The 42069-nt window shown below is 70.5% G+C and carries 38 protein-coding genes, 1 rRNA gene and 1 pseudogene; 14 read left to right on the forward strand and 26 right to left on the reverse strand.

Features of this window, described 5'->3' with window-relative positions:
- Nucleotides 1–224: ribosomal RNA gene (locus BLQ63_RS26960) — 16S ribosomal RNA — on the reverse strand; the annotation flags it as partial.
- A 667-nt stretch (nt 225–891) separates the two neighbouring features.
- Between BLQ63_RS26960 and BLQ63_RS26965 the strand changes: the two genes are divergently transcribed.
- Nucleotides 892–1317 (forward strand): OsmC family peroxiredoxin, encoded by a 426-nt coding sequence (locus BLQ63_RS26965; RefSeq protein WP_091040642.1) that lies wholly within the window; start codon nt 892–894, stop codon nt 1315–1317.
- Between the two features lie 206 nt (nt 1318–1523).
- Nucleotides 1524–2816, forward strand: a complete 1293-nt coding sequence (locus tag BLQ63_RS26970) for a KamA family radical SAM protein (protein WP_091040643.1) — start codon at nt 1524–1526, stop codon at nt 2814–2816.
- 85 nt (nt 2817–2901) lie between these two features.
- Here the strand turns inward: BLQ63_RS26970 and BLQ63_RS26975 are convergent, their stop codons facing one another.
- Nucleotides 2902–3645: an NAD(P)H-dependent oxidoreductase gene (locus tag BLQ63_RS26975; protein ID WP_091040672.1), complete on the reverse strand. Its 744-nt coding sequence runs from the start codon at nt 3643–3645 to the stop codon at nt 2902–2904.
- Nucleotides 3646–3776: 131 nt separating this feature from the next.
- Between BLQ63_RS26975 and BLQ63_RS26980 the strand changes: the two genes are divergently transcribed.
- Nucleotides 3777–4625 (forward strand): helix-turn-helix transcriptional regulator, encoded by an 849-nt coding sequence (locus BLQ63_RS26980; protein WP_218125537.1) that lies wholly within the window; start codon nt 3777–3779, stop codon nt 4623–4625.
- 55 nt (nt 4626–4680) lie between these two features.
- Here BLQ63_RS26980 and BLQ63_RS28695 read toward each other — a convergent pair whose 3' ends face one another.
- Genes BLQ63_RS28695 through BLQ63_RS27000 form a run of 4 tightly spaced genes read right to left on the reverse strand, consistent with a single transcriptional unit; the run spans nt 4681 to nt 8213 of the window.
- Entirely contained in the window at nt 4681–5553 is an 873-nt protein-coding gene (locus BLQ63_RS28695) for an NAD(P)-dependent oxidoreductase (RefSeq protein ID WP_091040644.1), read from the reverse strand.
- A 26-nt stretch (nt 5554–5579) separates the two neighbouring features.
- Nucleotides 5580–6446 (reverse strand): NAD(P)-dependent oxidoreductase, encoded by an 867-nt coding sequence (locus tag BLQ63_RS26990; RefSeq protein WP_091040645.1) that lies wholly within the window; start codon nt 6444–6446, stop codon nt 5580–5582.
- A gap of 14 nt (nt 6447–6460) precedes the next feature.
- A complete protein-coding gene (locus BLQ63_RS26995; protein WP_091040646.1) occupies nt 6461–7330 on the reverse strand; it encodes an NAD(P)-dependent oxidoreductase in 870 nt (289 codons plus the stop codon).
- Between the two features lie 13 nt (nt 7331–7343).
- Nucleotides 7344–8213 (reverse strand): NAD(P)-dependent oxidoreductase, encoded by an 870-nt coding sequence (locus BLQ63_RS27000; protein ID WP_091040647.1) that lies wholly within the window; start codon nt 8211–8213, stop codon nt 7344–7346.
- Between the two features lie 139 nt (nt 8214–8352).
- Here BLQ63_RS27000 and BLQ63_RS27005 point away from each other — a divergent pair, with 139 nt between their 5' ends.
- The gene (locus tag BLQ63_RS27005) at nt 8353–8706 is read left to right on the forward strand and encodes a winged helix-turn-helix transcriptional regulator (RefSeq protein ID WP_091040648.1); all 354 of its coding nucleotides are present in this window, start codon (nt 8353–8355) and stop codon (nt 8704–8706) included.
- A gap of 7 nt (nt 8707–8713) precedes the next feature.
- On the opposite strand, the gene BLQ63_RS27010 is transcribed toward BLQ63_RS27005, so the two are convergent.
- The 4 genes from BLQ63_RS27010 to metH form a co-directional block, all read right to left on the reverse strand.
- A complete protein-coding gene (locus BLQ63_RS27010; protein ID WP_091040649.1) occupies nt 8714–9253 on the reverse strand; it encodes a DUF2087 domain-containing protein in 540 nt (179 codons plus the stop codon).
- Between the two features lie 42 nt (nt 9254–9295).
- Nucleotides 9296–9973 (reverse strand): HAD family hydrolase, encoded by a 678-nt coding sequence (locus BLQ63_RS27015; RefSeq protein ID WP_245681106.1) that lies wholly within the window; start codon nt 9971–9973, stop codon nt 9296–9298.
- A 105-nt stretch (nt 9974–10078) separates the two neighbouring features.
- Nucleotides 10079–10636 carry a thymidine kinase gene (locus BLQ63_RS27020; protein WP_091040650.1) on the reverse strand — a complete coding sequence of 186 codons (558 nt, stop codon included), beginning with the start codon at nt 10634–10636 and terminating at the stop codon, nt 10079–10081.
- Nucleotides 10637–10726: 90 nt separating this feature from the next.
- Nucleotides 10727–14266 (reverse strand): methionine synthase, encoded by a 3540-nt coding sequence (metH, locus tag BLQ63_RS27025; RefSeq protein WP_245681107.1) that lies wholly within the window; start codon nt 14264–14266, stop codon nt 10727–10729.
- A 102-nt stretch (nt 14267–14368) separates the two neighbouring features.
- Between metH and BLQ63_RS28700 the strand changes: the two genes are divergently transcribed.
- Nucleotides 14369–14518, forward strand: coding sequence for a hypothetical protein (locus BLQ63_RS28700; RefSeq protein WP_177155128.1), 150 nt, complete (start codon nt 14369–14371; stop codon nt 14516–14518).
- A 26-nt stretch (nt 14519–14544) separates the two neighbouring features.
- The gene (locus BLQ63_RS27030) at nt 14545–15183 is read left to right on the forward strand and encodes a pyridoxamine 5'-phosphate oxidase family protein (RefSeq protein WP_091040651.1); all 639 of its coding nucleotides are present in this window, start codon (nt 14545–14547) and stop codon (nt 15181–15183) included.
- Here BLQ63_RS27030 and BLQ63_RS27035 read toward each other — a convergent pair.
- From BLQ63_RS27035 to mshC, 3 genes are all read right to left on the reverse strand, one after another.
- Nucleotides 15180–16067 carry a phenylalanine 4-monooxygenase gene (locus tag BLQ63_RS27035; RefSeq protein WP_091040652.1) on the reverse strand — a complete coding sequence of 296 codons (888 nt, stop codon included), beginning with the start codon at nt 16065–16067 and terminating at the stop codon, nt 15180–15182. The genes BLQ63_RS27030 and BLQ63_RS27035 overlap by 4 nt on opposite strands.
- A gap of 70 nt (nt 16068–16137) precedes the next feature.
- Nucleotides 16138–17793 (reverse strand): enoyl-CoA hydratase-related protein, encoded by a 1656-nt coding sequence (locus tag BLQ63_RS27040; RefSeq protein ID WP_091040653.1) that lies wholly within the window; start codon nt 17791–17793, stop codon nt 16138–16140.
- Between the two features lie 70 nt (nt 17794–17863).
- Complete coding sequence (gene mshC / locus BLQ63_RS27045) at nt 17864–19105, reverse strand: cysteine--1-D-myo-inosityl 2-amino-2-deoxy-alpha-D-glucopyranoside ligase (RefSeq protein ID WP_091040654.1); 1242 nt, start codon at nt 19103–19105, stop codon at nt 17864–17866.
- 118 nt (nt 19106–19223) lie between these two features.
- Here mshC and BLQ63_RS27050 point away from each other — a divergent pair, with 118 nt between their 5' ends.
- A complete protein-coding gene (locus BLQ63_RS27050; RefSeq protein ID WP_091040655.1) occupies nt 19224–20198 on the forward strand; it encodes an aldo/keto reductase in 975 nt (324 codons plus the stop codon).
- Nucleotides 20199–20232: 34 nt separating this feature from the next.
- Here the strand turns inward: BLQ63_RS27050 and BLQ63_RS27055 are convergent, their stop codons facing one another.
- Nucleotides 20233–20730, reverse strand: a complete 498-nt coding sequence (locus BLQ63_RS27055; protein WP_091040656.1) for a VOC family protein — start codon at nt 20728–20730, stop codon at nt 20233–20235.
- Between the two features lie 105 nt (nt 20731–20835).
- Here BLQ63_RS27055 and BLQ63_RS27060 point away from each other — a divergent pair, with 105 nt between their 5' ends.
- Nucleotides 20836–21672 (forward strand): AraC family transcriptional regulator, encoded by an 837-nt coding sequence (locus BLQ63_RS27060; RefSeq protein WP_091040657.1) that lies wholly within the window; start codon nt 20836–20838, stop codon nt 21670–21672.
- 13 nt (nt 21673–21685) lie between these two features.
- On the opposite strand, the gene abc-f is transcribed toward BLQ63_RS27060, so the two are convergent.
- From abc-f to kdd, 10 genes are all read right to left on the reverse strand, one after another.
- Nucleotides 21686–23335, reverse strand: coding sequence for a ribosomal protection-like ABC-F family protein (gene abc-f, locus BLQ63_RS27065; RefSeq protein WP_218125539.1), 1650 nt, complete (start codon nt 23333–23335; stop codon nt 21686–21688).
- A gap of 300 nt (nt 23336–23635) precedes the next feature.
- Nucleotides 23636–24958: a M20/M25/M40 family metallo-hydrolase gene (locus BLQ63_RS27070; RefSeq protein ID WP_218125540.1), complete on the reverse strand. Its 1323-nt coding sequence runs from the start codon at nt 24956–24958 to the stop codon at nt 23636–23638.
- A gap of 107 nt (nt 24959–25065) precedes the next feature.
- Nucleotides 25066–26256, reverse strand: a complete 1191-nt coding sequence (locus BLQ63_RS27075; protein WP_091040659.1) for a cation:proton antiporter — start codon at nt 26254–26256, stop codon at nt 25066–25068.
- The gene (locus tag BLQ63_RS27080; RefSeq protein WP_091040660.1) at nt 26256–26741 is read right to left on the reverse strand and encodes a cation:proton antiporter regulatory subunit; all 486 of its coding nucleotides are present in this window, start codon (nt 26739–26741) and stop codon (nt 26256–26258) included. The genes BLQ63_RS27075 and BLQ63_RS27080 overlap by 1 nt, the downstream gene beginning before the upstream one ends.
- A 216-nt stretch (nt 26742–26957) precedes the next feature.
- Nucleotides 26958–27962 carry a serine hydrolase gene (locus tag BLQ63_RS27085; RefSeq protein ID WP_091040661.1) on the reverse strand — a complete coding sequence of 335 codons (1005 nt, stop codon included), beginning with the start codon at nt 27960–27962 and terminating at the stop codon, nt 26958–26960.
- A gap of 89 nt (nt 27963–28051) precedes the next feature.
- The gene (locus tag BLQ63_RS27090; protein WP_091040662.1) at nt 28052–29389 is read right to left on the reverse strand and encodes a glutamate mutase L; all 1338 of its coding nucleotides are present in this window, start codon (nt 29387–29389) and stop codon (nt 28052–28054) included.
- A gap of 10 nt (nt 29390–29399) precedes the next feature.
- Nucleotides 29400–29780 carry a 3-aminobutyryl-CoA ammonia lyase gene (gene kal / locus BLQ63_RS27095; RefSeq protein WP_091040663.1) on the reverse strand — a complete coding sequence of 127 codons (381 nt, stop codon included), beginning with the start codon at nt 29778–29780 and terminating at the stop codon, nt 29400–29402.
- Nucleotides 29777–30535, reverse strand: coding sequence for a lysine 5,6-aminomutase subunit beta (gene kamE / locus BLQ63_RS27100; RefSeq protein WP_091040664.1), 759 nt, complete (start codon nt 30533–30535; stop codon nt 29777–29779). The genes kal and kamE overlap by 4 nt, the downstream gene beginning before the upstream one ends.
- Nucleotides 30532–32121, reverse strand: a complete 1590-nt coding sequence (gene kamD, locus BLQ63_RS27105) for a lysine 5,6-aminomutase subunit alpha (RefSeq protein ID WP_091040665.1) — start codon at nt 32119–32121, stop codon at nt 30532–30534. The genes kamE and kamD overlap by 4 nt, the downstream gene beginning before the upstream one ends.
- Entirely contained in the window at nt 32118–33221 is a 1104-nt protein-coding gene (gene kdd / locus BLQ63_RS27110; protein ID WP_091040666.1) for an L-erythro-3,5-diaminohexanoate dehydrogenase, read from the reverse strand. The genes kamD and kdd overlap by 4 nt, the downstream gene beginning before the upstream one ends.
- Before the next feature lie 153 nt (nt 33222–33374).
- Here kdd and BLQ63_RS27115 point away from each other — a divergent pair, with 153 nt between their 5' ends.
- On the forward strand, nt 33375–34868 hold the full coding sequence (locus BLQ63_RS27115; protein ID WP_245681108.1) for a KamA family radical SAM protein: 1494 nt from the start codon (nt 33375–33377) through the stop codon (nt 34866–34868).
- Entirely contained in the window at nt 34865–35704 is an 840-nt protein-coding gene (locus tag BLQ63_RS27120; RefSeq protein WP_218125541.1) for a beta-keto acid cleavage family enzyme, read from the forward strand. The genes BLQ63_RS27115 and BLQ63_RS27120 overlap by 4 nt, the downstream gene beginning before the upstream one ends.
- A 168-nt stretch (nt 35705–35872) precedes the next feature.
- Here the strand turns inward: BLQ63_RS27120 and BLQ63_RS27125 are convergent, their stop codons facing one another.
- Nucleotides 35873–36181, reverse strand: a complete 309-nt coding sequence (locus BLQ63_RS27125; RefSeq protein ID WP_143015122.1) for a hypothetical protein — start codon at nt 36179–36181, stop codon at nt 35873–35875.
- 158 nt (nt 36182–36339) lie between these two features.
- Between BLQ63_RS27125 and BLQ63_RS27130 the strand changes: the two genes are divergently transcribed.
- From BLQ63_RS27130 to BLQ63_RS27140, 3 genes are all read left to right on the forward strand, one after another.
- On the forward strand, nt 36340–37998 hold the full coding sequence (locus BLQ63_RS27130; RefSeq protein WP_177155129.1) for an ABC transporter transmembrane domain-containing protein: 1659 nt from the start codon (nt 36340–36342) through the stop codon (nt 37996–37998).
- Nucleotides 37999–38086: 88 nt separating this feature from the next.
- Complete coding sequence (locus tag BLQ63_RS27135) at nt 38087–39823, forward strand: ABC transporter ATP-binding protein (RefSeq protein WP_091040669.1); 1737 nt, start codon at nt 38087–38089, stop codon at nt 39821–39823.
- Nucleotides 39824–39864: 41 nt separating this feature from the next.
- Entirely contained in the window at nt 39865–40497 is a 633-nt protein-coding gene (locus BLQ63_RS27140) for a hypothetical protein (protein ID WP_091040670.1), read from the forward strand.
- A 3-nt stretch (nt 40498–40500) separates the two neighbouring features.
- Here the strand turns inward: BLQ63_RS27140 and BLQ63_RS27145 are convergent, their stop codons facing one another.
- On the reverse strand, nt 40501–41715 hold the full coding sequence (locus BLQ63_RS27145; RefSeq protein WP_091040671.1) for a serpin family protein: 1215 nt from the start codon (nt 41713–41715) through the stop codon (nt 40501–40503).
- 139 nt (nt 41716–41854) lie between these two features.
- On the opposite strand from BLQ63_RS27145, the pseudogene BLQ63_RS28965 reads away from it, so the two are divergent.
- Nucleotides 41855–42069: pseudogene (locus BLQ63_RS28965) on the forward strand (NF041680 family putative transposase); the annotation flags it as partial.

The following is a 42069-nucleotide window of genomic DNA, read 5'->3' on the forward strand; positions in this document are numbered from 1 at the left end:
CCTCCCCAACCGCAAAAACTTTCCACCATCACCCATGCAGGCAATGGTCGTATCCGGTATTAGCCGCCGTTTCCAACGGTTATCCCAGAGATGGGGGCAGGTTACCCACGTGTTACTCACCCGTTCGCCACTCGAGTACCCGCAAGCGGGCCTTTCCGTTCGACTTGCATGTGTGAAGCACGCCGCCAGCGTTCGTCCTGAGCCAGGATCAAACTCTCCAACAAAAACCTGTTGCGCACCACCCTCCGAAGAGCATGGCGACTTTGGTATGTGTCGAAGCGATTCCTGACCGATTTTCACGAAACACCTCACGATGTTCCAAGGAAAAGACAGTCAAAAACAGTACCAACCAGAACACCACCAGCACCTAGGCCAATAGTCTCCAGCCAGCCCACACGCTGACCATCCAAACACCCTGTTGAGTTCTCAAACAACACGCCAACAGAAATACCATCCACATTTGGGATTCGATCTCTATCGGAGCAACCCGGACAACGTTACACGTCTCAATTCGCACTGTCGAACCCGGGTCGATTGACCCTCGTCACAAGCGATTGAGCCTCTATGGAGTCTCAGGTGATCCCCGCAGTCCGATCCGGGCCGCGCCATGGCCTGAAGCCTGTCGCGTACTTCCGTGATCTCCGAACCGGCTCTGTTTTCCTCGGCCGTTCCGTTCCCCTGCGGGCAGAGACAAATATACACACCCCCGAAGGGGCCGAAACCAGGGGGGTCACCCGAGGTTCAACGATACGCTTGACCAGGGGAGACATCAAGGACTTTTCCGAAAGACGGCGGCCGCACCGCGTGGCGGGCCGCCGTCGCGGACGGTCTCCTGACGCCAGCTTCGGCTGTTAGCCTGCGAGCGAAGGAACTCCGATCAGAGGAGAAGGCATGTCAGTCACTCGCAATGCACGCACCCGGTGGACCGGCGGACTCCAGGACGGCGGGGGCGTCACCAGCTTCGTGTCGTCCGGACTGCCGGACACTCCGGTGACCTGGGCGTCGCGCGCGAACGACCCTGAGGGCAAGACCAGCCCCGAGGAGCTCATCGCCGCGGCCCACGCCTCCTGCTACTCCATGGCGCTCTCGGCCGGACTCGGCAAGGCCGGTTACACGGCCGAAGAGATCGTCACCGAGGCCGGCGTGGACTTCAAGCCGGGCACCGGGATCACGGGCATCGCGCTTTCCGTCCGGGCCGTCATTCCCGGGATCGAGAAGGACGAGTTCGACGAGATCGCGGCGGCCACCAAAGATGCCTGCCCGGTGAGCCAGGCGCTCAAGGCGGTCCCGATCTCGCTTGAGGCGACGCTGGGTTAGGGTCGTCACAAACGCCTGAAAATTTCATATTCACGCACAGTGTGCGCGAAAGCATCGGGTACACCATCTGTGGCCGAAAGGTCACAGAGCCGGACGCGGGCGGCTCGTCCGCGAACCGGCATGGTGAGCGTTGGTTTCGCGCACTTGTTTGTAACCAGGCCCGCCTGCCCAGTTGCAAACCGACATCGCAAGAGGAGGGAGTTCTCGTGACTGCTCCTGATAGCACTGGTAGGCGGTTCACCGCCTACACCATTCGTCACTTGGACGAGTTGCTCAAACGAGCGCCGCTGACCGAGGAGCAGCGGCTTCGGACGAGGGCCGTGGCATCGGTCCTGCCGTTCCGGACGAACGCCTACGTGGTCGATGAGCTCATCGACTGGGAACGTCCCTTCGAGGACCCGATGTTCCGACTGGTGTTCCCGCAGGAGGACATGCTTCCCGCGGAGGACGTCGACCACATCGCGGGCCTGCTCAAGTCGGAGGCCACGAAGCAGGAGCTGACGGCCGCCGCCAACGAGATCAGGTTCAGGCTGAACCCGCATCCGGCGGGGCAGCTGGCGCTGAACATCCCCAAGGCCGGCGAGGAGCCGATCCCGGGGCTGCAGCACAAGTACCGCGAGACGGTCCTGTTCTTCCCGCAGCAGGGTCAGACCTGCCACGCCTACTGCACGTACTGCTTCCGCTGGGCGCAGTTCGTGGGCATCGCCGATCTGAAGATGGCGAACAACGACGTGGAACAGCTGACCGGTTACGTGCGGGAGCACACCGAGGTGAGCAGTGTGCTGCTGACCGGCGGTGACCCGATGATCATGGGCGAACCGGTGCTGCGGCGGTACATCGACCCGCTGCTGGAGATGGACCACGTCGAGTCGATCCGGATCGGGTCGAAGGCGCTGGCGTACTGGCCGCAGCGGTTCGTGTCGGACCCCGACGCGGAGGACACGCTGCGGTTGTTCGAACGGGTGGTGGCGTCCGGCCGGAACCTGGCGTTCATGGCCCACTTCTCCCACGAGAAGGAGCTCGAATCGGAGATCGTGCGCGAAGCGGTGCGCCGCATCCGCGCCACCGGTGCGGTGATCCGGACGCAGGCGCCGCTGATCCGGACGATCAACGACGACGCGCAGCAGTGGGCGGGCATGTGGAGGACCCAGCACAAGCTGGGGATGATCCCGTATTACATGTTCGTGGAGCGCGACACGGGTCCGCAGGACTACTTCTCGGTGCCGCTGTGGCGGGCCTGGGAGATCTTCCGGGACGCGTTCAGCCAGGTCTCGGGCCTGTGCCGCACCGTGCGGGGACCGTCGATGTCGGCCACGCCCGGCAAGGTCTCGGTGGACGGGGTCGTGCAGATCGGCGAGGAGAAGGTGTTCGCGCTGCGGATGCTCCAGGCACGGGACCCCGACATCGTCGGGCGCCCGTTCTACGCGAAGTTCGACGAGAACGCCGTGTGGGTGGACGACCTGAAGCCCGCGTTCGCGGACAAGTTCCCGTTCGAGTAGACCCGTCCTTCGTCGGCTGGACGGCGTCTTCTCGAGAGCACGGCGAGAGCCGGAGCGGCGTGAAGCCGCTCCGGCTCTCGTCGTCTCAGGCGGCGTGCAGGGCGAACCCGGTGGTGCCCTCGGGTTCGCGGCCGGGCAGGAGGCGCTTGTTCTCGTCGTAGTCCTCGGTCTGCCTGCGGTAGGCGATCGGCTCGGTCTCGGCGAGGGTCTCGAGGCGGTGGCGCAGGAGTTTGACCATGTCGGCGTAGTCGGTCTGCCAGCCGGCGCCGGTGATCACCACGGGCGGGAGGATCTCCATGCCGGTGTAGAACAGGACGCCGTGCTGGATCGGGAAGAGCAGATCGTTGATGTCGCCGTTGATGCCGCGGTCGGAGAGGTGCGCGTCGGCCGCCCCGGTGGTCACGACGATCATGGCGCGCTTGCCGGCGAGGAGGCCGTCGCCGTAGCGCTTCCAGGCGCGGGAGGTTCCGTAGCCGAAGCCGTTGGTGAAGACCCGGTCCATCCAGCCCTTCATGATGGCCGGCACCGTGAACCACCACAGCGGGAACTGGAGGATGACGGTGTCGGCGGCGAGGAGCCGTTCCTGTTCGGCCTTGACGTCCGCGGTCAGCGAGCCCTTCTCCCAGGCTTCGGCCGCGGCGTCGATGAAGGCGTCGCTCTCGGTGGGCCCGAAGTCGTCGAAGTCGGCGACGGCCTTCCAGTTCATGGCGTAGAGGTCGGCGACGGTGACGGTGTGGCCGAGCCCTTCGAGGGTTTGGACGGCTTCGTCGCGCAATGCGGCGTTGAGCGAGGCGCGGTGCGGGTGGGCGTAGACGAGGTGCGTTCTCATGCGGTCCATCGTGCGGCGGTTCCGGCGGGGCTACCAGACGCCTGTTCGACCTGGGGTCGTTCAACCCTGGGACTGACAGACCTAGGCAGCGGCGTCGCGGAGCGGTGATACTTGCCGCGGAGGTTTGAGCTATGTCATCTGATGCGACCGGAGTCCACAAGCTGGAGGACGTGGTAGACCTGGGGAAGTTCCTCCAGGCGCGGCGCGCCCGTGTGAACCCCGCCGAAGTGGGGCTGCCGGAATTCGACCGGCGGCGGGTGCCGGGCCTGCGCCGCGAGGAGCTGGCGCTGCTGGCCGGAGTGAGCGTGGACTACTACACGCGCTTGGAGCAGGGGCGGGCGAAGCGACCCTCGGACCAGGTGCTCGACGCGGTGGCGCGGGCGCTGCGCCTGGACGAGACCACGCGGGCGCATCTGCACCGGCTGGCCGGGAACTCGCGGCTGAGCCCGGTGCAGTCGGAGTCGGGCGTGCGGCCGTCGCTGCAGACGATGCTGGCGGCGATCGACTCGTTCCCGGCGTTGATCATGAACCACCGGCAGGACGTGCTCGCGGCGAATCGCTTGGCGCGCTTGCTGTACGGGGGTTTCGGCTGGGATCTGGAATCGGGGCCGAACTTCGCGCGGCTGCTGTTCGACGATGATTCGCGGGAGTTCTTCCCGGACTGGGCGACGGTGTGCGCGGGCGAGACGGTCGCGCAGCTGCGGAAGATGGCGGCGCTGTTCCCCGAGGACGCCCAGATGACGGCGCTCATCGGCGAGCTGTCGGTGGCGCACCGGGACTTCGCGGAGTTCTGGGCGCGGGCCGAGGTGAAGGACTGCAACATCGGGTGGGTCCGGTTCGACCACCCGATGGTCGGTCTGCTGCAGCTGTACAAGGACCAGTTCCGGGTGGCGGACGGTTCGGGTCAGATGCTCGTGACGCTGACGGCGTCGCCGGGGACGGACGGGTACGAGAAGCTCGCGCTGCTGGGGGCCTCCTGACGGCTGCGGCCGTCGGAAGGCCCCCAGGGGCGGGCGGTCCCCCGCCCGCCCGCGGTCATGCGGTGATCTTCAGCTGCTCGATGACGCTGACCCAGTCGGCGTTGCCGCGTCCGGTGGCGGCGCGCTCGTCGAGGTGCTTCATGAGCGGTTCGAGGAAGTCGGCTCCGGTCCCCTGCTCGCGGGCGGCGGTGATCAGTGAGGCCACTGCCGCGCGGGTGAAGTCGACGCTCTGCCCGGCGCCCGCGTCGTAGTCGCCGCCGTCGACCACGGCGACGGTCAGTTCGGCGAGCGGGACGACCGCGCCGAGCCAGGCGACGATGTCCCTGGCGGTCTGCGCGGCGGGCGCCCCGACGGTGCGCATCATGGCGACGGCCTGGAGGACCCCGCCGAACATGGCGTACATGGCGGTCAGGAGCGCCATGTCCTTGAGCGAGGCCAGGCCCGCGTCGGCGCCTTCGAACTCGGCGGTCCCGAGGGTTTCCAGGGCGGTCTTCGCGATGGCGTAGGCGTTCTCGTCGCCGGAGTAGAGCAGGAGCGATGCCGGGGTGCCGATCATCGCCGGGACGGCCATGATGGCGCCGTCGAGATAGGTCAGGCCCTGTTCGGCGGCCCACGCGGCGGTGTCGCGGGCCTCGTTCGGCGTGGTGGTCGTCAGGTTGACCACGACCTTGCCTTTGAGTTCGGCGGCGACCGGTTCGAGGTGTTCGCGGACGCTGGCGTGGTCCAGGAGCACGACGAAGACGATGTCGCTCGCGGCGGCGGCTTCGGCGACGGTGGCGGCGACGTTCGATCCGGCGGCGCGGTGGGGCTCGGTCCTGGCGGGAGTGCGGTTCCAGACGGTGGTGTCGTATCCGGTGCCGCGGAGGCGGTCGGCGATGGCCGAGCCCATGGCGCCGAGTCCGAGGATGCTGATGGTGCCCTTCGGCATGGTGTGTTCCTTTGCGGTAGTGAGGGTCAGTGGATGGTGAGGCGCTCGATGACGCGGAGCCAGTCGTCGGCGCCGTGGCCGGTGGCGGCGAGTTCGTCGAGGAGCTTCTTGTGCGGCTCGAGGAGGTCGGCGCGGACGCCTTGCTCGCGGCTGGCGGCGATGAGCGAGGCGAGGCCGATGCGGTCGAAGTCGACGCTCTGGCCGCCGGTGTCGTACGTGCCGCCGTCGATGATCTCGGCGAGGCCGCGGCCGTGCGGGAGCATCGCGGCGAGCCAGGCGTGGACCTCTTCGGCGGTGTCGACCGCGGTGGCGCCGACGGTGCGCATCATGGCGATGGCCTGGACGTAGCCGGCGAACATGAGGTCCATCGCCGAGAGCAGGGCCATGTCCTTGAGCGACGCGAGGCCCGCGTCGGCGCCTTCGAACTCGGCGGTGCCGAGGGTTTCGAGGACGGTCCGGGCGGTCTCGTAGGCGCCGGCGTCACCGGAGTAGAGCAGGCGCGAGTGCGGTTCGCCGATCATCGAGGGGACGGCCATGATGGCGCCGTCGAGATAGGTCAGGCCCTGCTCGGCGGCCCACGCGGCGGTGTCGCGGGCCTGGTTCGGCGTGGTGGTCGTCAAGTTGACGACCGTACGGTCCTTGAGGTCGGCGGCGACCGGTTCGAGGTGCTCGCGGACGCTGGCGTGGTCCAGGAGCACGACGAAGACGATGTCGCTCGCGGCGACCGCCGCGGCGACGGTGGGCGCGGCGCGGGAGCCGGCTTCGGCGTGCGGTCGGGTCTTGGCGGCGGTGCGGTTCCAGACGGTCGTGTCGTGGCCGGTGTCGCGGAGGCGCTGGGCGATGGCCGAGCCCATGGCGCCGAGCCCGAGGACGGTGACGGTTCGCTTCGGCATGGTGTGCAGCCCTTCTAGGCGGTTTCGCCGCGCAGGACGCGGTAGACGGGGACGGGCCGGCCGGCTTTCTCGCTGGCGTCGATGGCGCGCTGGTAGAAGCTCTGGGCGGTCTTCGTCAGCGAGGCGTCGACGCCGAGGTCCTCGCTCGTCTCGATGACGTGCCGCGCTCCGGCGTGCATCATCTTGAAGCTGTGGACGTCGCCCCAGCCGCCCTGCTTGGCGCCCTCGGCGAACTCGCGCATGAAGTCGCGGTAGCTGTCGGGGTGGCCCGAGGCGTTGGCGACGAAGCGCTCGAAGTCGGCGCCGGAGCGGTCGACGATGGCCAGCGCCTGCTCCCAGCCGATCAGGAAGGCGTGGAAGAGCGCGAGTTCGGCCTGGTAGAAGACCTGCGAAAGGCCGTAGTCCTCGCCGAGGTACTCCTGGCGGCTCAGCGGTCGCAAGCGGTCCCTGCAGGTGTCGAAGACGCCCTGGGGGCCGCTGAAGTACAGGTAGGAGTCGGGGTGGGTGATGTCGTCGCCCTGGGACATGAAGCCGCCCGAGAGGTACTCGCCGCCGCGGTCGGTCACCCAGGCGGCGCCCTTGCGGGCGTTCTCGGGCGAGTCGGAGGAGAGGTTCGCGACGACCTTGCCGGCCAGGTGGTCCTCGGCCTGGCCGAGGACGTCGTACATCGCCCGGTAGTCGGTGAGGGTGACGATGGCGAGGTCGCCCGCGTCGAGGGCTTCGGCGACGGTCGCGGCGCGCTCGGCGCCGAGTTCGGCCATGGCGTCGGCCTTGGCGGCGGTGCGGTTCCAGACGGTGACCTCGTAGCCGGCTCCGAGGTAGGCCTTGACCATGGCCTGGCCCATCGGTCCGAGGCCGATGATCGTGATGGCGTGCTGCTGCATCGGGGCTCCCTTTCTAGGCGGCGCTGCCGCGGAGGATCCGGTAGACGGGGACGGGAGACCCGGTCTTTTCGCTGGCTTCCAGTGCGCGCTGGTAGAAGCCTTGGATGGTGCGGGTGAGGGTGGCGTCGACGCCGACTTCCTCGGCCGCGTCGATGACGTGCTGGGCGCCGGCGTGCATCATCTTGAAGTTCGCGACGTCGCCCCAGCCGCCCTGCTTCGCGGCGGCCCCGAAGTAGAGGGTGAAGTCCCGGTAGCCGTCGGCGGTCTGGCTGGCGAGCTCGATGTACTTGTCGACGTCCGCTCCCGCGCCGTCGATGATGGCCACGGCCTGTTCGAGCGCGTTCAGGAACGCGTGGAACTGGGCGAGTCCGGCCTGGTAGTAGAGCTGGGCCATGCCGTAGTCGGCGCCGAGGTACTCCAGTCCGGGGACGAGGACTTCCAGGAGGGCGCGGTGCGCTTCGTAGAGGTTCTCGGGGCCGCTGACGTAGAGGCGCGAGGTGGCGTGCTTGAGGTCGTCGCTCTGGGTCATGTAGGCGCCGGTGAGGAAGGCGCCGCCGCGTTCGGCGACCCATTCGGCGCCCTTGCGGGCCTTCTCCGGGGAGTCCGAGGAGAGGTTGACGACGGTCTTGCCGGTGAGGTCGGCCTGCTCGAGGACGCCGTACATGGCGCCGTAGTCGATGAGCGAGAGCAGGACGGTGTCGTTCGCGGCGACGGCCTCGGCGGCGGTGTCGGCGGGTTCGGCGCCGAGTTCGGCGATGGCGTCGAGTTTGGGGCGGGTGCGGTTCCAGACGGTGACGTCGTAGCCGGCGTCGAGGAGGACCTTGACGGTGGCGCGGCCCATCGGGCCGAGGCCGATCACGGTGACGGATCTTTTGTCGGACATGTTGCGCCCCTTAGGGAGTGAAGGTTTCTCGGTCTCGCTGACGAGATCCATGTTCGCCGGGCCGGATAGGCTCTGCAAGACCGCACCTTCGGGTGGGGCTACTTACGTCGAGGTTCGAAATATGGCCGGGAGGGGTCCGATGCAGGCAGCGAGTGACACAGATCAAACGTGCGGCATGTCGATCGCGATCGATGTCGTCGGCGGCAAGTGGAAGATGCACCTGATGTGGGTGCTGGCCGAGGGTCCGGTCCGGTTCGGGCAGATCCGGCGCAAGCTCGACGGGGTGAGCGAGAAGGTGCTCGCGGAGAACCTCAGGCAGTTGGAGGCGAGCGGGATCGCGCATCGCGAGATGTACGCGGAGGTGCCGCCGCGCGTGGAGTACTCGCTGACGCCGCTGGGGCGGTCGCTGAACGACGCGCTGGCGCCGCTGGAGGTCTGGGGAGACGAGAACCGCGACGCCTTGGCGCCGCGGTCCGGTGTCGCCGCCTGCTAGCGGCTCGTCACATCGGGGGCGCCTCGCGGCGGCGGTATTCGCGGCCGCCTTCGGTGCGCTCCAGCAGCAGCTCGTCGATCATGTCGCGGCGCAGTTGGAGCGGGTCGTCGTACTCGGTCGCCAGTGCGTCGGTGATCTCGCGTTCGGTGTAGACGCGGTCGAATGCGAAGTGGCGTGCGGCGAGGTCCTTCAGGAGTGCTACCAGTTTGCGTCGGTTGACGGGTCTGACGCTGATGCGGCCGTTCGAGTAGAGCTGGGCGACTTCGGGGTCGGTGCCGGGAGGCGCGTCGGGCCGTTCGGCGCGGGCGGCCGCGGCGGCGTCGCGGAAGGCCTGCGGTGCGGCGCGGACCCTGCCGTCCTCGCGGATGACCAGGCCGGCTTCGAACAGGCGCATGAGGGCGCGTTCGGCGCGCGGGTGGCGGGCGTTCAGTTCGGCGACGGTGGCGCCCGTGTCGGTGAGGACGATCTCGGCGAAGACGCGGAGGCGTTCGGGGTCGGCGAGGGCCTTGACGATGATGTGGCTCGGTGATGCGGATTCTGCTGGCATCCGGACAGACTGGTGCAGTCCGCCCGGAGGGTCAACGGGTTTTCAGGCGCTTTCGCCGAGGGTGCGCAGGTAGGCGAGGTCGACGCCGTCGAGCGTGTCGAGGCGCAGGACTTCGAGGTCGGGGGGCAGTTCGACTTCGCTGGGGATGGCGAGGGTGACCGCGCCCGAGGCGAGTGCCGAGCTGACGCCGGAGACCGAGTCCTCGAGGACGACCGTGCGCCTGATGTCGACGCCGAGCTTCCCGGCGGCGACGTGGTAGGGCTCGGGGTGGGGTTTGCGCTGGTCGACCTCGTCGCCGCAGATGGTGATGTCGAAGTTGCCGGGGCCGATCTGGCCGATGATGATCTCGGCCAGTTCGCGGGGGGTCGAGGTGACGAGGGCGGTGGGCACGCCGGCGGCGCGGGCTTCGAGGAGGAGTTCCCGGGCGCCGGGCTTCCATTCGACGCCTTCGGCGAAGAGCTCCTTCATGCGCCGGCGCAGCCACAGCCGGCGTGCGGGGGCTTCGCTGAGCGGGCGGCCGAGGCTTTCGAGGAGCATGAGGACCGAGGCGTCCTCGTTGGTGCCGACCATGCGGGCACGGACGAGCGGGTCGAGTCTGCCGCCGAGGAGTTCGGCGAGTTCTTCGATGCCGGTGTCCCAGACCCGCTCCGAGTCGACGAGGGTCCCGTCCATGTCGAAGAGCACGGCTTGCGGGAACGTGGCTTTCGGTAGGTCGGTCACGGGTTCAACAGTACGGGCGTCGCGGTTGCCGGGGCCCGGTTCGAGGGCCGACCGCGAAGCAGCTCACAGGGTGCGACAGCCCACGGCGGGGTCCGTCGGGTGGGGTCAGGCGAGTCCGGCGCGGTGGTGGCGGCGGCACAGGACGGTGTAGGAGTCCATGTCGCCGACTTCGACGAGGTCGCCGGAGAAGACCATGACGCCGTCGCGCAGGCGAGCGTTGTGGGTGCCGCGCTCGCCGCACCAGCAGTTGACGCGCACGGGGAGCTCTTCGACGCGGTCGGCGAGTTCGATGAGGCGCTGCGCGGCGGGGAAGAGGCGGCCGAGGAAGTCGGTCTTGAGGCCGAAGGCGTACACGTCGAGGTCGAGGCCGTCGACGGCGTCGGCGAGGTGGTTGATCTGCTTGGGGGCTTCGAGGAACTGGACTTCGTCGACGATCACGTACGGGGGCCGGATCTCGGCGAGGTCGTCGTAGATGTCGAAGCCGGGCTTGACCTCTTTGCCTTCGTGGCTGAGCCCGAGGCGGCTGGAGACGACGCCTTCGCCGCCGCGGTCCAGCGAGGTGTAGACGACGCCCTTGCCGCCGAGCGAGTGGTGGTACTGGAGGGCGAGGGTGGACTTCCCGGCGTCCATGACGCCGAGATAGGCGACGAGTTCGTGCGACATGGCCCTATGGTGCCGGTCGGGCGGAGCCCGGGTGAACGCGGTTCCCGGCGCGGTGCCCGGTGCCATTGAGGCGCCGGGCACCTTCCGGGGTCACTTGGCGTTGAAGTAGCTCGCCTCGGGGTGGTGGAGGACGATCGCGTCGGTGGACTGCTCCGGGTGGAGCTGGTCCCCTTCGGACAGTTCCACGCCGATGCGGTCGGCGCCCAGGAGGTCGACGAGGGTCGCGCGGTCGGCCAGCTCGGGGCAGGCCGGGTAGCCGAAGGAGTACCGGCAGCCGCGGAAGTCGACGTCGAGGAGGCCCTTGAGGTCGCCGGGGTCGGCGTCGGCGACGGTGCCGCCGCCGGGCAGGGTCCATTCGCGGCGCATGCGGCGGTGCCAGTACTCGGCGAGCGACTCGGTGAGCTGCACGGTGAGCCCGTGGACTTCGAGGTAGTCGCGGTAGGCGTTGGCCTGGAAGAGCTCGTTGGTGTACTCGGAGACCTTGGAGCCCAACGTGACCAGCTGCATCCCGAGGACGTCGAGCTGCTCGCCGTCCTTGGCGCGGAAGAAGTCGGCGAGGCACAGGCGGCGGCCCTGGCGCTGGCGCGGGAACGTGAAGCGGGCGCGCTCGGCGTGGCCGTTCTCGTCCAGGACGACGAGGGTGTTGCCCTCGGCGTAGACCGGGAAGTACGCGTAGGCGATCTTCGCCTCGATGACGTTGTCGGTGGCGAGGCGGTCGAGCCAGTAGCGCAGGCGCGGGCGGCCCTCGGTCTCGACCAGCTCCTCGTAGGAGGGGCCGTCGCCGCGCGTGGGCTTGAGGCCCCACTGGCCGAGGAAGGTCGCGCGCTCGTCGAGGAGCGCGGCGTACTCGGAGGTCTGGATGCCCTTGAGGACGCGCGAGCCGTAGAACGGCGGGACCGGGATGTCGACGTCGGTGGCGACGTTGGAGCGCACCGACGTGTCGTCCAGGTCCGGGAGCGTGTCCGCGACGAGCGTGGCCTGCTTGGCGCGCCGCTGTCGGCGCAGGGCGATCTTCGCGTCCTGCTCGGGGTCGGTGATCGGCGCGCCGGTCTTGCGGGCGGTCATGACCTTGTTCATGAGGTCGAGGCCCTCGAAGGCGTCGCGCGCGTAGTGGACCTGGCCGCCTTCGAACATCTCGCGCAGGTCGTCCTCGACGTAGGCGCGGGTGAGCGCGGCGCCGCCGAGGAGGACGGGCCAGCGCCGGTGGAGGCTGCGGGCCATCATCTCGGCGAGGTTGTCCTTCATGATCACCGTGGACTTGACGAGCAGGCCGCTCATCCCGATGACGTCGGCCTTGTGCTCTTCGGCGGCGTCGAGGATCGCGTTGATGGGCTGCTTGATGCCGAGGTTGACGACGGTGTAGCCGTTGTTGGACAGGATGATGTCGACGAGGTTCTTGCCGATGTCGTGGACGTCGCCGCGGACGGTGGCCAGGACGATGGTGCCCTTGTCGGAGGAGTCGGCCTTGTCCATGTGGGGTTCGAGGTGGGCGACGGCGAACTTCATGGCCTCGGCGGACTGGAGGACGAACGGCAGCTGCATCTGGCCGGAGCCGAAGCGGTCGCCGACGACCTTCATGCCTTCGAGGAGGTGGTCGTTGATGATGTCGAGGGGGCGCTTGCCGTCCGCGAGCGCCTCGTCGAGGTCGGTGTCCATGCCGTTCTTGTCGCCGTCGATGATGCGCTGGGCGAGGCGTTCGCCGAGCGGGAGGGCGGCGAGGGCTTCGGCGCGGGCCTCCTTGGTGCCGGCGAGGCTGACGCCGTCGAAGATCTCGATGAGCTTCTGGAGCGGGTCGTAGTCCTCGGCGCGGCGGTCGTAGACCATGTCGAGGGCGACCTTCTTGTGCTCCTCGGGGATCGAGGCCATCGGCAGGATCTTGGAGGAGTGGACGATCGCGCTGGTGAGCCCGGCCTCGACGCATTCGTGGAGGAACACGGAGTTGAGGACCTGGCGGGCGGCGGGGTTGAGGCCGAAGGAGATGTTGGAGACGCCGAGCGTGAAGTTGACGCCGGGGTAGAGCCGGGCGATCTCGCGGATCGCGGCGATGGTCTCGATGCCGTCGCGGCGGGTCTCCTCCTGGCCGGTGGAGATGGGGAAGGTGAGGGCGTCGACGAAGATGTCCTCGATCTTCATGCCCCAGGCGCCGGTGAGGTCGTCGATGAGGCGGGCGGCGACGCGGACCTTCCAGTCGCGGTCGCGGGCCTGGCCCTCCTCGTCGATGCACAGGGCGACGACGCCCGCGCCGTGTTCGGCGACGAGCGGCATGATCCGCCGGTAGCGGGAGCCCGGGCCGTCGCCGTCCTCGAAGTTGACGGAGTTGACGACGCATTTGCCGCCGAGGGCGTCGAGGCCGGCTTCGACCACGTTCGGCTCGGTGGAGTCGAGCATGATCGGCAGGGTCGAGGCGGTGGCGAAGCGGGAGGCGAGGACGCGCATGTCCTCGGCGCCGTCGCGGCCGACGTAGTCGACGCACAGGTCGAGCAGGTGGGAGCCGCCGCCGGCCTGCTCGCGGGCGATCTCGACGCAGCGGTCGTAGTCGGCGGCGAGCATGGCGTCGCGGAAGGCCCTGGAGCCGTTGGCGTTGGTGCGCTCGCCGACGTTGAGGATCGACACGTCCTGGTCGTAGGGCACGTGGTGGTAGGAGGAGGAGACGCCCGGTTCGCGCACGACGGTGCGCTCCTTGGGGGCGATGATGTTCTCGGGGGCGCCGCCGAGGCGGGCGCGGACGGCGCGGATGTGGTCGGGGGTGGTGCCGCAGCAGCCGCCGACGAGGCTGACGCCGAAGTTCTTGACGAACTCCTCGTGGGCGTCGGCGAGCTCTTCGGGGGTGAGCGGGTAGACCGCGCCGTTGGGGCCGAGCGTGGGCAGTCCGGCGTTGGGCATGACCGAGATCGGGACGGGCGAGTGGCGCGAGAGGTAGCGCAGGTGCTCGCTCATCTCGGCCGGGCCGGTGGCGCAGTTGAGGCCGATGAGGTCGATGCCGAGGGACGCGAGGCTGGTGAGGGCCGCGCCGATCTCGCCGCCGACGAGCATGGTGCCGGTGGTCTCGACGGTGACCTGGGCGATGATCGGGATGTTCGTGCCGAGTTCGGCGTTGGCGCGTTTGGCGCCGATGACGGCGGCCTTGGCCTGGAGGAGGTCCTGGGCGGTCTCGACCAGGAGCGCGTCGGCGCCGCCTTCGATGAGGCCGGCGGAGCACTCCTGGTAGTAGTCGCGCAGGAGCCCGAAGGGCGCGTGGCCGAGGGTGGGCAGGCGGGTGCCGCCGCCCATGGAGCCGAGCACGAAGCGCGGCCACTCGGGGGTCGCGTACTCGTCGGCCTTCCGGCGGGCGAGGCTCGCGGCGGCGCGCGCGAGCTCGCGGGCGCGGTCCTCGATGCCGTATTCGACCAGGCCGCCGTAGTTGGCGTTGAAGCTGTTGGTCTCGACGCAGTCGGCCCCGGCCGCGAGGTAGGCGTCGTGGATGCCCAGGACGATGTCGGGGCGGGTCAGGCAGAGGATGTCGGAGAGGCCCTCGTGGCCGTCGTAGTCCTCCATGGTCGGGTCGAAGGTCTGGAGCATCGTGCCCATGCCCCCGTCGGCGATCACGACGCGGCGGCTCAGGACATCGAGGAAAAGACTCTTCGCAGACACGCGGTCAAGGGTACTGGCGAGTGCCGCGAAGTGGGAAGTCCGTTTCACTGGATGGGCACTGTGTCGGATGAAGATCACACGCGCACGAATAGGATGAGCGGTATGGAACTGCTCCTCGTCCCGATCGGGCTCACCGCTCTCGCCCTCTACCTCCTGTACTGGACCGTCCGCTACGCGGTGCGGCACGCGCTCGCCGACGCCGATGAGCGGCGCTCGAACTCCCGGTCCGACGGGCGTAGCATCGGGTCGTAACGGCCGTCTCTCCCGAAGGGGCCCTCATGGACACAGTCGACAACCGCTTGTGGACCGAAGTCACCGATCCCGCGAAGCTGCGGGAGATCGTCGGCGAGGTGATGCCGCAGGCCGCGACCAAGGAGCGGGCGACGCTCCACGAGCACGACCGGGCCTGGCTGGCCGCCTCCCCCTACTGCGTCGTCGCGACCTCGGACGCCGACGGCAACTGCGACGCCTCCCCCAAGGGCGACCCGGCCGGGAAGCTCATCCACGTCCTCGACGACGCGACCGTGGCGATTCCCGAGCGCAAGGGCAACCACCGCGTCGACGGCTACCACAACGTGCTGGCCAACCCCCATGTCGGACTGCTGTCGCTGCTCCCGGGCCGCCGCGAGACGCTGCGGATCAACGGCCGCGCGCGCATCGTCGCCGACGCGCCGTTCTTCGAGGACATGATCGTCAAGGGCCACAAGCCCGTGCTGGCGCTGGTGGTCGAGATCGAGACGATCTTCTTCCACTGCGGCAAGGCGTCCATGCGCTCGGGGATCTGGAAGCCCGAGACATGGACGCCCGACGTCCTGCCGACGCACGCGCGCATGGTCAAGGACACGCAGGTGGTCGACCAGACCCTCGAGGAGCTGGTCGACAAGTACGGGCCCAAGTACGAGGCGGGCCTGTACTAGCCGCCCTCGGCCAGGAGCCGCTCGATCGAGGCGTCGTCGCAGGTCTCCCAGAACTCCCCCACCACGTCCTCCAGCTGCTCCATCGACCCCGCGTCGAAGAGCTTGTCCTGGTATTTCGTGATGTCGTAGTCGACGGTGCCCATGGTGTAGAGGTCGAGCGGCATGATGTTCATGCCGCGGAACTCGTCGATCTCCCCGTACGAGGAGAGGATGCCCGCGCCGTAGGCCTTGAGGCCGTCCTTCTCGCTCATGACCCCGAATTCGAGGGTGAACCAGAAGACGCGGGAGACGAATTCGAGCGCGTCCTCGGAGTGGACGCGGCGGGCCGCCTCGCCCGCGGCCCGGTAGAGGGCGGCGAAACGCGGCGAGGCCAGCGCGTTGGCGTGGCCGATGACCTCGTGGATGACGTCGGGTTCGGGCGTGTAGAGCGGCACCGAGTGGTGCCGGATGTACTGGGTGGCGTGGAACTTCCCGTCGGAGAGCACCCCGTAGAACTCGCGCAGCGGCACGAGGCCCGCGGCCGGCAGGTAGCTGAAGCCGGTGAGCGGGGCGAGGGCCTCGGAGACCTCGGCGAGCTGCGGGATGTGGTCGGCCGGGAGTTTGAGCCGCTCGCCGCCGTCCAGGTACTCCTTGGCGGCCAGGGCCTGGTGTTTGACCGCGAGTTCGGCGCTGACCAGCCGCCATATCTCGTGCTCGGTGTCGGTGTATGAGACCTCGGGCATGGGTAGGCCCGGCTCCCAGTCCATTGCGAGGCCCGCGATGGCGTTGCGCCGGTCGCGGTACTCGGGGTCGGCGAAGCCCGGGTGGTTCTCACCCAGTTCCACGACGACCGTGCCGTCGGCGTCGGTGTTGACCGGCGCGAAGTACTGTCCTTCTTCGAACATGTGAACAGTCCATCAGGTGGGACGCCGCCTGTCAACGCAGTCGCGAGACTGGCAAGCCCTGTCCGCGCCGTCAGGCGAAGCGGAGCTTCCCGGGGGTCTCGGTCGGGGCCGATTTGCCGAGGAAGTCGCGGCGCTTGGCGTCGAAGCCGTGGCGGTCGTCGAACATGTCGCGGGCCATCTCGGCGAGCTCGATGGTCTGGTAGTACGACAGGGGCTTGGACTCCGTGCGGCGGCGGGCCTTGGCGGCGAACATGCGCCCGCGGGTGACCGGGTCGTTGTAGCCGATGGCGACGGCGCGCAGCCAGCGCTGGAACTCGTTCCAGTCGCGGGGGCCGACCGCGCCGATGAGGCCGATCTGGGCGGCTTCCGCGGCGGAGATCGGGAGCTTGTCGCCCAGGAGCCGGGCGGCGGTCTCGTCGCCGACGCGGTTGGCGACCGACCAGGTGTGCAGCTCCGAGCCGAAGATGCCCATGTCGTAGTAGGGGTTGAGGACGGTGCCGTCGCGGGCGACGGTGACGTCGGCGCAGAGGGCGGCCATGACGCCGCCGGCGCCGGCGTTCGCGGAGAAGGCGGCGACGGTGAGCTGGTCGGCTTCGGCGATCGCCAGGCACAGCTCGTCGATGGCGTTGATGTTGTCCCAGGCCTCGGCGGCGGGGTTCGCCGCGGCGTCGATGACGCCGAGGTGGATGCCGTTGGAGAAGGCGTGCTCGGTGCCGGTGATGACGAGGATGCGGGTGTCCTCGGTGAGGGCCTTCTCGACCGCTCCGGTGAGGCGGCGGCACTGCTCGGTGTGCATGGCGCCGTTGTAGGAGCGGAGGGTGAGGTGGCCGATGTCGCCTTCGCGGCGGTAGACGGTCTCGGCGATGGCCTCGGGTGCGGGTTTGAACGCGGCGTGCTGCGCGTCGATGACCATGGCGGCCGGGAGTTTGGGCCCGCGCCTGCTCTCGAGCAGGGCGGCGTAGCCGATCCAGAGGGTGCCGCGGCCGGTGGCGAAGGCGAGGGCTTCGCAGTCGCGGCCGACGACGGTGCCGGGTTCGGCTCCGGTGTGCTCGTCGGTCGCGGCGGCGTCGAACAGGCAGTAGGTGCGGCCGGCGACTTCGGCGGGGGCGCCGGGGGCGCCGTCGGCGGCGGCGATGCGCCGGGCCAGGTCGGCGGCCGGGGCGCGCCAGTCGAGGGCGAAGGCGGGGCGGCGCAGCAGCGGGAGTTCGCCGGTGCCGGGCACCGCGCGGGGCTGCCGGTCCACGGGCACGGGCTGCTCGCCGGCGGCGACCTTGCGGACGGTGGCCGCGACGCAGTCCATGGCGGCGTCGGCGACGCGGCTGTTGTACAGGGCGCTCTTGGTGATGCGTTCGGGGACGTCGAAGGTGAACGAGGCCCAGACCGGGCCCGCGTCCATCTCCTCGACCGCCGAGAGCGCGGTGACGCCCCAGCGGGGGCTCTGGCCGAGCAGGGCGTGGTCGAGGGACGAGGGGCCGCGGTCGCCGACGGGCCCGGGGTGGATGATCACGGTCGTCCAGCGCCGCCAGACCTCTTCGGGCACCCGGTGCTTGAGGAACGGGCACAGGATGAGGTCGGGGTCGATCCGTTCGACCGCAGCGGTGAGCGACTCCGGATCGCGGTGGGCGGGGGCCAGCTCGACGCCGACCTCGTGCCCCTGCTCCCGGAGGGTGCACCAAACGCGCTGGGTGAGACCGTTGAAAGCGGACGCAAGCAGCAGGATCTTCAATTCGACTCCAGGAGGATGGGGAGTCGGCCACGCTCTGTTACAGCGTACCGATACTCGGCATTTCGCACAATCAGCGCGTGCAGTGTATGCCGAGCAATCCTCCGATCGTGTCTCGGGCAAGGGACGAAGCGGACGGATCCCCACCACCTGCGGTGAGGGTCGCGCCGGCCCACTCGTCGACCGCGGCGAGGGCTCCGGGGGTGTCGAGGTCGTCGGCCAGGCGCTCGCGCACGGCGGTCAGCATCGCCCCGGCGGGGAGGGCGAGTTCGCGGGAGACGGCCTCGCGCCAGCGGCCCAGGCGCAGTTCGGCCTCGGCCAGCGCGGCACCGCTCCACTGCCGGTCGGAGCGGTAGTGGTGGGCGAGCAGGGCCAGGCGCACCGCGGCGGGGTCGACGCCTTCGGCGCGGAGCTTGGAGACGAACACGAGGTTGCCCAGGGACTTGGACATCTTCTCGCCGTCGAGGCCGATCATGCCGGTGTGGACGTAGGAGCGGGCGAAGGGCCGCTCGCCGGTGAGGGATTCGGCGTGCGCGGCGGACATCTCGTGGTGGGGGTAGATGAGGTCGTTGCCGCCGCCTTGGACGTCGATGGTGGCGCCGAGGTGGTCGACGGCGATGCAGGCGCATTCGATGTGCCAGCCGGGGCGCCCGGGTCCGACCTCGGTGTTCCAGGAGGGCTCGCCGTCGCGGGGGGCGTTCCACAGGATCGGGTCGAGGGGGTCGCGCTTGCCGTCGCGGTCGGGGTCGCCGCCGCGTTCGCGGGCGTACTTGAGCATGGTCTCGCGGTCGTAGTTCGACTCGGAGCCGAAGTCGGGGTCGGCCTCGACGGCGTAGTAGACGTCGCCGCTCTCGTGGCGGTAGGCCGCGCCCTTCTCGAGGAGGTCGGCGACGGCGCGGCCGACCGAGGGGACGGACTCGACGGCGCCGATGAAGTGGCGGGGCGGGAGGACCTGGAGGGCGACCATGTCCTCGCGGTAGAGGGCGGTCTCGCGCAGGCCGAGGACCTGCCAGTCGGTGCCGTCGCGTTCGGCGCGTTCGAAGAGCGGCTCGTCGACGTCGGTGACGTTCTGCGCGTAGTGGACGTCGAGGCCCTGGTCGAGCCAGTAGCGGTGGACCAGGTCGAAGGTGATCATGGTGGCGGCGTGGCCCAGGTGCGTCGCGTCGTAGGGGGTGATGCCGCACACGTACATCGTGGCGCGCTCGCCGCCGGGCTTGACCGTCTCGCGCAGGCCGGCCGAGGCGGTGTCGTGCAGGCGCAGGGCGGGTCCGTGGCCGGGCAGGGCGGGTACGTGGGGAGCGCTCCAGGAATCCATGCCCGCGATCGTATTCCGGATTCCGGCCGTCCGGCCAGTGACTTCAGCGGCCCGTCGCGTCCGTTCAAGCGCACCTGAGGCTTTCATGCGAGCGTGACTCAATGTAACTTCAGTGACCATGGAACGCCGACCACTTGGACGCAGCGGCATCGAAGTCTCCTCGCTCGGCCTGGGGACGATGACGTGGACCACCGACGAGGCCGGCCTCGAGGACGCGGCCGCGCAGCTGCAGACCTTTGTAGAGGCCGGCGGCACGCTCGTGGACACCGCCGACGTGTTCGGGCAGGGCGCCTCCGAAGCGGTGATCGGGCAGCTCATCGGCAAGATCGTGAACCGCTCGGAGCTGCACATCGCCACGAAGGCCGGGGTTCGCACGGACGGGGCGCCGCGCAAGCGGGACACTTCGCGCGGGTGGCTCATGCGGTCCCTCGAAGGGTCGCTGCGCCGTCTGGGGACCGACTACATCGACTTGTGGATCCTGCACGTCTACGACCCGGACACGCCGCTCGAGGAGACCATGTCGGTGCTCGACTCGGCGGTGTCGAGCGGGAAGGTCCGCTATGTGGGCCTGTCCAATCACACCGGTTGGCAGACGGCGCGGGCGTTCGCGTGGCAGTCGGCGTGGCCCGGGCGGACGCCGATCGTGGCGAACCAGGTCGAGTACTCGCTGCTCCAGCGTGGCGTCGAGCGCGAGGTGCTCCCGGCGTGCCTGGCGCTGGAGATGGGCGTGCTGGCGTGGTCGCCGCTGGGCCGGGGCGTGCTGACGGGCAAGTACCGGTTCGGGCGGCCCGCGGACTCGCGGGCGGTCTCGGCGCAGTGGTCGCGGTTCGCCGGGGTGTACCTGGACGAGCGGTCGGCCGGGATCGTGGAGGCGTGCGCGACGGCGGCCGAGGGCCTGGGCGTGAGCCCGCTGGAGGTCGCTCTGGCGTGGGTGCGGGACCAGCCCGGCGTCGCCTCGGCGATCGTGGGCGCGCGCAACTCGACGCAGCTGCGGGCCTCGCTCGCGGCCGAGCAGCTGTTCCTGCCCCCGGAGATCCGCCTGGCGCTCGACGACGTGTCGGCGCCGACCGTGGGTTATCCGGAGAGCTATTGAGCCGCAGGCGGTTCCCCGCCTGCGGCCCTGCGTACTACTGGCCTTCGCCCATGGAGGCCATCCACTCGTTGACGCGGCGCTCGCCCTCTTCACGGGAGACGTCCTCGACGCGGGTCATGATCGACCAGCGGCGGCCGAACGGGTCGGCGATGGAGGCGAAGCGGTCGCCGGTGACGAACACCGCGGGCTCCTCGCGCACGGTCGCGCCGGCCTCGACCGCCTTGGCGAACACGGCGTCGCAGTCCTCGACGTAGAGGACCAGGGACGCGGTGATGTTCTCCGGATCGGGCTCGGCCATGCCGAACGCGGGGTTCACGTCGCCGAGCTGGATGATCGAGTTCCCGATCTGGATCTCGGCGTGCGCGACCGTGCCGTCGGGCATGTCGTTGCGGGTGAGGACCCGCGCGCCGTAGACCTCGCCGTACCAGTCGAGGGCCTTCGACGCGTCCTTGACGACGATGAACGGCGTGATCGAGTGGTAGCCCTCGGGGATCGGGTCGACCTTGGCTTCGTTTGGCTGCTCAGTGCTCATGGACCCAGTCTGTCGCCTCGGGTCGGGTTCCGATTGTAAAAAAACGACGGACCCGGGTCTTGGCGAAGCTTGCGAGCCGTGAATCTGGATGGCTAAGTTCGTGGGGTGAACGGACCTACCGCCAGCGACAAGGGCATTCTGCGGCCTCACGAGGCCGTACGGTTCATCGACCTGCGGCGGTATCCGGTTCCGGGGCGGCTCGGGACGTACGTGGAGCGGTACTGGTCGGTGCACTGGGACCTGCCGGAGGGCACGGCGTACGAGTCGGTGGTGATCCCCCATCCGTGCGTGAACCTCAGCTTCATGCCGGTGATCGGCGCGGAGCTGCACGGCCCGGGCAACGCGGTCTCGCGGCACCCGCTCACCGGCTCGGGCCGGGTGTTCGGGGCGAAGTTCCGGCCCGGCGGGTTCACCGCGTTCAGCGGGGTCGAGGCGGCGGCGCTCGCGGACTGGTCGTCGGGCGCGGCGACGGTGCTCGGTCCCGAGGCCGACGAGCTGAACGCGATCGTCATGAACGGCGCCGACGAGGCGGCCGTGGAAGTCGTGTCGCGGTTCCTCGATGCACGGCTGCCGGAGCGCGCCGACCCGCGCTACGGGCGGCTGCTGGAGGTCGTGGCGGCGATGCTGGAGGACCGGGGCATCACGAGGGTGGACCAGGTGGCCGCGCGGTTCTTCATGTCCCCCAAGACGTTGCAGCGGCTGTTCCAGGACTATGTGGGACTGGGCCCGAAGACGCTGATCCGGCGCTACCGGCTCCACGACGCGGCCGACCGCCTCGCCGAGGACCCCGAAGCGGACCTGGCCCGGCTCGCCGCCGAACTCGGATGGTCCGACCAGGCCCACTTCACGCACGACTTCAAAGACCTCATCGGGTACCCGCCGGCCGAGTACGCAGCGCAGTGCGCCTCGGCCGGAAGGGAACTCGTCATCGCGCGACGCTGAGCCCGCGAACCGCTCAGGCAAGCGGAGCCGGCGGACCGTCGACGGAGGCGGCGTTGACGAACCCGGCGTCCATCTCCAGGCGGCGGCCCTCGAAGGACTCGCGCAGCCGCCGGTCGTGGCTGACCAGGACCACCGTGCCCGTGTAGGAGCCCAGGGCCGCCTGGAGCTCTTCGGCGAGCACCGGCGAGAGGTGGTTGGTCGGCTCGTCCAGCAGCAGCACGTCCACCGGGCGGCTCACCAGCCTCGCGAGTTCGAGGCGGCGGCGCTGGCCGGTCGAGAGCGCGGCGACGGGCGTGCCGAACTGCTCGGGTGCGAACAGCCCCAACCGGAAGAGCGCTTCAGCGTGTTCCTCCAGCGTGCCGACGCGCCCGGCTGCGAAGGCCCGCAGGACCGACTGGCGTCCCGGACCCGGGCCCGACAGCTGGCGCAGGTGGCCCACGGCGCCGGTGCGCTCCGCCGCGCCTTCGTCGGGTTCGAGCTCGCCGGCGAGGACGCGCATGAGCGTGGTCTTGCCCGCGCCGTTCGGACCGGTCACCAGGACGCGCTCGCCGTGGGCGATCGACAGTTCGTCGACCTTCAAGCGGTCGCCGACGCGGACGCCCTGGATGCGCAGGGCCGGGGCCTGCGTGTCCGCGTCCGTGGTGGCGAGGTCGGACTCGAAGCGCATCGGCTCGGGCGGCTGCGGGGCCGGGGCGGCGTGCAGGCGTTCGAGTTGCCGCTTGGCGACCCTGATGCGGCTGCCCGCGCCGTGGTCGCGGTTGCGGGCCCTGAACGCACCGGTCGACATGTTGGCCATCGGGAGCTTGCGCGGGATCGCATCCGCCCTGCCCGCGTTGTGGTCCACGATCCCTTCCTGGCGTTGGACCTCGGCGATCCAGCGCTCGTAGGCGGCCTGGGCCTGCTGGCGTTCGGCGGCCTTCGCGGTCAGGTAGCCCGCGTAGCCGTTGCCGTAGCGGCGGACGCGGCGGTCCTCGACCTCGATCATGGTGGTCGTGACGGCCTCCAGGAAGGCGCGGTCGTGGGTGACGGCGACGACCGTGCCCGACCAGTCGCGCAGCTGCGCTTCGAGCCAGGCCACCGCCGCGTCGTCGAGGTCGTTGGACGGCTCGTCGAGCAGCAGCAGCGCCGGTCGCGAGGCGAGGGTCGCGGCCAGCATCAGGCGCGAGCGCTCGCCGCCTGAGAGCGTCCCGAGGACGCGCCCGCGGTCGAGCCCGGGCAGGCCGAGCGCGTTCAGCGCCATGTCGACCCGCAGGTCCGCCTCCCAGCCCTCGCGGGCCTCGAAGCGGGCGAGGAGGTCGGCGTAGGCCTCGGCGGCCTCCGGCTCGTCGGCGAGCGCGCGCTCGGTCTCGCGCATGGCGGCCTCGATCTCGCGCAGGTCGGCCAGTGCGAGGTCGATCGCGTCGGCGACGGTGCGGTCTTCGGGCAGGTCGAGCTGCTGCGGCAGGTAGCCCACGCCGTCGGGCGCGACGACGGTGATCTCGCCGTTGTCGGGCTCTTCGACCCGGGCCAGGAGCCTGAGCAGGGTGGACTTGCCGGAGCCGTTGTCGCCGATGACGCCGAGGCGTTCTCCGGGTTTGACGGTGAAGCCGACCCGGTCGAGGACGAGGTGGTCGGCGTAGCGCCTGGTGACGTCTACAAGGGAGATATGGGAATGGCGGAACACTGGCGCCTCCGGGAAGCAGTCGTTCGCGATGGGATTGCGGAGTGCGGCACGGGGCAAGGCAAGCCGATGGCTTGCATGATTGCGATGCGTGCCCCGGGGGTCGTGGCGGAGCGGTGCTCGACGCGGTGACCCGGCTGCTTCTAGAGGAAAATCAACATCGCGGTCAATGATAGCGGCAGTGGGGGAAGGAAGTCCAGACGAGTGCGGTCCCGGTTCCAGTGAGCGCGCTCACCGGAACCGGGACCGTCGGTGCTGGAGCCTCGAAATGCTGGGACCGCGAAATGCCGGGCCCTGGAAATGCTAGGCCCTTGAGATGAAGCGGTCCATGGCGTCGACGCCGAACTGGAGGCCCGAGATCGGGACGCGCTCGTCGATGCCGTGGAACAGGGCGGTGAAGTCGAGGTCGGCCGGGAGCTTGAGCGGCGCGAACCCGAAGCAGCGGATGCCCAGGGTGGCGAAGGCCTTCGCGTCGGTGCCGCCCGAGAGCATGTAGGGGACGGTGCGCGCGCCGGGGTCGGAGAGGCGGATGGCCTCGGCCATGGCGTCCACGAGCGGCCCGTCGAAGGAGGTCTCGTAGCCGGGCTGGCGGATCTCGTAGTCGAAGTCGATCCCCGCGCCCGCGAGCTCCTTGAGGGTGGCCTCGAGTTCGTCGTTGCGGCCCGGGAGGGACCGGCAGTCGAGGACGGCCTCGGCGGCGGAGGGGATGACGTTCGTCTTGTACCCGGCGTTGAGGCGGGTCGGGTTCGCGGTGTTGCGCAGGGTCGCGCCGACCAGGCGGGCTATGGGGCCGAGCTTGGCGACCGCCTCGTCGGGGTTGTTCGGGTCGAACTCGACGCCGGTGAGCTCGGAGACCGACTCCAGGAACTGGCGCACCGTGGGGGTCATCTCGACGGGGAACTCGTGCCCGCCGATGTTGGCGACGGCGCGGGCCAGGCGGGTGACGGCGTTGTCGTCGTGGAGCATCGAGCCGTGGCCGGGGCGGCCGGTGGCGCGCAGGCGCAGCCAGTCGAGGCCCTTCTCGGCGGTCTGGACCACGTAGACGCGCAGGTCGTTGGGGAGCGTCATGGAGAATCCGCCGACTTCGCCGACCGCTTCGGTGACGCCTTCGAAGACCTCGGGGTGCTCCTCGACCATGAAGCGGGCGCCGTAGTCGGAGCCGGCCTCTTCATCGGCGGTGAAGAGGAGGACCAGGTCGCGCGGGGGGACCTTGCCGTTGCGCTTCCAGTCGCGCACGAGCGCGAGGAGCATGGCGTCGAAGTCCTTCATGTCGACGGCGCCGCGGCCGAAGAGGTACCCGTCCTTGATCTCGCCCGAGAACGGGTGCACGGACCATTCGCTGGCCTCGGCGGGGACGACGTCGAGGTGGCCGTGGAGCAGGAGGGCGCCGCGGGTGGCGTCGGCGCCGGGGTAGCGGCAGGCGACGGAGGCGCGGCCGGGCGCGGATTCGTAGATCTTCGGTTCGAGGCCGACTTCTGCGAGCTTCTCGGCCACGTACTCGGCCGCGGCGCGCTCGCCCTTGGCGGTCGCGTTGTCGCCGGTGTTGGTGGTGTCGATCCGGATGAGGTCGCGGGCGATGTCGACGACCTCGTCTTGTGGGCGGGGCGGGTTCGCGGATTCAGCCATCACTGAGTTGTATCAAGCGCCGCGGACGGATCGCACGGCGCTGTGGCTCCTGTCGCACCTTTCACTCCCGTCCGGGTGCCGCCGCGGCCGCGGCGGCACCCGGACGGTCAGGTCTCGGCAGCGGCGAGGCGTCTCGCCCGGACCTTCTTGCGCCGCTTGTGCACGATCGGGCCCGCGAGGCGCGGGGCCAACGGGCCGAGCGCGGCCAGGATGAGCACGTACGCCGCCGCGACCGAGCCGAGCTGTGGATCGAGCCCGGCCGTGACGCCGAGTCCCGCGATGACGATCGAGAACTCGCCGCGCGGTAGGAGGACCAGGCCCGCGCGGAGCTTGCCGGTGAACATCGAGCCGCTGCGTCCGGCGGCCCACCAGCCGGTCGCGAACTTCGTCGCGATGGTGCACACGGCGAGCGTGATCGCGATGGGCAGTACCGGTGGCAGCGCGGTCGGATCGGTCTCGAGCCCGAAGTTGACGAAGAAGATCGCCGCGAACAGGTTCTTGAGCGGCTCCAGCGTCTCCTCGGCCTGGCGCGAGACCTCGCCGGAGAGGGCCATGCCGACGATGAACGCGCCGACCGCGGCCGACACGTGGACCTGCTCGGCGAGCCCGGCCACGACCAGGACGATGCCCATGACCTTGAGCAGGAGGATCTCGTCGCTCGCGGAGGACAGGAACCGCGACAGCAGCCCGCCGAAACGGGAGGCGACCAGGAAGGCCCCGGCGACGGCCAGGAGCGCGACGCCCAGGCCGACCGCGGCCTGCGCGAACGCGAGCCCGGCCAGGATCGTGGTGACGATCGGCAGGTAGAGGGCCATGATCAGGTCCTCGGCGACGAGCAGCGAAAGCACCGTGGGCGTCTCGCGGTTGCCGAGCCAGCCCAGGTCGGAGAGGACCTTCGCGATGATGCCCGAGGACGACACGTACGTGACGCCGCCGAAGACCACGGCCGCGACCGGCCCCCACCCGAGCAGCAGCGCGCAGATCACGCCGGGGGTGGCGTTGAGGACCAGGTCGACCACCGCGCCGAGCCAGGAGGTCTTCATGGTGCCGAGCAGTTCGCGCGGGGTGTATTCGAGGCCGAGCGTGAACAGCAGGAGGACGACGCCCACTTCGGCGCCGACGTCGAGGAAGCCGGTGATGGCCTGCATCTCGTAGATGCCGCCGTGGCCGAAGGCGAGGCCCGCCAGCAGGTAGAAGGGGATCGCTGAAATGCCGAATTTCCCGGCTATGGCTCCGAGCAGGCCGAGGGCGCCGACGAGGATGCCGAGTTCGAGGAGGAGTTCGACGGTTCCGTGCACTATTCGAGACCCCGCAGGATTCTCTCGACCGCGTCGACCGCCTCCTGCGTTCCGATCGTCACGAGCCGGTCGCCGACGTGCAGTGTCGCGGACGGGGGCGGGCCGGTCTCGACGCCGTCGGAGCGGACGATCGCGACGATGGAGGCGCCGGTGCGGGTGCGGGCGCGGGTGTCGCCGAGCGGGCGCTCGGCGTAGGGGCTGGTGGCGTCGACCTTCACCTGCCGCGAGACCAGGTTGTCGATCTCGTGGTGAAGGCGGTTGAGCTTCTCGACGATCCGCGCGCCGCCGAGGAGTTCACCGATCGCCGCCGACTCGTCGGCGGAGAAGACGATGCAGTCGAGCATCGAGTCGGGGTCGTCGGGGTCGTAGATGATGAAGTCGCGGCGGCCTTCGCGGTGGGCGACGATGCCGAGGCGCACATGACGTTTCGTCTCGAATTCGAACCGCACTCCGATACCGGGCAACTCGGTGCGCTCCACGTCCACGATCGATCACTCCTTTTGTGTTAGATACGCACCGAACCGTACAGCACCCCTGGCGGTGCGAGGCCTCGGCGGGAGCGTCTGCGAGGCGGAGCGCGCAGGTCGAGGGGCCGCGCGCGTCCGCAGACGGCACGACGGAGGCCTGCCCGGGAACCCCGGATCGGAGGGTTTCCCGGGCAGGCCCGAAGCCGCGGACTCGCCGCGGCTCCCGCAGGTCCTCTACTGAGTGAGGCCCGCGTTCAAGGGCTCCTGCTCGACGTCGAGCTCGACCGCGCCCTCGGCGGCCAGGCCCGCGGCGTTGGCGATGTCGAACATCTTGCGGCCCATCGTCGCGTGGGCCTGGACGACGGGGTGGGTGGCGCCGTAGTTGTCCCAGTTGGTCGTGGACTGGGACATGAAGGAGTAGACGAGGATCGGCGCGCCGGCGGTGTTGTAGACGACGCCGGACTCGTTGCGCTCGGCGTCGTCCGCGCCGTACTTCATGGCGATGCGGGAGCGCTCGGCCGAGGACATGTTGCGGCGGAACCCGTCGTGGTAGCCCGACAGGCCCTTGAGGACGTTCAGGAAGAACCGGGTCGAGCCCGTCGACAGCAGCTCGCCGAGCGCGAGCCGGTGCAGGAGGTCGTTGGTCTCGGCGGTGGTGGTGACCCCCAGGCCCATGCGGTTCGGGTTGGTCGCGCTGGGGACCACGCGGGTGTCGGTGAAGCCCTTCGCGGCGAGGGTCTCGTTGATCTCCAGGGGCGGGCAGACCAGCCCGCACAGCCGAACCGAGGTGTTGTCGGAGGTCAGGAGCATGGCGACGAGGACGTTCGCGACGGTGAGCTCGTCGCCGTAGGCGGTCTGGTGGAAGTAGAACCCGGAACCGGTGAGGATGATGTCCGAGGTCAGCGTGATGCGGTCGTCGAGGGCGAGCTCGCCGCGGTCGATCTTGTCGAGCACCGCCAGGGCGATGCCGAGCTTGTTGGTGCTGGCGGCGGTCTGGACGCTCGTCGAGTTGTGGTCCACGGCGACGACGGGTGCGGCGGTGCCGTCGAGGAGGGTGACGGTCCCCTGCCAGGTGCCTCCGGCCTTCGCGATCTCGGCGTCGAAGACCCGCTTGATCTTCGTGGCCGGGGAGACGGTCTCGGCCGAGTCGACCTCCGCGTGGGCGGCGGTGGCGGTGCCGAGGACGGCACTCGCGGCGGTCAGTCCCGCGCCGAGTTTGACTACATCGCGTCGCTGCATGATGGCCTTTCGATGGGTCCCAACAGGAATTGGCGGTGTTCGTCTACGTAGACGCCTCCTGGAGGACGCCCGGTTGCCCTACGAGTCGACTACAGATCGGCGAGCAGGCGCACGGCCAGGTCGCGGCGCCCCGCCGCGGCGAGGAGACCGGCCGGGGCGAGGCGGTAGTCGGCGTCGATCGCGAAGCGGGCGTCCTTCGGCGGGCGGACGCCGCCGGACGTGTCGGCGCCGACCGCTTCGCGCAGCAGCGCGGCGGCGCCGGGGTCGCGGCGCAGGATGCCGCCGGAGCCGATGACGAGGCCGACCGCCGCGAGGTCCTTGCCGCCGCGCAGCGGCTCGGTCGGGCCGCCGATGCGCTCGCCGCGAGCGTGGCGGCGCACGGCGATCCGGGCGGCGAGCGCGGTCAGTTCGGCGTCGTCGGCGAGGTCGTCGGTGCGCAGGGCGGGGTTCGCGGCGCGCAGGCGCGCGGCCTCGGGGAGCGTCCAGGACGCGGGGAGGTCCTCCTCCTCGGCGGCCTCGGTGATGCCGACGGCGGTGTGTCGCACGCCGAGGTCGCCTTCCACCGTGCGTGAGCGCCAGGCGGTCCCGGCGACGTCGGCGCGGGGGCCCTGGAGTTCGGCGTCGGGGGTGAGCACGGAGTACACGTCGGTGGTCGCGCCGCCGACGTCGACCACGAGGAGGTCGGCACCGGTGGTGTCGGCGAGGAGTTCGACCCCGGTGAGGACGGCGTCGGGGGTGGCGGCCTTGACCATGGCGGTGAAGTCGGCGCTGGCCGAGAGGTGCTTGCCGGCGATGACGTGGCGCAGGAAGACCTGGCGCAGCGCCGTCCGGGCGGGCAGGGGGTTGAGGGCGCCGATGCGCGGGAGCACGTTGGCGACGCCGGTGACGGGGATGCCCGCGGCGGTGAGGAGCCCGGTGACTTCGTCGAGGGCGCTTTGGTTGCCCGCGAAGACGACCGGGGTGTGCGGGCCGCGTCGTTCGCAAGCGCTGGCGGCGAGGCCGGCGGCGTGGTCGAGCAGGGCGGTGTCGTCGCCGCCGTCGGTGCCTCCGGCCAGGAGGATCACGTCGGGGCGGGCGGCGGCGAGGTCGGCGAAGCCGCCCGCGCCGATCCGCCCGGCGCGCACGTCCACGACGCGGGCGCCGGCGCTGAGTCCGGCGCGGTAGGCGGCCCGGGCGGTGACCAGGGGCTCGTTGCCGATGACGGCGAGGCGCAGGCCCCCGCCCGCGGAGGAGCAGACGAGGGTGTCGATCACGTCGGCGCCCTCGGGGGCTGCGGCGTCGGCGGCGGCGCGCAGGCCGTCCATGACGTCGGTGGCGAGCGTGGTCGGGTGCGAGGCGGCGCCGAGGAGGCCGCCGGTGTCCGCGTCGACGGCGGCGGCCTTGGTGTAGGTGGAGCCGACGTCGACGCAGACGATGACCGCGCTCATGGGGCGGTCCTCACGGGACGACCACCGTCCCTGTCGCGGTGGTGGCGATGATCGGCTCGGCGAGGACGACCGCGGCCGAGGGGCTCCGGCCGGGGTCGGCGCGGCAGACGACGGTGAGGGTGAACTCGACGGTGCGGCTGCGCTTGCCGGTGCGCACCACGGTGGCCGTGGCCTCCACGACGTCGCCGGCCCGCACGGGGGCCTTGAACTGGACGTCCGAGTAGGAGGCGAACAGGCCCTCGTCGCCGTCGGTGAGGATGCACAGCTCGGTGGCGACGTCGCCGAACATCCCGAGCCCGTAGGCGCCGTCGACGAGGTCGCCGCCGTAGTGCGCGTGGCTGTAGGGGATGTATCGGCGGTGGGTCACGGCGGTGCCGTCGTGGCCGGTCATGCGGTCTCCACTTCCGTTGCGGGCCTGCTGGTGACGAGTCGGTGGACGAGATAGGAGGCGACGTCGGAGGGCGTGGTGCCGCGGCTGAAGACGCGGTCGACGCCGAGTTCGGCGGCGGCGCCCTCGTCGAAGCGGGGGCCGCCGACGACGAGCAGGGGGCGCCGGCCCGGCGGCAGGGCCTCGCGGAAGGCGGCGGCCATCTCGCGGGTGTTGTGCAGGTGGGCGTCCTTCTGGGTGACGACCTGGCTGACGAGCACCGCGTCGGCGCCTTCGTCCACGGCCCGGTTCACCAGGTCGGGGACGGCGACCTGCGCGCCGAGGTTGACCACGCGCAGCTCGCGGTAGTACTCCAGGCCCTTCTCCCCCGCGACCCCCTTGATGTTGAGGATCGCGTCGATGCCGACGGTGTGCGCGTCGGTGCCGATGCAGGCGCCGACGACGCAGAGCTTGCGGCCCAGGCGTTCGCGGACGGCGTCGTTGACCTCCTTGGGGCTCATGTGCGGGTAGTCGCGCTCGACCACTTTGACCTCGTCCAGGTTGACGAGGTGCGTGGAGGCGCCGTAGACGACGAAGAAGGTGTAGCCCTCGCCGATGGGCTTGGCGTGCACGAGCATCGCGCCGTCGAGGCCCATCTTGGCGGCGAGCTGGAGGGCCGCGCCTTCGGCGCGCTTGTCGTGCGGGACGGGCAGGGTGAACGAGAGCTGCACCATGCCGTCGCCGGTGGTGTCCCCGTAGGGGCGGACGATGCGGCTCATCGGACGGGCTCCTCGTGAACAGGCGTCGTCGCGTCGTCTCGGTCCAGAATCTCCGCGGCGGGGCTCCAGTAGTCGTCGGCGCGCTCCGCGACGCCTTCGAGGCCGCGGCCGCCGTCGGCGGGGCGCTTCATGATGCCGAAGGTGCCGTCGGCGATGGCGTTGAGCAGGCCGTCGTCCACGATGCGGCCCAAGAGGTCGACCGCTTCGCCGAGGACGTGGTTCGCGCGCTTGGCGATGAAGCCGTCGGCGGGCGGGTGGAAGTCCTCGGCCAGCCCGGCGCAGGCCGAGAGGACGTAGCGCACGTTCTGGAGCGCGATGTCGCGGTCGGAGAGCCAGGGGGTGACGACCGCTTCGGTCATCATGCCCACCAGGAGGATCGACTGCCCCGTCATGACCCCGGCGAGGTTGAAGAACCCGTCGAGGAGGTTGCCGCGGAAGACGTCCCCGGTCATGTGCTTGGTCGGCGGCATCCACTTCAGCGGCGCGTCCGGGAACAGCTGGCGGGCCAACAGCGCGTGGGCGAGTTCGAGCCGGAACGACTCGGGCACTTCGGGGTTGATCTCGAAGGCGTGGCCCAGGCCCAGCAGCGGGTCGGGCAGGCCGGCCTCGTGGGCGAAGCGCTCGTTGAGCAGCTGGGAGACGGTGACGGTGTGCGCGGCCTCGACCGCGTCGGCCGTGGTCAGGTAGTTGTCCTCGCCGGTGTTGATGATGATCCCGGCGCGGGCGTGGACTTGGCGGCTGAAGCGCTGGTCCACGAAGGTGCGGATCGGGTTGATGTCGCGGAACAGGATGCCGTACATCGAGTCGTTGAGCATCATGTCGAGCCGGTGCATCCCCGCCAGCGCGGCGATCTCGGGCATGCAGAGTCCGGACGCGTAGTTGGTGAGGCGGATGTAGCGGCCGACCTCGCGGGAGGTCTCGTCCAGGGCCGCGCGCATGAGGCGGAAGTTCTCGCCGGTGGCGTAGGTGCCGGCGAATCCCTCGCGGGTGGCGCCTTCGGGAACGTAGTCGAGGAGGGACTGCCCGGTGGAGCGGATGACGGCGATGACGTCGGCCCCGGCCTTGGCGGCCGCCTGGGCCTGCGGGATGTCCTCAAAGATGTCGCCGGTGGCGACGATGAGGTAGATCCAGGGCCGCTGGGGCGGGTCGCCGATCTCGGACACCAGCGCGTCGCGTTCGCGTCGTTGCTCCTCGATCCGGGCGAACCCTTTGGAGACCGCGCGGCGGGCTCGCGTTCTGGCGGGCTCGGCGGCGCGGCCGGTCGGCAGTTCGAAGCGGACGCCGCCCGCGGCGGCGGCGTGGGCGAGGCGGGTGAGGTCGGGATGGTCCTTGAGCGCGTGGAAGACCGGGAGGGCGATGCCGTGTTCGATGCCGGTCTGCTCGGCGACGGCGTCGGCGAGGCGGTTGACCCAGGGGATGCCGTCGGGGTCGGCTCCGGTGAGTCCGGCGAGGCGGAGGGTGGCGCGTTCGACGGAGACGGTGGTGTGGCTGCGGGCCAGGTCGACCACGGGTTGCGCGGCGCGGGCGGCGAGGGCGCGGGCGCGCGCGACGAGTTCGGGGTCGAGCGGCAGGAGCGGTGCGGTCATCGGGACTCCTCCTCGACGGCGGCGCGGTGCGGATCGGCACCGCCGGGCGGGGTCTCGTGCGCTCCGACGCGCGCGATGAAGAGGTCCTTGAGCGCGGGGTTCGCGTTGAACAGGCGCAGCGCGTAGTCGGCGTGGCCGGGGACGTAGCCGTTGCCGATGAGCATCTCGACGTCGGCGGCGAGGCCTTCGGCGCCGAGCGCGGCGGCCGGGAAGGAGGTGGCCATGGAGAAGAAGACGACGGTGCCGCCGGTGGCGGTGGCGAGGACGGCGCCGTGTTCGCAGCCGGGGACGTCGACGCAGACGACGGTGACGTCGGCGCCGCGCCCGTCGAGGGCGGAGGTGACGGCTTCGGCGAGGCCCAGCGGGTCGGTGGCGTCGGCGACGGCGATGCGGTCGGCGAGGCCGGTGCCGCGCAGCTGGGCGGCCTCGATCTCGTCGCGGACGACGGCGAGGACCTTGGCGGCGTGGGCGTCGCGGGCGGCGGCGAGCGAGAGCGACCCGGACTTGCCGGCGGCGCCGAGGACGGCGACGGTGGTCGAGGCGTGGGGCCGGCGGGCGACGACGCGTCGGACCAGGGCGGGGGCGCCGCAGACGTCGAGGACGGCGAGTGCGAGGTGTTCGGGCAGTCCAGGGGGGAGGACGGCGGCGATGGAGCGGCCGAAGAGGATGGCGTGTCCGGCGGCGGGGATCTGCTCGGATTCGCCGTCCCAGCGGGCGAGTCCGTCGGTGATGCGCAGCGGGGTGAGCGTGAGGGAGACGAGGGTGGCGATCTTCTGGCCGGGCTCGAGGCCGAGGGCGGAGCGGGGGCCGACCTCCTCGACGGTGCCGATGAGCATGCCGCCGGAGCCGGTGACGGGGTTGTGCATCTTGCCGCGGGCTTCGATGATCGCGAGGACTTCGGCGCGGATCGCCGCGCCGTCGCCGCCGTGGGCGGTGCGCAGCTGCCGGTAGGAGGCCGCGTCGAGGTTGAGGCGCTCGACGCCGATTCGCACCTCGTCCTCGGCGATCTCGGGGTCGGGGTCGAGCCGGTCGGCCGCTTGTGGCAGCGCTCCGGCGGGGCTGACGACCCGGTGCGATCCGACTGGTGAGCCTGTCGACATCGTTGCCGCCCTTCTTGTAGCAGGGATTTTATGGAGTCTCAATATGCGGGACCTAGCGCACTACAGTAACGGAAGGTTATCCTCGTCACAAGGACGGCCATCCCCGTCCGCAGGTTTCCCCCGGGGCAACATCCCGGACATGGAGGTGAGAAGGTGTCGGATCGACCATCGGGTGCAACACCACCTGTAGCGATCGAGCAGCCGTACCAGTACCGGAGGCGGGAACTGGTGGAGCCGGACTGGACGCGGTTCCCCGGCTGGGCGGACGTGACCGACGCGGACTGGGCCTCGGCGCAGTGGCAGCGCGCGCACTGCGTCAAGAACGTCAAGCAGCTGCGCGAGCTGGTCGGCGACCGGCTCCACGAGTCGTTCTTCGACGACCTCGCCGACGACATGGCGAACTCGGCGACCATGTCGATGCTGCTCCCCCCGCAGATGCTCAACACGATGGTCCCCGCCGTCGAGGACACCGCTCCGGGCTCGTGGACGGACGCGTTCCTGGCCGATCCCGTCCGCCGCTACATGCTCCCGGTGGCCTCGGACCGGCGCACCGACTGGCCCTCCCACCCGTTCTCGGGCCGCGACTCCCTCCACGAGCACGACATGTGGGCCGTCGAGGGCCTGACCCACCGCTACCCCACGAAGGTCCTCGCCGAGCTCCTCTCGACCTGCCCCCAGTACTGCGGCCACTGCACGCGCATGGACCTGGTCGGCAACTCCACCCCCACCGTCGACAAGCGGCGCCTGGCGCTCAAACCGGTCGACCGCCAGAGCGCGATCCTCGGATACCTCGAGACCCACCCGGGGGTGCGCGACGTCGTGGTCTCCGGCGGCGACGTCGCGAACCTGCCCTGGCGCCAGCTCGAGCGGTTCCTCGAGCGCCTCCTCGAGGTCGAGACGATCCGCGACATCCGCCTGGCGACGAAGGCGCTCATGGGGCTGCCGCAGCACTGGCTCCAGGACGAGATCGTCGAGGGCATGGGCCGCATCGCGAAGACCGCGGCCGACCGCGGCGTGAACCTGGCGATCCACACGCACATCAACCACGTCAACTCGGTGACCCCGGCCGTGGCGAAGGCGGCCGCGGCGATGCTCGACGCGGGCGTGCGGGACGTGCGCAACCAGGGCGTGCTCATGCGCGGCATCAACGACACCCAGGCCGACCTGCTCGACCTGTGCTTCGCGATGCAGGGCGAGGCGAACATCCTGCCGTACTACTTCTACATGTGCGACATGATCCCCAACGCCGAGCACTGGCGGACCTCGGTCGCGCAGGCCCAGGAGCTCCAGACGGCGATCATGGGGTACCTGCCGGGGTACGCGACGCCGCGGATCATCTGCGACGTCCCGATGGTCGGCAAGCGCTGGGTCCACCAGCTGTCCGAGTACGACCGGGAGCTGGGGATCTCGTACTGGACGAAGAACTACCGCACCTCGATCGAGGCGGACGACCCGGACGCGCTGACGCGCCGGTACCCGTTCTACGACCCGATCGACACCCTTCCCAAGGCCGGGCAGCAGTGGTGGGCGAACATGCACCCGCCGGTAAAGGTCAAGGAGGCCGGGGACGCGGCGGCGGCGATGTCACGGAGAGCGGCGGCGCAGCAGGCCTCGGCGCACCAGGACGAGGCTGCGGAGGTGCTGTGACCGGGACGCTGATCACGGTGGCGCCCACGGGGGCCGAGGTCGACAAGCGGGAGGTCCCGGTCCTGCCGGTGACGCTGGAGGAGCTGGTCGACACCGCCGCGAAGTGCGAGCGCGCGGGGGCCTCGATCATCCACGTGCACCTGCGGGACGATCAGGCCGCGCCCACGCTGGACCCGGTGCGTCTGCGGGATGCGGTCGCGGCGCTGCGGGAGACGACGGACCTGATCGTGCAGCTGTCCACCGGCGGGTCGGTCCACGACCCGGAGGAGGCCCGGCTCGCCGTGCTCGACGCGGAGCCGGACATGGCCTCGTGCACGATGGGCACCGTGAACTTCGGCGGCGACGTGTTCATGAACCGCTGGGACTTCATCGTGGAGCTGCACGAGCGCATGATCGAGCGGGCCGTGGTCCCGGAGTACGAGCTGTTCGACATCGGGCACGTGGCGTCGCTGGAGCGGCTGCTGGGGCAGCACGGGCTGCCTTTCGGGGATCACGTGCACGTGGACTTCGTGCTGGGCGTCCCGGGAGGGGCGGCCGGCGACGCGTCGACGGTGACGGCCTTCGCGGAGGCGGTGCGCCGGTACCTGCCGGAGGGGACCACGTTCTCCGCCACCGGGATCGGCAGGACCACGCTCCCGGTCATGTTCGCGTCGCTGGCGCACGGCGGGCACCTGCGCGTCGGCATGGAGGACACGGTCTCGTTCGCGAGGCGGCGGCCGGTGGCCGGGAACGACCAGCTGGTGGCCCGCGCCGCCGAGGCGGCGGCGCTCGCGCAGCGCCCGGCGATCACGACGGTGGAGGCGAGGAAGCTCCTGCGCATGAGAGACGCCGACTGAACGAATGCCGAAGGGCCCGAACGCGATGCGTTCGGGCCCTTCGCGTTCGTCGATCAGTCGGGGAGGCGGTCGAGGAGCACCCGGTCATCGGCGGACCGTAACCCCTCGGGGCGATGTTTCGGGCCCGGATGCCGGGCATCCGGGCCCGTCGGGCATTACTCCCCGGGGTCAGTCGTGACGACTCCAGCGGGAGCGGCCGACGCTGGCGATGGCACCGGCGATGGCGAGGTAGACGAGGGCGGCGAGACCGTAGTTGACGACGGCCCGCACCTTGGGGTCGTCGACCCTGAACATGTCCCGGAAGAGCCAGGAGAACCAGTTGGCGAGGTCCGCGAAGAAGTTCACGAGCGGGTTGTGAGGGTTGGCTTCCAGCAGCACGAAAGCGAGGTGCAGCAGGATGATCAGGGCGATGATGCCGAAGATGATCGCGATGATGTGCACGATCCACGAGTTGTGACGCGAGGCGACGTAGGGCATGACCATTCCTTCCTCAACATCGTTGCTGTCGATGTTGGACATCGGGAATGCCCAACGCACCGGCGTGCAAACGTCATTCGCGCAGAATGAGGCGGGAAGGGCCCTGTGCCCGAATCGAAGCGGACGTCGATACCGGTCGGCAGGTAAGCTTGGTTCCCATGCCCCTCGCTCCCCCGCCGACACCCTGGCGCCTGCTCGTCGGCTTCGCGCGGCCCCACCCCCGCCGCATCGCCTTCGGCGTCCTCATGTACCTCCTTTCGGGCGCGACCTCGATGACGCAGCTGTGGATGCTCGGCCGGGTCGTCGACGAGGGGTTCATCGCCCGCGACGGCGGCGCCCTCGCGTTCTGGCTGGCGCTCATCACCTGCGCCGTGATCGCGCAGCCGGTCTTCTGGTCGACGGGCTTCCGCATGTTCGTGGGCGCCGAGGCCGCGAACCAGCGGACGATCGTCCGGATGCTCACCGACCACCTCAACACCGCCGGGACGGGCCTGCGGGGGAAGGTCTCGGCCGGGGAGCTGGTGAACCTCCCGAGCGAGGACACCCGCCGGGCCGCCCGCGCGATCTCCGACGTCGGGTTCTTCGTCAACAACCTCACGATGTTCGTCGTCGGGTCCGTGCTCGTCTGGTCGATCCACCCGCTGCTGGGCGTCGTGATCGTCGCCGGGAGCGCCGTCACCGCCCTCGTCACCGGGCCGCTCCTGGGCCGGCTCCAACGGCGCCAGGCCGATTACCGCGAGATGATCGGCGACCTCACCGCGAACGCCGCCGACATCGTCGGGGGCCTGCGGGTGCTGCGCGGCATCGGCGGCGACCTGCTGTTCGCCGAGCGCTACCGCGAACGCTCGGCCGCCTTGCAGCGCACGGGATACCGGGTCGCGAACTCGAGCTCGTGGATCCACGCGCTCCGGTACTCGATGCCGATCGTGTTCGTCGCGGCCATCACCTGGACCGGCGCGCTCCTGGCCGCGGACGGCGCGATCAGCATCGGCGGCCTGGCCTCGGCGTTCAGCTTCGCGACCGTGTTCATCGCCGTGTCGGGCAACTTCATCGGCACCGCGAACTTCCTCGTCGCCGCCTGGGTGGGGACCAAGCGGATCGCCCGGTTCCTCGCCATCGAGACCGATGTGGACGATGAAGGGACGCTGCGCGGCGCGGGCGGCGAGCTGCGCGACCCCGATTCGGGCCTGGTCGTCCCGGCGGACGGGCTCACCGTGGTCGTCACCGCCGAGACCGCTCCGGCGCTGGCCGCCTGCGAGCGCCTGGCCCGCTACCGCGACTCCGAGGCGGCGTGGGGCGCGAACCCGCTGGGCGCGTATGCGCTCGCGGAGGTGCGCGAGCGGATCATGCTGCTGACCGACGAGGACTACCTGTTCGCCGCGACGCTCGGCGAGACCCTGCGAGTGGAGCCGAACGCGGCCCTCGCCGCGATCGAGACCGCCTGCGCCCACGACGTGTACACCGGGCTCGGCGCGACGCTGGGCGCCGAGGTCGCCGAGGGCGGGCGGAACCTCTCGGGCGGGCAGCGCCAGCGGCTGCGCCTCGCGCGGGCGCTCGCTGCCGCACCGCAGACGCTGCTGGCGGTGGAGCCGACCTCGGCGGTGGACTCGCACACCGAGTCGCTCATCGCCGAACGGGTCACCGCGACCCGCGCGCTGCTGGCGACGCTGGTGGTCACGGCCTCGCCGCTGTGGCTCGCGCACGCCGACCGCGTGGTGTGGATGGTCGACGGCAAGGTCCACGCCACCGGCACGCACGCCGAACTGCTCGACGATCCCGCGTACCGGGTCCTGACCTCGCACGGCGCGGACGCATGACTCGAGAACGCCGTCCGGGCCGCCGATCGGCGGCCCGCGAGCGCGGACGGTCCACGGCCCGCGGGCCTCGCCCCGAGGAGGAGCACGCATGAGCGTCGATGAGAAGCACCGGCTGCCGGTCGCGAACGCGGCCGAGGTCCGCCGGGCCTTCCTGCGCCTGTTCGCCGCCGACAAGGGCCGGGCCGTCCAGGTGCTGGTCCTGTACACGCTCGCAGCCGGGTTCAGCGTCTCGGTGCCGATCCTCCTGGGCCGGGTCGTCGACGGGATCGGCGCGGGCTGGAGCATCGGGCGCATCAACCTCGTGTGCGGCCTCATCGTCGCGTGCGTCGCCGTCCAGTTCGTGCTCAGCCGCCTGGGGCGGCGCGCGGGGTACCGGTTCGGCGAGCGCGCCGCGGCCCGCCTGCGCGAGGGCGTGGTGGGCCGGGTGCTCGGGCTGCCGCTCGACCGGGTCGAGCAGGCCGGGCGCGGCGACCTCGGCACCCGCACCGCCTCCGACGTCAACACCGTCGCGGACCTGCTGCGCGACTCGGGGCCGACGATGGCGACCGCGTTCATCGAGGTGCTGGTGCTGTACGTCGCCACGTTCGTGGTCGACCCGCTCCTGGGCCTGTGCGCGCTGGTGACGCTGCCGCCGCTGCTGCTGGCGGCCCGCCGGTACTGGCGCCGGTCGAGCGGCGCGTTCCTCGCGCAGCGGGCGGCCATGAGCGAGGCGGCCGAGACGCTCACCGCGTCGGGCGCGGGCGCCAGGACCGTGTCGGCGCTCGCGATGCAGGAGGAGCGGCGCGAGACGGGGTACGCGCGCGCGGAGACGATGCGCGAGCGGTTCCTGAGGGTGCTGCACCTCCAAGTCGAGTTCTTCCTGCTCCTGCTGTGGATCAACCGGCTTCAGCTCGTGATCGTGGTGGCCGCGGCCGGGCTCTGGTACTTCCAGGACGGGTTGAGCCTGGGAACGGCGGTCGCGGCGATCACCGTGGCCGTGCGCATCGCGAACCCGACCAACGCGGTCATGGTGCAGCTCAACGAGTTCCAGCAGGGATCGGCGGCGCTGGCGCGCATCGAGGGCGTCAACCTCATCACGCCCGAACCGCGCGAGGCCGTCCCGGACGGGACGGACCTGCGCCTGGACGCGGTCACGTTCGGATACGGCGAGGGCCCCGACGTGCTGCACGGGCTGAGCCTGCATCCCAAGGCGGGGGAACGACTCGTCGTGGTCGGACCCTCGGGAGCCGGGAAGTCGACCATCGCCCGCCTGCTCGCGGGCATCGACCGGCCCCGGACGGGGACGGCGACGATGGGCGGCGTCCCGGTGTGCGACATCGGAGTCGAGGAACTGCGCCGCCACGTCGTGCTGGTGACCCAGGAGCACTACGTGTTCACCGCGACCTTGCGCGACAACCTGATCCTGGCCGCGCCCGACGCGAGCGACGCGCTCCTGGAGGACGCGCTCCGGCGCGTCGACGCCGGCTGGGCCCTGGCCGAGGGTCTCGACACGATGCTCGGCGACGAGCACCGCAAGCTCAGCACCGCCGAGGCGCAGCAGATCGCGCTCGCCCGGGTCGTGGTCGCCGACCCCGGCATCGTCATCCTCGACGAGGCCACCGCCGGCATCGACCCGGCCAGCGCCGGGAACGTCGAGGTGGCCCTGGCGGCGGCGCTCGCGGGCCGCACCGTGATCGCGATCGCGCACCAGCTCCAGGCGGCGAGTTCGGCCGACCGGATCGCCGTGGTCGAGGACGGGCGGATCGCCGAGGAGGGCACGCATGCGGAGCTGCTGGCGGCGGACGGGGTGTACGCGGGCCTCTGGCACGCGTGGCGCGGCGAGTGAACCGGGTTGCCCCGCCGATGCGCCGGTATTAGGGTCCCGGTATGTCGAGAACGCGTGTGACCGGGGCCGACGTCGAGCGGGCCGTGGCCGTCACGGCCCGGGCGCTGCGCGCCGCTCCCGCGGAGGCCTGGGGCAACCGGGCGGGTCCCATGGAGGAGAACTGCTGGGACGCGTTGGACCACTTGAACAACGGCCTGTTCTCGTACGCGCTGCGGATGGCCCCGCCCGTGCCGTACGTGAAGGGGCGTCCGACGATCCTGTGGGAGCGGCCCGGTGAGCCGTCGCTGCCGATCGCGACCGACCGCGCGGCGGGTCCGGGAGCCGGGATCGAGGTGCTGCTGATGATGGGCGGCCTGGTCGCGGCGGTGACGGACGCCCGGCCGTCCTCGGCGCGGTCCGATCACGTGTGGGGCCGCACCGATCCGGAGGGCTTCGCGGCGATGGGCGTGGTCGAGACGCTGGCGCACGCCTTCGACCTCACCGAGGGGCTGGGCGTGCCGTTCACGCCGCCGGGCGACCTCGCCGCGGTCGGTCTGGCCCGCCTGTTCCCCGAAGCGCCGACCGACGCCGACCCGTGGGCGACGCTGCTGTGGGCCACGGGCCGCGGCGATCTGGACGGGCACGGGCGGCGCGGCCCGGACTGGTCCTGGCACAGCGCGCCGCTCGACGAGTAGCGGTCAGGCGGCCTCGGGCCGGTCGACCCAGCCGGCGACGATGACGAGCCCTGAGGTGCGGTGCCGGGCGAGGTAGGCGAAGGGCCGGTCGAAGCGGATCTCGGCGGCCCGGTGCCTGTGGTCGAAGACGGGGACGCCGCCGAAGGCCTCCATGGCCATCGCGGTGATCACCGCGGCCTCGAACCCCGTGGCGCTGAACGTGGCGGTCGCCGTCTGCTTCGCTTGGCTCACGTACAGACGGGCGCCGGGCTCGTTCGGCACGGCGAGGCGGCCGAAGCGGGCGCGGTCCTTGTCGGTGGCGAGCGTGAGGCCGAGTGCGGCGGCGTCCTGGCCGAGGTCGAGGTCGGCGTCGAGTTGGAAGCCGACGGTCTGGACCCGGACCTCCGGGCCGGTCTGGGGCGACGAGCCCATGTACTCGATGGCCGTGACGCCCACCGCCTGGTCGCCCGGTTCGAGCGCGGTCGCCGAGCGGCCCCAGTCGGGTGCGGTCGCGGCGTCGATGAGCGTGGTCAGGACCTGTTGCGGCGCAAGGTCTTCGCGGCCGATGCAGAGCAGGACGTCGATGTCGCCGTCGCCGGGGATCGTGAGCACCGAGGCGTCGTCGGAGATGCGCAGGACGTCGTCGCGGAGCATCGTGGTGAGGGTCCGGCAGCGGCCGAGTTCGGACCAGGGGCCGGACGCGAAGGCCCACTGGCCTTCGGTGAACGGCGTCAGCCAGCGGGTGCGCACCAGCAGGGCGCTGGCGAGGGCGATGTCGACGGGCTTGCTGAAGTCGAGCGGCATCTCGGGGATGAGGCCGTCGGTGTGCTCGGCGGCCCAGGCGTCGAGGGCGGCCTTGTCGACGGCGGGGACGCCGGTGAGCGAGTCGGCGGTGCCGCTCGGCAGGCCGGCGACCCATTCGGGGTCGAGGGTGACGCGTTCACCGGCCCAGACGCCGAGCGCGAGGCGGATCGACGCGGTGGTCTCGGCGGCGTCCAGGAGTGCCTTGGGGGCCAAGGCGGCCCGTTCGAGGGTGACGCCCGCGGCGGCGAGGAGTTCGTCCCGGGTCTCCCCCGTCGCGCCGGTGGCGAGCATGCACAGCAGCGGCCAGATGCCGAGTCCGGACGCGACCGCCGGGGCCTCGGCGCGGGCGGCGAGCCAGCGCCGGGTCAGGTCGTTGGCGGCGGCGGTCTCGGGGGCGATCAGCTCGGGTCGGGACGAGTCATGTGGAGGGAGCATGCGCCGGATGCTATCCGGGGCCCGCTAGCTTGATTTTTAACCTTTGGTGCTGGTCAGGCACTCCCGCTTGAATACGAGCGAAGCCCTTGCTTGATGATTCTTGTTGCGACACAAAGAATCTCAACAGCAAGGGCTTCGTTTGTCTATTCTCCCTGAACCCGGCACCGGCGCGGGAGCCGGGGCGCTGCGGGACTTCCGGGCCGGATTCCATCAGTGCCTGACCGCCCGCTCGGATGCGCTGTTCGAGCTGACCGACGCGGTGCTGTGTAGCTCCGGGCCAGTGGTTTCGCTGCCGGGCTTGTCACTGACCGGGGTGTTCACCCGAGGGCACGGTGCACTCTACGACGCTCTGTC

Origin of the sequence: Glycomyces harbinensis (assembly GCF_900101745.1) — a bacterium.
Taxonomy (GTDB): Bacteria; Actinomycetota; Actinomycetes; order Mycobacteriales; family Micromonosporaceae; genus Glycomyces; species Glycomyces harbinensis.

What these genes read in the sequence shown, in the direction of transcription:
- BLQ63_RS26990 (WP_091040645.1), bottom strand. Translation starts at nt 6,446, where the DNA reads ATGCCGAAGCGAACCGTCACCGTCCTCGGGCTCGGCGCCATGGGCTCG.
- BLQ63_RS27050 (WP_091040655.1), top strand. Translation starts at nt 19,224, where the DNA reads ATGGAACGCCGACCACTTGGACGCAGCGGCATCGAAGTCTCCTCGCTC.
- BLQ63_RS27145 (WP_091040671.1), bottom strand. Translation starts at nt 41,715, where the DNA reads ATGCTCCCTCCACATGACTCGTCCCGACCCGAGCTGATCGCCCCCGAG.
- BLQ63_RS27005 (WP_091040648.1), top strand. Translation starts at nt 8,353, where the DNA reads ATGCAGGCAGCGAGTGACACAGATCAAACGTGCGGCATGTCGATCGCG.
- BLQ63_RS27125 (WP_143015122.1), bottom strand. Translation starts at nt 36,181, where the DNA reads ATGCCCTACGTCGCCTCGCGTCACAACTCGTGGATCGTGCACATCATC.
- BLQ63_RS27020 (WP_091040650.1), bottom strand. Translation starts at nt 10,636, where the DNA reads ATGTCGCACGAACTCGTCGCCTATCTCGGCGTCATGGACGCCGGGAAG.
- BLQ63_RS27130 (WP_177155129.1), top strand. Translation starts at nt 36,340, where the DNA reads ATGCCCCTCGCTCCCCCGCCGACACCCTGGCGCCTGCTCGTCGGCTTC.
- BLQ63_RS27135 (WP_091040669.1), top strand. Translation starts at nt 38,087, where the DNA reads ATGAGCGTCGATGAGAAGCACCGGCTGCCGGTCGCGAACGCGGCCGAG.
- BLQ63_RS27030 (WP_091040651.1), top strand. Translation starts at nt 14,545, where the DNA reads ATGGACACAGTCGACAACCGCTTGTGGACCGAAGTCACCGATCCCGCG.
- mshC (WP_091040654.1), bottom strand. Translation starts at nt 19,105, where the DNA reads ATGGATTCCTGGAGCGCTCCCCACGTACCCGCCCTGCCCGGCCACGGA.
- BLQ63_RS28700 (WP_177155128.1), top strand. Translation starts at nt 14,369, where the DNA reads ATGGAACTGCTCCTCGTCCCGATCGGGCTCACCGCTCTCGCCCTCTAC.
- BLQ63_RS27055 (WP_091040656.1), bottom strand. Translation starts at nt 20,730, where the DNA reads ATGAGCACTGAGCAGCCAAACGAAGCCAAGGTCGACCCGATCCCCGAG.
- kdd (WP_091040666.1), bottom strand. Translation starts at nt 33,221, where the DNA reads ATGTCGACAGGCTCACCAGTCGGATCGCACCGGGTCGTCAGCCCCGCC.
- kamE (WP_091040664.1), bottom strand. Translation starts at nt 30,535, where the DNA reads ATGAGCCGCATCGTCCGCCCCTACGGGGACACCACCGGCGACGGCATG.
- BLQ63_RS27000 (WP_091040647.1), bottom strand. Translation starts at nt 8,213, where the DNA reads ATGTCCGACAAAAGATCCGTCACCGTGATCGGCCTCGGCCCGATGGGC.
- BLQ63_RS28695 (WP_091040644.1), bottom strand. Translation starts at nt 5,553, where the DNA reads ATGCCGAAGGGCACCATCAGCATCCTCGGACTCGGCGCCATGGGCTCG.
- BLQ63_RS27035 (WP_091040652.1), bottom strand. Translation starts at nt 16,067, where the DNA reads ATGTTCGAAGAAGGACAGTACTTCGCGCCGGTCAACACCGACGCCGAC.
- BLQ63_RS26975 (WP_091040672.1), bottom strand. Translation starts at nt 3,645, where the DNA reads ATGAGAACGCACCTCGTCTACGCCCACCCGCACCGCGCCTCGCTCAAC.
- BLQ63_RS27085 (WP_091040661.1), bottom strand. Translation starts at nt 27,962, where the DNA reads ATGCAGCGACGCGATGTAGTCAAACTCGGCGCGGGACTGACCGCCGCG.
- BLQ63_RS26965 (WP_091040642.1), top strand. Translation starts at nt 892, where the DNA reads ATGTCAGTCACTCGCAATGCACGCACCCGGTGGACCGGCGGACTCCAG.
- BLQ63_RS26995 (WP_091040646.1), bottom strand. Translation starts at nt 7,330, where the DNA reads ATGCAGCAGCACGCCATCACGATCATCGGCCTCGGACCGATGGGCCAG.
- BLQ63_RS27090 (WP_091040662.1), bottom strand. Translation starts at nt 29,389, where the DNA reads ATGAGCGCGGTCATCGTCTGCGTCGACGTCGGCTCCACCTACACCAAG.
- BLQ63_RS27070 (WP_218125540.1), bottom strand. Translation starts at nt 24,958, where the DNA reads ATGGCTGAATCCGCGAACCCGCCCCGCCCACAAGACGAGGTCGTCGAC.
- kal (WP_091040663.1), bottom strand. Translation starts at nt 29,780, where the DNA reads ATGACCGGCCACGACGGCACCGCCGTGACCCACCGCCGATACATCCCC.
- BLQ63_RS26980 (WP_218125537.1), top strand. Translation starts at nt 3,777, where the DNA reads ATGTCATCTGATGCGACCGGAGTCCACAAGCTGGAGGACGTGGTAGAC.
- kamD (WP_091040665.1), bottom strand. Translation starts at nt 32,121, where the DNA reads ATGACCGCACCGCTCCTGCCGCTCGACCCCGAACTCGTCGCGCGCGCC.
- BLQ63_RS27010 (WP_091040649.1), bottom strand. Translation starts at nt 9,253, where the DNA reads ATGCCAGCAGAATCCGCATCACCGAGCCACATCATCGTCAAGGCCCTC.
- BLQ63_RS27140 (WP_091040670.1), top strand. Translation starts at nt 39,865, where the DNA reads ATGTCGAGAACGCGTGTGACCGGGGCCGACGTCGAGCGGGCCGTGGCC.